This is a genomic window from Caballeronia sp. GAWG1-5s-s, assembly GCF_023631445.1.
In the GTDB taxonomy this organism is placed as follows: Bacteria; Pseudomonadota; Gammaproteobacteria; order Burkholderiales; family Burkholderiaceae; genus Caballeronia.
Genome location: NZ_JALQDC010000012.1, coordinates 57,179 through 112,480, shown reverse-complemented (window position 1 = coordinate 112,480; position 55,302 = coordinate 57,179). Strand labels below are relative to the sequence as shown.

General features: G+C 65.3%; 55 protein-coding genes (2 of these 55 only partly in view). 22 read left to right on the top strand and 33 right to left on the bottom strand.

Features of this window, described 5'->3' with window-relative positions:
- Positions 1 to 499: the 5' end (the start) of an acyl-CoA dehydrogenase gene (locus tag NCR34_RS11390; RefSeq protein ID WP_250499922.1), read on the bottom strand. 692 nt of this gene lie to the left of the window's left edge; only the first 499 of its 1,191 coding nucleotides appear in the window; its start codon is at positions 497 to 499; its stop codon lies off the left edge, out of view.
- Between the two features lie 102 nt (positions 500 to 601).
- Between NCR34_RS11390 and NCR34_RS11385 the strand changes: the two genes are divergently transcribed.
- On the top strand, positions 602 to 1,390 hold the full coding sequence (locus tag NCR34_RS11385; RefSeq protein WP_250499921.1) for an IclR family transcriptional regulator: 789 nt from the start codon (positions 602 to 604) through the stop codon (positions 1,388 to 1,390).
- Positions 1,391 to 1,400: 10 nt separating this feature from the next.
- Here NCR34_RS11385 and kynA read toward each other — a convergent pair whose 3' ends face one another.
- From kynA to kynB, 3 genes are read right to left on the bottom strand one after another with little or no spacing between them, the layout of a single operon-like run.
- On the bottom strand, positions 1,401 to 2,276 hold the full coding sequence (gene kynA / locus NCR34_RS11380) for a tryptophan 2,3-dioxygenase (RefSeq protein ID WP_248320461.1): 876 nt from the start codon (positions 2,274 to 2,276) through the stop codon (positions 1,401 to 1,403).
- An 11-nt stretch (positions 2,277 to 2,287) separates the two neighbouring features.
- A complete protein-coding gene (gene kynU, locus NCR34_RS11375; protein ID WP_248320460.1) occupies positions 2,288 to 3,538 on the bottom strand; it encodes a kynureninase in 1,251 nt (416 codons plus the stop codon).
- A gap of 27 nt (positions 3,539 to 3,565) precedes the next feature.
- Positions 3,566 to 4,192, bottom strand: coding sequence for an arylformamidase (gene kynB, locus NCR34_RS11370; protein ID WP_250499920.1), 627 nt, complete (start codon positions 4,190 to 4,192; stop codon positions 3,566 to 3,568).
- Positions 4,193 to 4,323: 131 nt separating this feature from the next.
- Between kynB and NCR34_RS11365 the strand changes: the two genes are divergently transcribed.
- Entirely contained in the window at positions 4,324 to 4,821 is a 498-nt protein-coding gene (locus NCR34_RS11365; protein WP_175944902.1) for an Lrp/AsnC family transcriptional regulator, read from the top strand.
- Between the two features lie 7 nt (positions 4,822 to 4,828).
- Here the strand turns inward: NCR34_RS11365 and NCR34_RS11360 are convergent, their stop codons facing one another.
- Positions 4,829 to 5,341 (bottom strand): flavin reductase family protein, encoded by a 513-nt coding sequence (locus NCR34_RS11360; protein ID WP_206466903.1) that lies wholly within the window; start codon positions 5,339 to 5,341, stop codon positions 4,829 to 4,831.
- 281 nt (positions 5,342 to 5,622) lie between these two features.
- Between NCR34_RS11360 and msrA the strand changes: the two genes are divergently transcribed.
- Positions 5,623 to 6,174 (top strand): peptide-methionine (S)-S-oxide reductase MsrA, encoded by a 552-nt coding sequence (gene msrA / locus NCR34_RS11355; RefSeq protein WP_250499919.1) that lies wholly within the window; start codon positions 5,623 to 5,625, stop codon positions 6,172 to 6,174.
- On the opposite strand, the gene NCR34_RS11350 is transcribed toward msrA, so the two are convergent.
- From NCR34_RS11350 to pdxH, 3 genes are all read right to left on the bottom strand, one after another.
- Positions 6,164 to 7,231 carry a DUF72 domain-containing protein gene (locus NCR34_RS11350; RefSeq protein WP_248320456.1) on the bottom strand — a complete coding sequence of 356 codons (1,068 nt, stop codon included), beginning with the start codon at positions 7,229 to 7,231 and terminating at the stop codon, positions 6,164 to 6,166. The genes msrA and NCR34_RS11350 overlap by 11 nt on opposite strands.
- An 8-nt stretch (positions 7,232 to 7,239) precedes the next feature.
- Complete coding sequence (locus tag NCR34_RS11345) at positions 7,240 to 8,454, bottom strand: class I SAM-dependent methyltransferase (protein ID WP_250499917.1); 1,215 nt, start codon at positions 8,452 to 8,454, stop codon at positions 7,240 to 7,242.
- Between the two features lie 167 nt (positions 8,455 to 8,621).
- Positions 8,622 to 9,263: a pyridoxamine 5'-phosphate oxidase gene (pdxH, locus tag NCR34_RS11340; protein WP_250499916.1), complete on the bottom strand. Its 642-nt coding sequence runs from the start codon at positions 9,261 to 9,263 to the stop codon at positions 8,622 to 8,624.
- A 288-nt stretch (positions 9,264 to 9,551) separates the two neighbouring features.
- Here pdxH and NCR34_RS11335 point away from each other — a divergent pair, with 288 nt between their 5' ends.
- Entirely contained in the window at positions 9,552 to 10,391 is an 840-nt protein-coding gene (locus NCR34_RS11335) for a tRNA threonylcarbamoyladenosine dehydratase (RefSeq protein ID WP_250499914.1), read from the top strand.
- Positions 10,392 to 10,451: 60 nt separating this feature from the next.
- Here NCR34_RS11335 and trxA read toward each other — a convergent pair whose 3' ends face one another.
- Positions 10,452 to 11,300 carry a thioredoxin gene (trxA, locus tag NCR34_RS11330; protein WP_248320453.1) on the bottom strand — a complete coding sequence of 283 codons (849 nt, stop codon included), beginning with the start codon at positions 11,298 to 11,300 and terminating at the stop codon, positions 10,452 to 10,454.
- A gap of 106 nt (positions 11,301 to 11,406) precedes the next feature.
- Positions 11,407 to 12,306, bottom strand: coding sequence for a pirin family protein (locus NCR34_RS11325; RefSeq protein ID WP_250499913.1), 900 nt, complete (start codon positions 12,304 to 12,306; stop codon positions 11,407 to 11,409).
- 196 nt (positions 12,307 to 12,502) lie between these two features.
- On the opposite strand from NCR34_RS11325, the gene NCR34_RS11320 reads away from it, so the two are divergent.
- Both NCR34_RS11320 and NCR34_RS11315 read left to right on the top strand, forming a co-directional pair.
- Entirely contained in the window at positions 12,503 to 12,802 is a 300-nt protein-coding gene (locus tag NCR34_RS11320) for a hypothetical protein (RefSeq protein ID WP_248320451.1), read from the top strand.
- A 181-nt stretch (positions 12,803 to 12,983) separates the two neighbouring features.
- On the top strand, positions 12,984 to 13,865 hold the full coding sequence (locus tag NCR34_RS11315) for an EamA family transporter (protein ID WP_248320450.1): 882 nt from the start codon (positions 12,984 to 12,986) through the stop codon (positions 13,863 to 13,865).
- Between the two features lie 51 nt (positions 13,866 to 13,916).
- Here the strand turns inward: NCR34_RS11315 and NCR34_RS11310 are convergent, their stop codons facing one another.
- Positions 13,917 to 15,437 carry an N-acetylmuramoyl-L-alanine amidase gene (locus NCR34_RS11310; RefSeq protein ID WP_248320449.1) on the bottom strand — a complete coding sequence of 507 codons (1,521 nt, stop codon included), beginning with the start codon at positions 15,435 to 15,437 and terminating at the stop codon, positions 13,917 to 13,919.
- A complete protein-coding gene (gene tsaE / locus NCR34_RS11305; protein WP_250499912.1) occupies positions 15,419 to 16,009 on the bottom strand; it encodes a tRNA (adenosine(37)-N6)-threonylcarbamoyltransferase complex ATPase subunit type 1 TsaE in 591 nt (196 codons plus the stop codon). The genes NCR34_RS11310 and tsaE overlap by 19 nt, the downstream gene beginning before the upstream one ends.
- A gap of 18 nt (positions 16,010 to 16,027) precedes the next feature.
- Here tsaE and queG point away from each other — a divergent pair, with 18 nt between their 5' ends.
- The 3 genes from queG to xerD are packed head-to-tail and all read left to right on the top strand — an operon-like array spanning position 16,028 to position 18,751.
- On the top strand, positions 16,028 to 17,287 hold the full coding sequence (gene queG, locus NCR34_RS11300) for a tRNA epoxyqueuosine(34) reductase QueG (protein WP_250499911.1): 1,260 nt from the start codon (positions 16,028 to 16,030) through the stop codon (positions 17,285 to 17,287).
- 46 nt (positions 17,288 to 17,333) lie between these two features.
- Complete coding sequence (locus tag NCR34_RS11295; protein ID WP_250500034.1) at positions 17,334 to 17,816, top strand: methylated-DNA--[protein]-cysteine S-methyltransferase; 483 nt, start codon at positions 17,334 to 17,336, stop codon at positions 17,814 to 17,816.
- Complete coding sequence (xerD, locus tag NCR34_RS11290; protein WP_250499910.1) at positions 17,813 to 18,751, top strand: site-specific tyrosine recombinase XerD; 939 nt, start codon at positions 17,813 to 17,815, stop codon at positions 18,749 to 18,751. Before NCR34_RS11295 ends, xerD begins: the two co-directional genes overlap by 4 nt.
- On the opposite strand, the gene NCR34_RS11285 is transcribed toward xerD, so the two are convergent.
- Complete coding sequence (locus NCR34_RS11285) at positions 18,748 to 19,899, bottom strand: acyl-CoA dehydrogenase family protein (RefSeq protein ID WP_250499909.1); 1,152 nt, start codon at positions 19,897 to 19,899, stop codon at positions 18,748 to 18,750. The genes xerD and NCR34_RS11285 overlap by 4 nt on opposite strands.
- Before the next feature lie 107 nt (positions 19,900 to 20,006).
- On the opposite strand from NCR34_RS11285, the gene ybaK reads away from it, so the two are divergent.
- Positions 20,007 to 20,498, top strand: coding sequence for a Cys-tRNA(Pro) deacylase (gene ybaK, locus NCR34_RS11280; RefSeq protein WP_250499908.1), 492 nt, complete (start codon positions 20,007 to 20,009; stop codon positions 20,496 to 20,498).
- A gap of 48 nt (positions 20,499 to 20,546) precedes the next feature.
- Positions 20,547 to 21,173: a glycerol-3-phosphate 1-O-acyltransferase PlsY gene (plsY, locus tag NCR34_RS11275; RefSeq protein ID WP_250499907.1), complete on the top strand. Its 627-nt coding sequence runs from the start codon at positions 20,547 to 20,549 to the stop codon at positions 21,171 to 21,173.
- Between the two features lie 61 nt (positions 21,174 to 21,234).
- Here the strand turns inward: plsY and NCR34_RS11270 are convergent, their stop codons facing one another.
- Positions 21,235 to 21,720, bottom strand: a complete 486-nt coding sequence (locus tag NCR34_RS11270; RefSeq protein ID WP_175944867.1) for a YajQ family cyclic di-GMP-binding protein — start codon at positions 21,718 to 21,720, stop codon at positions 21,235 to 21,237.
- A 140-nt stretch (positions 21,721 to 21,860) separates the two neighbouring features.
- Between NCR34_RS11270 and murB the strand changes: the two genes are divergently transcribed.
- Positions 21,861 to 22,895, top strand: coding sequence for a UDP-N-acetylmuramate dehydrogenase (gene murB, locus NCR34_RS11265; RefSeq protein WP_250499906.1), 1,035 nt, complete (start codon positions 21,861 to 21,863; stop codon positions 22,893 to 22,895).
- Between the two features lie 160 nt (positions 22,896 to 23,055).
- On the opposite strand, the gene argF is transcribed toward murB, so the two are convergent.
- Positions 23,056 to 23,985: an ornithine carbamoyltransferase gene (gene argF / locus NCR34_RS11260; protein WP_244847159.1), complete on the bottom strand. Its 930-nt coding sequence runs from the start codon at positions 23,983 to 23,985 to the stop codon at positions 23,056 to 23,058.
- A gap of 468 nt (positions 23,986 to 24,453) precedes the next feature.
- Between argF and NCR34_RS11255 the strand changes: the two genes are divergently transcribed.
- Positions 24,454 to 24,789 (top strand): DUF3579 domain-containing protein, encoded by a 336-nt coding sequence (locus NCR34_RS11255; RefSeq protein ID WP_175944861.1) that lies wholly within the window; start codon positions 24,454 to 24,456, stop codon positions 24,787 to 24,789.
- Positions 24,790 to 24,933: 144 nt separating this feature from the next.
- Here NCR34_RS11255 and rpsT read toward each other — a convergent pair whose 3' ends face one another.
- Complete coding sequence (rpsT, locus tag NCR34_RS11250) at positions 24,934 to 25,212, bottom strand: 30S ribosomal protein S20 (protein ID WP_159836876.1); 279 nt, start codon at positions 25,210 to 25,212, stop codon at positions 24,934 to 24,936.
- A gap of 445 nt (positions 25,213 to 25,657) precedes the next feature.
- Between rpsT and murJ the strand changes: the two genes are divergently transcribed.
- Positions 25,658 to 27,208 (top strand): murein biosynthesis integral membrane protein MurJ, encoded by a 1,551-nt coding sequence (murJ, locus tag NCR34_RS11245; protein ID WP_250499905.1) that lies wholly within the window; start codon positions 25,658 to 25,660, stop codon positions 27,206 to 27,208.
- Positions 27,208 to 28,053: a SirB1 family protein gene (locus tag NCR34_RS11240; protein ID WP_244847157.1), complete on the top strand. Its 846-nt coding sequence runs from the start codon at positions 27,208 to 27,210 to the stop codon at positions 28,051 to 28,053. The genes murJ and NCR34_RS11240 overlap by 1 nt, the downstream gene beginning before the upstream one ends.
- 21 nt (positions 28,054 to 28,074) lie before the next feature.
- On the opposite strand, the gene NCR34_RS11235 is transcribed toward NCR34_RS11240, so the two are convergent.
- From NCR34_RS11235 to lpxK, 5 genes are all read right to left on the bottom strand, one after another.
- On the bottom strand, positions 28,075 to 28,833 hold the full coding sequence (locus NCR34_RS11235; RefSeq protein ID WP_250499904.1) for a 3-hydroxyacyl-CoA dehydrogenase: 759 nt from the start codon (positions 28,831 to 28,833) through the stop codon (positions 28,075 to 28,077).
- Between the two features lie 120 nt (positions 28,834 to 28,953).
- Positions 28,954 to 29,619: an adenylate kinase gene (gene adk / locus NCR34_RS11230; RefSeq protein ID WP_206466869.1), complete on the bottom strand. Its 666-nt coding sequence runs from the start codon at positions 29,617 to 29,619 to the stop codon at positions 28,954 to 28,956.
- Between the two features lie 284 nt (positions 29,620 to 29,903).
- A complete protein-coding gene (gene kdsB, locus NCR34_RS11225) occupies positions 29,904 to 30,695 on the bottom strand; it encodes a 3-deoxy-manno-octulosonate cytidylyltransferase (RefSeq protein ID WP_250499903.1) in 792 nt (263 codons plus the stop codon).
- A gap of 10 nt (positions 30,696 to 30,705) precedes the next feature.
- Entirely contained in the window at positions 30,706 to 30,912 is a 207-nt protein-coding gene (locus NCR34_RS11220; RefSeq protein WP_206466865.1) for a Trm112 family protein, read from the bottom strand.
- Positions 30,893 to 31,909 carry a tetraacyldisaccharide 4'-kinase gene (gene lpxK, locus NCR34_RS11215; protein ID WP_250499902.1) on the bottom strand — a complete coding sequence of 339 codons (1,017 nt, stop codon included), beginning with the start codon at positions 31,907 to 31,909 and terminating at the stop codon, positions 30,893 to 30,895. The genes NCR34_RS11220 and lpxK overlap by 20 nt, the downstream gene beginning before the upstream one ends.
- A gap of 489 nt (positions 31,910 to 32,398) precedes the next feature.
- Between lpxK and xseA the strand changes: the two genes are divergently transcribed.
- From xseA to NCR34_RS11200, 3 genes are all read left to right on the top strand, one after another.
- Positions 32,399 to 33,766: an exodeoxyribonuclease VII large subunit gene (gene xseA / locus NCR34_RS11210; RefSeq protein WP_250499901.1), complete on the top strand. Its 1,368-nt coding sequence runs from the start codon at positions 32,399 to 32,401 to the stop codon at positions 33,764 to 33,766.
- Between the two features lie 208 nt (positions 33,767 to 33,974).
- Entirely contained in the window at positions 33,975 to 34,556 is a 582-nt protein-coding gene (locus NCR34_RS11205; protein WP_175944843.1) for a superoxide dismutase, read from the top strand.
- A 262-nt stretch (positions 34,557 to 34,818) separates the two neighbouring features.
- Positions 34,819 to 35,586, top strand: a complete 768-nt coding sequence (locus tag NCR34_RS11200) for a hypothetical protein (RefSeq protein ID WP_250499900.1) — start codon at positions 34,819 to 34,821, stop codon at positions 35,584 to 35,586.
- A gap of 240 nt (positions 35,587 to 35,826) precedes the next feature.
- On the opposite strand, the gene NCR34_RS11195 is transcribed toward NCR34_RS11200, so the two are convergent.
- From NCR34_RS11195 to NCR34_RS11165, 7 genes are all read right to left on the bottom strand, one after another.
- Positions 35,827 to 37,140, bottom strand: coding sequence for a glycosyltransferase family 87 protein (locus tag NCR34_RS11195; RefSeq protein ID WP_250499899.1), 1,314 nt, complete (start codon positions 37,138 to 37,140; stop codon positions 35,827 to 35,829).
- Positions 37,141 to 37,184: 44 nt separating this feature from the next.
- Positions 37,185 to 37,547: a DMT family transporter gene (locus NCR34_RS11190; protein WP_175944835.1), complete on the bottom strand. Its 363-nt coding sequence runs from the start codon at positions 37,545 to 37,547 to the stop codon at positions 37,185 to 37,187.
- Positions 37,548 to 37,568: 21 nt separating this feature from the next.
- Positions 37,569 to 38,990, bottom strand: a complete 1,422-nt coding sequence (locus NCR34_RS11185) for a UbiA family prenyltransferase (RefSeq protein WP_250499898.1) — start codon at positions 38,988 to 38,990, stop codon at positions 37,569 to 37,571.
- Between the two features lie 231 nt (positions 38,991 to 39,221).
- Positions 39,222 to 40,496: an EAL domain-containing protein gene (locus NCR34_RS11180; protein WP_250499897.1), complete on the bottom strand. Its 1,275-nt coding sequence runs from the start codon at positions 40,494 to 40,496 to the stop codon at positions 39,222 to 39,224.
- 224 nt (positions 40,497 to 40,720) lie between these two features.
- The gene (gene mdtD / locus NCR34_RS11175; RefSeq protein ID WP_250499896.1) at positions 40,721 to 42,154 is read right to left on the bottom strand and encodes a multidrug transporter subunit MdtD; all 1,434 of its coding nucleotides are present in this window, start codon (positions 42,152 to 42,154) and stop codon (positions 40,721 to 40,723) included.
- A 14-nt stretch (positions 42,155 to 42,168) separates the two neighbouring features.
- Entirely contained in the window at positions 42,169 to 42,915 is a 747-nt protein-coding gene (locus NCR34_RS11170) for a GntR family transcriptional regulator (RefSeq protein ID WP_175944828.1), read from the bottom strand.
- 112 nt (positions 42,916 to 43,027) lie between these two features.
- On the bottom strand, positions 43,028 to 44,248 hold the full coding sequence (locus NCR34_RS11165; protein WP_206466851.1) for an MFS transporter: 1,221 nt from the start codon (positions 44,246 to 44,248) through the stop codon (positions 43,028 to 43,030).
- 339 nt (positions 44,249 to 44,587) lie between these two features.
- Between NCR34_RS11165 and xdhA the strand changes: the two genes are divergently transcribed.
- From xdhA to xdhC, 3 genes are read left to right on the top strand one after another with little or no spacing between them, the layout of a single operon-like run.
- Entirely contained in the window at positions 44,588 to 46,102 is a 1,515-nt protein-coding gene (xdhA, locus tag NCR34_RS11160) for a xanthine dehydrogenase small subunit (protein WP_250499895.1), read from the top strand.
- A 14-nt stretch (positions 46,103 to 46,116) separates the two neighbouring features.
- Complete coding sequence (gene xdhB, locus NCR34_RS11155; protein WP_250499894.1) at positions 46,117 to 48,480, top strand: xanthine dehydrogenase molybdopterin binding subunit; 2,364 nt, start codon at positions 46,117 to 46,119, stop codon at positions 48,478 to 48,480.
- Positions 48,477 to 48,983 carry a xanthine dehydrogenase accessory protein XdhC gene (gene xdhC, locus NCR34_RS11150; protein WP_250499893.1) on the top strand — a complete coding sequence of 169 codons (507 nt, stop codon included), beginning with the start codon at positions 48,477 to 48,479 and terminating at the stop codon, positions 48,981 to 48,983. The genes xdhB and xdhC overlap by 4 nt, the downstream gene beginning before the upstream one ends.
- 7 nt (positions 48,984 to 48,990) lie before the next feature.
- Here xdhC and NCR34_RS11145 read toward each other — a convergent pair whose 3' ends face one another.
- From NCR34_RS11145 to NCR34_RS11130, 4 genes are all read right to left on the bottom strand, one after another.
- Positions 48,991 to 49,908, bottom strand: coding sequence for an AraC family transcriptional regulator (locus tag NCR34_RS11145; protein WP_250499892.1), 918 nt, complete (start codon positions 49,906 to 49,908; stop codon positions 48,991 to 48,993).
- Between the two features lie 12 nt (positions 49,909 to 49,920).
- Entirely contained in the window at positions 49,921 to 50,889 is a 969-nt protein-coding gene (locus NCR34_RS11140) for a LysR family transcriptional regulator (protein WP_250499891.1), read from the bottom strand.
- Between the two features lie 192 nt (positions 50,890 to 51,081).
- Positions 51,082 to 51,762 (bottom strand): 2-hydroxychromene-2-carboxylate isomerase, encoded by a 681-nt coding sequence (locus NCR34_RS11135; protein ID WP_250499890.1) that lies wholly within the window; start codon positions 51,760 to 51,762, stop codon positions 51,082 to 51,084.
- 176 nt (positions 51,763 to 51,938) lie between these two features.
- Positions 51,939 to 53,375: a TAXI family TRAP transporter solute-binding subunit gene (locus NCR34_RS11130; protein WP_175944811.1), complete on the bottom strand. Its 1,437-nt coding sequence runs from the start codon at positions 53,373 to 53,375 to the stop codon at positions 51,939 to 51,941.
- 533 nt (positions 53,376 to 53,908) lie between these two features.
- Between NCR34_RS11130 and NCR34_RS11125 the strand changes: the two genes are divergently transcribed.
- Positions 53,909 to 54,283, top strand: a complete 375-nt coding sequence (locus NCR34_RS11125; RefSeq protein ID WP_175944809.1) for a BON domain-containing protein — start codon at positions 53,909 to 53,911, stop codon at positions 54,281 to 54,283.
- A gap of 494 nt (positions 54,284 to 54,777) precedes the next feature.
- Here NCR34_RS11125 and NCR34_RS11120 read toward each other — a convergent pair whose 3' ends face one another.
- Positions 54,778 to 55,302 carry the 3' portion of a DUF2242 domain-containing protein gene (locus NCR34_RS11120; RefSeq protein ID WP_250499889.1) on the bottom strand. Its footprint extends 246 nt past the window's final position, so the window shows 525 of its 771 coding nt (coding positions 247–771); its start codon lies off the right edge, out of view; the stop codon is at positions 54,778 to 54,780.

Genomic DNA, 55,302 nt, shown 5'->3' with positions numbered 1-55,302 from the left:
CGCCGGACAGCGAATAGCCGTCGGGCACTTTCTTCGCGCGCGTCGTCATGCTGGCCGGGTCCGAGCCCGCGTTCGGCTCCGTCAGCCCGAAGCAGCCGATCCACTCGCCACGCGCGAGCTTCGGCAGATACTTTTGCTTTTGCGCCTCGCTGCCGAAAGCGTGAATCGGCACCATGACGAGCGACGATTGCACCGACATCATCGACCGATAGCCGGAATCCACGCGCTCGACTTCCCGCGCGATCAACCCGTAGCTCACGTAGTTGAGGCCCGGTCCGCCGTACTGCTCCGGAATCGTCGGGCCGAGCAGACCGAGTTCGCCCATCTCGCGAAAGATGGCCGGGTCTGTCTTTTCCTCGCGAAACGCCTGCATCACGCGCGGTTGCAACTTGTCCTGCGCGTAGGCGCGCGCCGCTTCGCGCACCATGCGTTCTTCTTCGGTCAATTGCTGATCCAGAAGCAGCGGATCTTCCCAGTTGAAGCGGGCGGCGTCGGCCATCGCGTTCTCCTCAAGTCGTGGAAAGCGCCATCGCGCGGCGCTTGACGTTGGTTCCGCTCTGCGAAACAATGTTCTGAAAATGAACTCCCAGTTTAGCATCCGATGCAAGCCGATTCCAACTCATACGCCATCGCGAAAACGCCGCCCGAAGGCATCGACGAGCGGCGGTTCGTGGTCGCGCTCGCACGCGGTCTCGATATGTTGCGCGCGTTTCGGCCGGGCGACACGCTGCTCGCCAACCGCGATTTCGTCGAGCGGACCGGATTGCCGAAGGCGACCGTCAATCGGCTCGCGTACACGCTCGCGACGCTCGGCTATCTGCGTTTCGACGAAGCCGCCGGCAAATACGCGCTCGACACCGGCGTGCTGTCGCTGGGATTCGCGCTGCTCGCAGGCGCGGACACGCTCGAACTTGCGCGGCCGCACATGCGCGCGCTCGCGCGCGAGATCGGCGCGGCGGTGTCGCTTGGCTGCCGCGACGGGCTCGACATGATTTATCTCGAAACGATCCGCAGCGAGACGGCGCTGACGCTCGGGCTTGCGCCCGGCTCGCGCCTTTCGATGCTCACGAGCTCGATGGGCCGCGCCTATCTGGCGGTGCAGGAGCCGGCCGCGCGGGCGGCGTTATTGGAAGAGTTGGGAAGAGCGGAGGGCGCGGCGCGCGTTGCGGCCGCCGAGCGCGCGATCGAGGACTTCGCCCGCGACGGCTGCTGCTACTCGTTCCGCGAATGGCATGACGACGTCAACGCGATCGCCGCGCCGTTTCGCGACGAGCGCAATGGCCGCTGGCTTGTGTTGAGCAGCAGCGGCCCGGCATCGTCGATGGACGAAGCGTATTTCCGCGAAACCATCGGCCCAAAACTGCGGGCGCTGGCCGCGCGGCTCGCGTGAAGGTGAACGCTCAGAGGAGCGTGCGCACGTGCCAAAGCTCCGGAAACAACACGACGTCGAGCATCTTGCGCAGATACGATGCACCCGCCGTGCCGCCCGTGCCCTGCTTGAAGCCGATGATCCGCTCGACCGTGGTCACATGGCGAAAGCGCCACTGACGGAACGCGTCTTCGAGATCGACGAGTTCTTCCGCCATTTCATACAGTTCCCAATGCTTCGACGGCTCGCGATACACCGCGAGCCACGCGGCTTCGACTGACGCGTCGTGCGTGGTCGGCTGCGTCCAGTCGCGTTCGAGGCGCGCGGGATCGATCTCGAAACCGCGTCGCGCGAGCAGGCGAATCACTTCGTCATAAAAAGAGGGCGCTTCGAGCGTCGCCCGCACCTCGCCGAGAATGTCCGGCCGATGCGCGTGGGGCTTGAGCATCTGCGCGTTCTTGTTGCCGAGCATGAACTCGATCTGCCGATACTGATGCGACTGAAACCCCGACGACGCGCCCAGATACGGCCGCATCGCGGTGTACTCTGAAGGCGTCATTGTCGCGAGCACGTTCCACGCTTGCACGAGCTGCTCGAAGATGCGCGACACGCGCGCGAGCATCTTAAACGCGGGCGGCAGTTCATCGCGATGCACCGCGCCGAGCGCCGCGCGCAGTTCGTAGAGCGCGAGCTTCATCCATAGCTCGCTCGTCTGATGCTGCACGATGAACAGCATCTCGTTGTGATCCGGCGAGAGCGGATGCTGCGCGGTCAGAATCGAATCGAGGCCGAGATAGTCGCCATAGCTCATCGAATCCGAGAAATCGAGCCGCGCGTCGTGCCAGCCGTCTTTCTCTTGCGCCGCCGTCGTGCCGTGGCCGAACGGACAACCCTTGGTTTCGCTCATCATCTCAGTCCTCAGGTCACCGACGCGCGTTCGGCGAACTCCGGCGCGCGCCAGCTTTCGGTCGCGAGCACGTCGCGCAGCACCTCGACCGCATCCCACACATCGACGAAACGCGTGTAGAGCGGCGTGAAGCCGAAGCGCAGAATGCCCGGCTCGCGATAGTCGCCGATCACGCCGCGCGCAATCAGCGCCTGCATCACTTCGTAGCCGTGCGGATGCTCGAAGCTCACCTGCGAGCCACGTCGTGCGTGATCGCGCGGCGTCGCGAGCGTGAGCGGAAAGCCGCCGCACCGCGCCTCGACCAGCGCGATGAACGCATCGCCGAGCGCGAGCGACTTGCGCCGCAGCGCCTGCATGTCGGTTTGCAGGAACACGTCGAGCCCGCATTCGACGAGCGCCATCGAAACGATCGGCTGGGTGCCGCACAGAAAGCGGCCGATGCCGTCGTCCGGGCGATACACCGGGTCCATCTCGAACGGCTTCTTATGGCCCCACCAGCCGGAAAGCGGCTGCGAGAACGCGTTCTGGTGACGCTTCGGCACCCAGACGAAGCCGGGCGATCCCGGGCCGCCGTTCAGATACTTGTACGTGCAGCCGACCGCATAGTCCGCGCCGACGCCGTTGAGATCCACCGGCACCGCGCCCGCCGAATGCGCGAGATCCCACACCGCGAGCGCGCCCGCGCGATGAATCGTCTCGGTCAGCGCGGCCATGTCGTGCATGGCGCCGGTGCGGTAGTTGACGTGCGTGATCATCGCGACGGCCGTGTCTTCGTCGATCGCGGCGGGCAGGTCGGCGGCATCGTCGACGAGACGCAGTTCATATCCGCGATCCAGCTGCTCGATCAAACCCTGCGCGATGTACAGATCGCTCGGGAAGTTCGAGCGTTCCGAGACGATCACGCGGCGCTTCGGGTCGCGCTCGTTCGCGAGTTTCAGTGCGGCGGAAAGCACCTTGAAGAGATTCGCGGAAATCGTGTCCGTCACGACGACTTCATCTTCTTCTGCGCCGATCAGCGAACTCAGCTTGTTGCCGAGGCGCTTCGGCAGCGCGAACCAGCCCGCCGTGTTCCAGCTTCGGATCAGCCCATGGCCCCATTCGCTGCCGATCACGCTCGCGGCGCGCGCGGCGGCGGCTTTCGGCGGCACGCCGAGCGAATTGCCGTCGAGATAGATGACACCGTCGGCAAGGGAGAACTGGTCGCGCAGGCGGGCGAGCGGGTCGTCGCGGTCGAGGGCGGCGGCGTCGTCACGAGATTTCATCGAAAAGTCCATGTGTTCGGGGAAGATTCAGGGTAGCGGGCGCAGGACGGCGCGCACGGGGCTTGCATCGAGCGTCGAGAACTTGAGCGGAAGCGCGATCAGTTCGTAGTCGCCGGGCGCGACGGCATCGAGCACGAGTCCTTCGAGAATCGCCATGCCGTGCGCGCGAATGCGGCGGTGCGCGTCCATCGTCTTCGATTCCTGCGGATCGAGCGACGGCGTGTCGATGCCGACGAGCTTCACGCCTTTCGCCGCCAGCAGGTCGATGGTTTGCGGCGCAACGGCGCAAAACGCGCTGTCCCATGCGTCGAGCGGCGCGCGGTCATACGTGCGGATGAGGACGCGCGGCGGCGCGTCGTCGAGGTGCGCCGCGATCATCTCCGGCGTCACGACGGGCGAAGCGCCGATGCAATGCACGACGCGGCACGCGCCGATGTACGTCTCTAGCGCGACCTCGCCGATGGCTGCGCCGTGTTCGTCGTAGTGCAGCGGCGCGTCGGCATGCGCGCCGGTGTGCGGCGAAAGCGTGACGCGCGCGACGTTCACCGGCGAGCCCGCTTCCATCCGCCAGACGCGCTCGATGCCGACAGGCGTGTCGCCCGGCCAGACCGGCGTCGCGGCGGCGATCGGCGGCGAGATGTCGATGAGCGTCATGGCGGCCTAGCAGAGAGCGGGGAGATGCGTCAAATCATAGCCGCGTTATCTTGAAAAGTGATTGCAAAATAACCACCCAAAAGGTTTGTGGCTAGAACATAATTCGAGGAAACGGGCTAGGAGACTCAAAAGTGACCGGATTCACGCTCGATGCAACGGATTGCCGAATTCTGGCGGTGCTGCAGGAAGATGGACGGATCAGCAACCTGGACCTCGCGGAGCGCATTTCGCTGTCGCCTTCCGCGTGCTTGCGGCGCATGCGCCTGCTCGAAGAGGAGGGCGTGATCGCGAGTTATCGCGCGTGTCTGGACCGCGAGCGGCTGGGCATCGAACTGGAGGCGTTCGTGCACGTCTCCATGCGCAACGATCAGGAGAACTGGCACGAGAAGTTTGCAGCGGCGGTACGCGAGTGGCCGGAAGTGGTCGGCGCGTTCGTCGTCACCGGCGACACGCATTACGTGCTGCGCGTGCTGGCGCACAATCTCAAGCACTACTCCGATTTCATTCTGACGAAGCTGTACAAGGCGCCGGGCGTGATCGACATCCGCTCGAATATCGTGCTGCAAACCATGAAGGACGATGCGGGCGTGCCGGTCGCGCTCATCGAGCAGCCGGCGCGCGGCGCCTGAGCCGGCGTTATTCCAGCGGCCCGAGCGAGTGGAAGCCGCCCGCCTGAAAGACGAGCGGCGCAATCTCCGACGCGTCTTCGCGCACGCCGCAGCGTTCCACTTCGCCGACGAAGATCACGTGATCGCCTTCGTCGTAGCGGCTGCGGTTGTGGCATTCGAACCAGGCGAGCGCGCCGTCCAGCACCGGCATGCCGCTGTCGCCCGCCGCGTGCGAGACGCCCGCGAAGCGGTCGCCCTTCACCGTCGCGAAGCGCCGGCACAGGTCCAGTTGCGAAGCGGCCAGCACGTTGATGACGTAGTGACTGTTCGCGCGAAACACGGGCATGGAGGCCGAGCGGGTCGCGAGACTCCACAGCACGAGCGGCGGATCCAGCGAAACGGAATTGAACGAGCTCGCCGTGATGCCGATCAACTGGCCGGAATCCGTGCGCGTGGTGATGACGGTGACGCCTGTCGCAAACTGGCCGAGCGCGGCACGGAACGCGGTGGGATCGAAGTTCGGAGTTCTGGCGCGTTTCATCGGGCAAGTGGGCGATCGAATAGGTCTTTTGGCACCGAACAGGCCGAGTGTCGTGCTGAATGTCGCGCTCGAGTCGGACGAACCTTTTTTGAAGCCATGTAAAAGCTGGAAATTGACTCGATTCTAGCGGAATCGGCTGCTTCGAGCCGCCATAAGCCAGTACGGGCAATGTGGGCAACGCCGCTTGCAAAAGCCGGTAAGCTCGGCGGCATTGAATAAGCGGCTTCGCGCATCAATATGGATGGTCCGCGGCGTGGCCGCTGCACTTGAGAGGAGCAGGCATGAACCAGCAAGCGAGACTCGAAACCGCGACGCTCGGCGGCGGTTGTTTCTGGTGCACCGAAGCCGTGTTTCTGGCGGTGGAGGGCGTGCAGTCCGTCGAATCCGGCTACGCGGGCGGCCAGGTGGCGAATCCGTCGTACGAGCAGGTGTGCGACGGCGATACCGGGCACGCGGAAGTCGTGAAGGTCGTGTTCGATCCCGAGGTCATCGGTTATCGCGAGATTCTCGAAATCTTCTTCGCGACGCATGATCCGACGCAGCTCAACCGTCAGGGCAACGACGTCGGCACGCAGTATCGCTCGGCCGTGTTCACGCATTCGGACGAGCAGCGCAGGATCGCGCAGGAAGTCATCGACGAACTGCAGCGCGAAGACGTCTACGGCGGCAAGATCGTGACCGAAGTGACGCCGCTACGCGACGACTACTATCCGGCCGAGGCGTATCACCAGAACTTCTTCGCGCAGCATCCGAATCAGGGTTATTGCGCGGCGGTCGTCGGGCCGAAGGTCGCGAAGTTTCGCAAGAAGTTCGCGCATCGCCTCAAGGCGTGACGGCGCGCGGGCCGGACTGCGCGCGCTCGCAACGCTCTGCGATGCCGCGCGCCAGTTCGAAGCACGTCAACGGGGCGGAGCCTTCCGCCTTGTTGTTCACCGCGATGACCACCGGCTGGCCCGCGAAGGCGTAACGCGCGGCCAGTTCCGCGAGCGCCTCGCGCGTCTCGCGGTCTTCATCGACGATTCTGTCGAACGGTTCGTACTTGGCCTTCGCCTGTTCATAGCGAAAGCCGCTGTGCAAACTCCAGCGCACGACGAGCGGTCCCATTTCTTCCTCATCCAGCAGCGCCAGCGCCTTCGCCTGACGGCGCACGTCCGGCATGCGCGCGTGCACGCCGATGCAGTAGCGCACGTTCGCGTCGCGCAGCGCCCGGATGAAGCGCGGCGTCAGCATGACCGCGTCGCGCAACTCGACCGCATAACACGCTTCGCCTTCTAGCGGCGGCAACGCGGCGAGGAACGACGCGAGCCGCTCGACGAAGCGCGACGGGTCCACGATCATCGCGTCGGGCAGCGGCGGGAACTGGAAGACGAGCGCGCCGGCCTTCGCCCCGAGGCCGCTCAGACACGGCGCGACGAACTCGTCGATGGCTATTTGCGCGTTCAGAAAAGCGGGATTGTCAGCGCCGGGCAAGCCGCGCTCGCCGCGAATAAATGCGTCCGTGACCGAAGCGGGCGCCTTCACGATGAACCGGAAGTGCGCCGGCACCTGCGACGCGTACCGCGCGTATTGCGCGACCGATACCGGACCGTAAAACGACCGGTCGATGGACACGCCACGCAACAGCGGATGCGCGGCGTAGGCGGCGAGGCCATCGCGCGAAAGCGTGCTGTTCGCGTACGCGTCGCCGTACACGATGCCTTGCCAGCCTGGAAACGACCACGTCGACGTGCCGAGATGCACGCTCGCCGGCAGCCGCTTCGCGATGTCTTCGTGTTCGCGCTTCAACGGCGCGGGCAGCACGCCGCGCGGCTTCGAAACGACCGCAGGCTCGGGCGCGCCGAACAGATCGCACTGTTCGTCGTCGCCCGCGCCTGCATCGATGGCGGACACTTCCCGGCTCAGAGCGGCTTCTCGTAGATATAGCGCCGCGACCACGGCAGCGTCTTCGCGCTGCGGCCCGCCTTGCGGCAAATCACCTGATAGAGCGACACGTCGTCGTTCTCGAACGCGTACGCGCAGCCGGCGAGATACACGCGCCAGATGCGGAATTTCTCGTCGTCCACGAGCTTGCGCGCTTCTTCGGCATGCGCTTCGAAGTTCTCGGCCCAGATATCGAGCGTACGCGCGTAATGGCGGCGCAGGCTTTCGACATCGACGGCTTCTAGCCCGCCGCGCTGCATGCTCTCCAGCGCGAGGCTGATATGCGGCAGCTCGCCGTCCGGAAACACGTATTTGTCGATGAACTCGCCGCCGCCGAGCGACGTCTCGCCGCTATCCGCATCCGACGACGTGATGCCGTGGTTCATCGCGATGCCGTCATCGACGAGCAGTTCGCGCATCTTCGCGAAGTAGCCCGGCAGATTCTTGCGCCCGACGTGCTCGAACATGCCGACGCTCGTGATGCGGTCGAACTGGCCTTCCACGTCGCGATAGTCTTGCAGGCGGATGTCGATCTGGCCTTCGAGACCGGCGTCCTTCACGCGCTGCGTCGCGAGCTTGAACTGGTTCTCGGACAGCGTGACGCCCACGCACTTCGCGCCGAATTTCTGCGCCGCGCGAATGACGAGCGCACCCCAGCCGCAGCCGATGTCGAGCAGCCGATGCCCCGGCTGCACCTGAATCTTCGTGAGAATGTGGTCGATTTTCTTGATCTGCGCGGTGTCGAGGTCTTCGTCGCCGTTTTCGAAGTACGCGCAGGAATACACCATGTTCTTGTCCAGCCAGAGCTGGTAGAACTCGTTCGACACGTCGTAGTGATACTGAATGGCCTTCTTGTCCGACGCCTTCGAGTGATTGAAGTAGCGTCGCACGCGGGCGAGCTTGCTCGCATTCGTCACCGTGCTTTTCGCGAGCGAATAGCCGATGTTGATGATGTCCGAGAGCTTGCCCTCGATATCGATCTTGCCTTTGACATACGCCTCGCCCAGATTGTCGAGGCTCGGCTCCAGCAGATACGGCAGCGCGGTCGCGCTTTTCACATGCAGCGTCACGGCAGGCGCGGCAAAGCGGCCGAAGTCGTGTTGCTGTCCGTCCCACAACACGAGGCGCGCGGGCAAGTTGGCTTGCTCGCGGACTTCCTCGACCCACTGCGTCAGCTTCTTCTCCCAGAACATGCTTGTTTCTCCGCGCTAAGAAAATCAAGGTGGAAGGCGTGACGCCTTCATGTTCGTCTGCCGTGTTGCTGCGCCGGCTTATTGTCTGCGCGCCGCGTGAGCGCGGCGCGCTTTACGTTGTGCTTACAATTCGTGCGTGTGTCGTGGTGCGCGAAGCGTGGGGCTCTTTACGGCGCCAGCCGCGTGATGCGCCACGGCGCATCGGCGCCTTCGCGCGTATAAACCATGCGATCGTGCAGCCGCGACGGCCGCCCTTGCCAGAACTCGATGGTGTCCGGCACGAGCCGGTAGCCGCCCCAATGCGGCGGGCGCGGCGGCGCGTCGCCGAATTTCGCCATCATCTCGCGTTCGCGCGCTTCGAGTGCCTCGCGGCTCGCAAGCGGCTGACTCTGGTCCGACGCCCATGCGCCGATGCGCGAGCCGAGCGGACGAGAAGCGTAGTATGCGTCGCTCTCTTCGGCGCTCGTCTTGACGACCATGCCTTCGATACGCACCTGCCGCTCGAGCTCGATCCAGTGAAAGAGCACGCTCGCGGCCGGGTTGGCGGCCAACTCGCGGCCCTTGCGGCTATCGTAATTGGTGAAGAACACGAAACCGCGTTCGTCGACACCCTTGATCAGTACGATGCGCGCCGACGGACGGCCCTCTGCGTTCACGGTGGCGAGCGTCATCGCGTTGGGTTCGGGCAGCTTCGCGTCGAGCGCCTGGGCGAACCATGCTTCGAACTGGCGCACGGGGTTCGGGTCGATGTCGGCGGCGTCGAGCGCGCCGCGCGAATAGTTTTTACGAAGGTCTGCGAGGGTCGTCATGTTATGCGAACGCTACAGTCGCGTCAGTATAGCCAAGGTGAAACGTTCTTGCCCTGATTAAGGAATTCGCGCAATGACGCGTGTCAAAGCCGGCGCTTTCGAGGTCACGCGATGGTGCGGAGATTCGGCGCGCCTATCACGCCTTCCGTTTCGATAAGGCAGAATACGCAATTCAGCCAGATTTTGCATGAAGGGACTGCCAACTTTTGTGCAACCGACAGCCGCGCGTAAGCCTTGTCGCGCGGTCCTCGCCGGCAAGCCGCTTCGTTTTCATCTGCCCCGAGCGCCATGACTCCATCCGATGCCACCGCCACGCTTCCCGTTGAAGACACCGTCGATCGCGAACGGCGCTTCGGCGGCATCGCGCGTCTCTATGGCCCGAGCGCGCTCGCGGCGTTCCAGCGCGCGCATGTCGCGGTGATCGGCATCGGCGGCGTCGGCTCGTGGGTCGCGGAAGCGCTGGCGCGCAGCGCGGTCGGCACGCTGACGCTGATCGATCTCGACAACGTCGCGGAGAGCAACACCAACCGCCAGATTCACGCGCTCGACGGCAACTACGGCAAGGCGAAAGTCACCGCGATGGCCGAGCGCATCAAGCTCATCGATCCGGCGTGCGACGTCCGGCAGATCGAAGACTTCGTGGAGCCGGGCAATTTCGACGCGACGCTCGGCGGCGGCTTCGACTTCGTGGTGGATGCCATCGACAGCGTGCGCACCAAGACCGCGTTGATCGCGTGGTGCGTCGCGCGCAAGCAGCCGCTCATCACGGTGGGTGGCGCGGGCGGGCAGCTCGATCCGACGCGCATCCGCATCGACGATCTCGCGCTCACCATTCAGGACCCGCTGCTTTCTAAAGTGCGCGGCCAGTTGCGCAAGCAGCACGGCTTTGCCCGCGGACCAAAGGCGCGTTTCAGGGTGAGCGCGGTGTATTCGGACGAGCCGCTCATCTACCCCGATTCGCCGGCGTGCGACATTAGCGAGGGCGCGGAGCATCTCGAAAGCGCTTCGGGCTACGCGGGCCCGGTCGGTCTCAATTGCGCGGGCTTCGGGTCGAGCGTGTGCGTGACCGCGAGCTTCGGCTTTGCGGCGGCGGCGTTCGTGCTGCGCGAGCTGGCGAAGCGTTCCTGATCGAAGAAACGACAGCGGCCAGCCTTTGGGCTGGCCGCTGATATCGCTGCGCTTCAGTTCTTAGTTGATCGCCGCGCTCAACCTGCGTCGCCAGTACGACACGAGATCCGGCTGATTCGACGCCAGCTCGAACACGGAAAGCATCGTCTTGCGGCCGACGTCGTCCATGAAGCTGCGGTCGCGCTCCACGATCGCGAGCAAGTGCTCCAGCGCGCCGGCATAGTCGCGCCCCGCGATCAGACGGTTTGCGAGCGCAAAACGCGCTTCGAGATCGTCGGGGTTCGCGTTCACCGCGTCGATCAGCGCGTCGGCGGGCGGCAGCGCGGCGGCGGCCTCGGCGGCATCGATCTCCGTCTTCAGCGCGTTGTAGCGCGCGTCGATGCCCTGCGTCGTCTTCGGCGACAGCAGCTTGTCCTCGGCCTTCGCGTCCTCGATGCGCCGTTCCGCGAGCAGCCATTCGATCAGGTCGAGCCGCGCCTCGTCGTAGCCGGGATCGAGCGCGAGCGCGGCCTTGATGCGGTCGATCGCTTCCTTGCGATTGCCGAGCGCCCACGCGTTATGCGCGGCGCGGCGTTCGGTGTCGGCGCCGCCCGGCACGAGCTTGTCGAGAAAAGCGCGCAACTGGCCTTCGGGCAGCACGCCGATGAACTGGTCGATCGGTCGGCCTTCCGCGAACGCGATCACATGCGGAATGCTGCGCACCTGAAAGTGCTGCGCGAGTTCCTGATTCTCGTCGACGTTCACCTTGACGAGCTTCCACGCGCCGCCGGCTTCCGCTTCGAGCCGTTCGAGCATCGGGCCTAGCGTCTTGCACGGGCCGCACCACGGCGCCCAGAAGTCGACGAGCACGGGGGCGAGCATCGACGCGTTGATGACGTCGTTCTCGAATGTGGCAAGGGTCGTATCCATGCGTTTCTCCTCAAACTTGCGAGCTATCCTGAAATGTCAGATGGGGACGATCCGCGTGTGTCTCAATGCTTTGGATCCGCGTCGGTGCCCGTCGGCGCCGCAGGTCTCATGCCTCCGGCGCGCGCTCTTCGCGGCGCGGCGGCGGCAGCGGGATGAATTCGGTTTCGCCCGGCACCTGGCCCATGCGCTGCTCGCTCCACGCGCGCTTCGCGGCTTCAATCTTGTCCCGCGAACTGGACACGAAGTTCCATTCGATGAAGCGCGCGCCGTCGAGCGGTGCGCCTCCGAGCAGCATCACGACGGCGCCGTTCGCGCTCGCGAGCTTCGCCGGCACGCCCGGCGCGAGCACCGCCATTTGCTGCGGGGGCAGGCTTTCGCCGTCGATCGTGAGGTCGCCGTCCACGAGATACACGCCGCGTTCCTCGTGCTCTGTATCGAGCGGGAGTTCGCTGCCGGCCGCGAAGTGCGCCGCGACGTAGAGCGTCGGCGAGAACGTTCGGGTCGGGGCGGTCGCGCCGAACGCCGTGCCCGCGATCACGCGCAGCGTGACGCCCGCGCGCTCGATCTGCGGCAGCGTTGCCGCCGCGTGATGCTCGAACGACGGCTCCACTTCCTCGCTCGCCACCGGCAGCGCCACCCACGTCTGAATGCCGTGCATCGTCTGGCCGGCGGCGCGCTCTTCGTCGGGCGTGCGTTCCGAATGCACGATGCCGCGCCCGGCGGTCATCCAGTTCACGTCGCCGGGAACGATCTTCTGCACCGAACCGACGCTATCGCGGTGCATGATCGCGCCGTCGAACAGATACGTGACCGTCGCGAGCCCGATATGCGGATGCGGACGCACGTCGAGGCCCTTGCCGGGCACGAGGGTTGCGGGTCCGATATGGTCGAAAAAAATGAAGGGTCCGACGGTGCGCGCGGCGAGCGCGGGAAGGACGCGCCTCACCATGAGACCGCCGACGTCGTGTTGATGAGGTTTCAACTGCGCGCGGATCGTCGAGGACATGGCAGGTCACCGGAAGGTAGAGGCGGGCGTCGGAATGGCGCACCAGAACCGCCGATTCTACCGGCGGCTGCAGACAGGCGCTCGTCCGGCGGTTCGGGCGCGCGCTCAACCCTTCACCGTTCCGTGCGGTCGCCACCGGCCGCGCATTTTGAAGCATGCGTGCAGCTTTGCGCACTCTTGATAGGAGAGGGAAACAATGAGCAAGAACAAGCTGTTGATCGCCATCGCCGCGGGCCTTTTCACCGCCACTGCCGCTACCGGCGCGCTGGCACAGACTTCGTCGGGTAACTCGTCGGCCGCGATGGGCGGCAATTCGGGCGCGGCCGCGCAGGGCGATGCCTCGACCGGCGCAGGCGGCGGCTCCGACATGGGCACGACCACGACCAAGAAGCACCGGTCGCACCGGCATACGGGCCATGCGTCGGCCGGCACCAAGAAGACGCCTGCCGTCGAAACCGGCAACAACGCGGCTGCGGAGTCCGGCCAGAGCAAGTAAGCGCCCGGCCGCGGCTTTCGTCAGCCGCCGAGCGCCCACGCCCTCGACACGGGCGCGGGCGCTTTTTCGTTGTGCGCTTCCTAAAACCACGTTGAGCGCAGTTTTTCACAATCCTTCGCAGATTCGCTTCGCTACACTCGTCCGATCGCTCGCATAGCGTGCACGGAACAGGGGAGCGGCGATGTCGCCAAAGGATTTGCTGATAGCAACGGTGGTTATTTTTGCTTGGGGCGTGAACTTCGTCGTCATCAAGCTCGGCCTGCATGGCGTCCCGCCGATGCTGCTCGGCGCGCTGCGCTTCGCGCTCGCCGCGACGCCCGTGTTCTTCGTCAAGCGCCCGCAGATTCCGCTGCGCTGGCTCTTTGCGTACGGGCTCACCATTTCGCTCGGGCAGTTCGCGCTGCTGTTCTACGGCATGTATGTCGGGATGCCGGCCGGGCTCGCCTCGCTGGTGCTTCAGGCGCAGGCGTTCTTCACGCTGATCTTCGCCGCGATGTTCCTCGGCGAGCGCATTCGCGCGGCGAACGTCATGGGCTTGCTGATCGCGGCGGCCGGGCTCGCGCTGATCGGCATGCGCGGCGGCCACGCGATGACGCTCACCGGCTTTCTGTTCACGCTCGGCGCGTCCGCGATGTGGGCGCTCGGCAACGTGGCGACCAAGCGCATGGGCAAGGTCGATCTGCTGTCGCTCGTCGTGTGGGCGAGCCTCATTCCGCCGATTCCGTTTCTCGTGCTGTCGCTGATCTTCGAAGGACCGGCGCGCATTGAATCGAGCCTCGCGGCCATTCCGATGGTGTCGGTGCTCGCGGTCTGCTATCTCTCGTTCATCGCGACGATCGTGGGCTACAGCCTGTGGGGCAAGCTGCTCGCGCGGTATCCGGCGGCGCAGGTCGCGCCGTTTTCGCTGCTGGTGCCGGTGATCGGACTGGCGTCGGCCGCGGTGTTTCTCGGCGAGGCGTTGAACGGCACGCAACTGGCGGGCGCGGCGCTCGTCATGGCGGGGCTGGCGGTGAACGTGTTCGGCGGACGGCTCGTGCAGCGGTTCCTGCCCGCGGCGCGCTGAACGAAGCCGTGTGCGCCGTCTCGCCGAACACTACAGCTCTGCGCGCGCCGCTTACGTCATGCGGCTCTTCGCGAGCGGCGGATTTGCCGCGAAGTACCGCTTAATGCCTTTCAGGATCGCGTTGGCCATCTTGTCGCGATAGGCGTCGTCGTTCAGGCGCGCTTCTTCGTCCGGATTGCTGATGAACGCGGTTTCCACGAGGATCGACGGAATATCCGGCGCCTTCAGCACGGCGAAGCCCGCCTGCTCGACCGATCCCTTGTGCAGCTTGTTGATGCCGCCGATCTCGTTCAGCACGAAGCTGCCGTAGCGCATCGAATCGCGAATCTGCGCGGTGGTCGACATGTCGAACAGCGCGCGGTTCACGCTCGCGTCCTGCGTCTTCACGTTGATGCCGCCGACCTGATCCGACGAGTTCTCCTTGTTCGCCATCCAGCGCGCCGCCGCGCTCGACGCGCCGTGCTCCGACAGCGCGAACACCGACGAGCCGCGCGCATCGGGCGTCGTGAACGCGTCCGCGTGAATCGACACGAAGAGGTCAGCGCCGACGCGCTGCGCCTTCTGCACGCGCACGTTGAGCGGCACGAAGAAGTCGGCGTCGCGCGTCATCATCGCGCGCATGTTCGGCTGGGCGTCGATCTTCGCGCGCAGCTTCTTCGCGATGTCGAGCGCGATGTGCTTCTCGTACGTGCCCGCGCCGCCGATCGCGCCGGGATCTTCGCCGCCGTGACCGGGATCGATCGCCACGGTCAGGAGGCGCGTCGTGGCGGCGCGGTCCTGCTTCGGCGCGGAGAACGCGTAGCGGCTGTCGTCATCGTCGTCGTTCTTCTTCGCGATGACGGGCGGCACGGCGACGGGCGGCACGCGCGGTTTGACTGCGGGCGGTGCTTTCGCGGTGTCGTCCGGAAGATCGTTGCCCGCGTACTTCTGGAAGAAGTCGTCCGTGGAATCGTGCGCGAGCGGCTTTTGCGCCGTGGCCGGGCCCGAGAGCGTGGCGGGCGGCGGCGCGGACGGGTTCGGATTCGCGCGATCGAACGCTTCCTGCTTGTGCTCGGTCTGCGCGAGCAGTTCCATCAGCGGATCGGGCGCGACGGCCGGATACAGATCGAACACGAGCCGATACTTGTAGCTGCCGATCGGCCCGAGCGTGAACACCTGCGGCTTCACCGAGCCCTTGAGGTCGAACACCATGCGCACCACATGCGGCTGATACTGCCCGACGCGCACCGCCTGAATCTGCGGATCGTTCGGCGTGATCTTCGAGACGAGGTCTCGCAGCGCCTGATCCAGATCGATGCCGTTCAGATCGACGACGAGCCGGTCCGGTCCCTGAAGCAGTTGATTGCTGTTCGTGAGCGGCTGGTCGGATTCGATCGTCACGCGCGTGTAGTCGCGCGCCGGCCACACGCGCACGCCGAGCACGGAACTCGCGTGCGCGAGCTTCGGGCCGACGAGCGCCAGCACCAGCGTCGAAGCGCCCGCGCGCAGCACCTGACGCCTGCGCCAGTTGTGCGGCGCGCTCGCGCTCGATTCGATCGAGTGGAACGGCTTGATCAGCATCTTTCGAGACATGTCTTTCCTGTTTCGCTAAACGCCCGCGCAGTCAGCACGCGGCCTTCTTCTTCGTTCGTCTGCGTCGTTGGTGCGCTGGCGTGAGAAAGCGTCAACGCGAACACGAGGTCCGGCACGCCGAGCAAGCCGCCCGCTTGCTGCGGCCATTCGACGAGACACACCGCGCCCCGGTCGAAATACTCGCGAAAGCCGGCATCGGCCCATTCGGCCGGATCGGCGAAGCGGTACAGATCGAAGTGATAGACGTCGAGCGGGCCGCCGGGCGCATCGAGCGAATAGGGCTCGACGAGCGTGTAAGTCGGGCTCTTCACGCGGCCCGCATGACCGAGCGCGCGCAGCGTCGCGCGCACGAGCGTCGTTTTGCCCGCGCCGAGATCACCGATCAACTGGACCTGCAAGCCGTGAAATGGTTCGGGCGCGGCCGTGTTACGCGTGTCTTCGCGCGTGTATCCGATGGCCCGCGCGAACCGTTCGCCGAATGCGAGCGTCGCGGCTTCGTCGCGCAACTCGAAGCGGCGTTCGAGGAGCGCGGCGGGCAGGTCGGGCGTCGATGGTGCGGGGTTCTCGGGCATTGCTCGTAAAATAGAGTGATGAACCGTTTGCCGGACCACTCCACTGAAGTCACTGAAATCACGACAGCGACGAGCGCCGCCGCCGTCGAGTCGCGCGCCTTGCATCCGTTAGAGAACGACGAGGCCGCGCTGGCGGAGCTCGCGCGGCGCATCAGGGCGTGGGGGCGCGAGTTGGGATTCGGTGCGGTCGGTATCAGCGATATCGACCTGACGGATGCCGAGGAAGGCCTCGCCAATTGGCTCGAAGCAGGCTATCACGGCGAAATGGATTATATGGCCAAACATGGGATGAAACGCGCAAGGCCGGCCGAGCTTGTGGCCGGCACGCGACGGGTCATCACGGCGCGCATGGCCTATCTTCCCGCTGCGACGCTCGCGCAAACGGGCGATGAAAGTGTCGCGACAGCCGATGGTCAGAAGAACGACTGGCGCGCGGTCGAATGGAAGCGGCTCGCCGATCCTTTACAGGCCGTGGTGTCCATCTACGCGCGGGGCCGCGACTATCACAAGGTCATGCGCAACCGCTTGCAGCAACTGGCCGAGCGGATAGAGAGCGAGATTGGGCAGTTCGGGCATCGCGCGTTCACGGATTCCGCGCCGGTGCTCGAAGTGGCGCTGGCGCAAAAGGCGGGCAACGGCTGGCGCGGCAAGCACACGCTGCTGCTCGACCGCGATGCCGGATCGCTGTTCTTTCTCGGCGAGATTTACGTCGATCTGCCGTTGCCTGTCGACCCGGAACCGGAACACGACGGCGCGCATTGCGGCCAGTGCACGCGCTGCGTCGGCGCGTGTCCGACGGGCGCGATCGTCGCGCCGTATCGCGTGGATGCGCGGCGCTGCATTTCGTATCTGACCATCGAATTGCATGGCAGCATTCCCGAGGACATGCGCCCGCTGATCGGCAATCGCGTCTACGGTTGCGACGACTGCCAGCTTGCGTGTCCGTGGAACAAGTTCGCGCAGGCCGCGCCGGTCGCGGACTTCGACGTGCGTCATGGGCTGGATCGCGCGACGCTCGTCGAACTGTTCTCGTGGACCGCCGACGAGTTCGACACGCGCATGCAGGGCAGCGCAATTCGCCGCATCGGGTATGAGCGATGGCTGCGCAATATCGCCGTCGGCATGGGCAATGCGTTGCGCTCGCCGTTGGGAGGCGAGCAACGCGCGGCGATCATCGACGCATTGCGAGGGCGCGCGGACGATCCGTCCGAGATCGTGCGCGAGCATGTCGGCTGGGCGCTGAAGCAAGGAGAGACGCATGAAGAGCATGCTGTCTGAAGGCGGCTTTATCACGTTGGACTCGACTGCACGGCCGAAGCTCAAGATGGCCGCAAGCCGGTTCGACGCCGTCATCGACGCGCCGTTCGGCAAAGTCGGCATCCGCGCGGACGATCACGCCGTGCGCGAGATCGTCTATCTGCAGGCGCATGTCGAGACCATCGAGGCGCATGCGCCGCTCGCGCAGGAAGCCGCCTATCAGATTCGCCGCTACTTCGAGACGCCGTCGATGCGCTTCGATCTGCCGCTCGCTCTCGGCGGCACCGCGTTTCAACAGCGCGTGTGGCGCGGCATCAGCGGTATCGGGGCGGGGCAAGTGTGGACCTATGGGCAACTCGCGCGTGAAATCGGCAGTGTGCCGCGCGCGGTCGGGCAGGCGTGCGGGTACAATCCGTTGCCGATCGTGATACCGTGCCACCGGGTCGTCGCGGCGGGCGGAATTGGCGGATTCGCGCATCATCCGGGCGATGGCTTTTTCCGTGACGTGAAGCGCTGGCTGCTGGCGCATGAAGGTGTATCCATCGCATGACGAGCGCAACGACCGCAACGACCGACGAACTCGACACGCCCGAACTGACCGCGAGCAGCGACGCCATCGACCTGTTCTGCGATGCGTTGTGGCTGGAGCACGGGCTTGCGAAGAATTCGCTCGATGCCTACCGGCGCGACTTGCGGCTCTTCGCCGAATGGCTCGCGAAGACGCGCGGCGCGTCCATCGACGCGGCCACCGAAGCGGACATGAACGGCTACATGGCCGCGCGCCGCGGCGACAAGGCGACTTCCGCGAACCGGCGTCTGTCCGTCTTTCGCCGCTATTACGCGTGGGCGATGCGCGAACATCGCGCGAGCGCCGATCCGACGCTCAAGCTGCGTTCGGCGAAGCAGCCGCCGCGTTTTCCTTCGACGCTCAATGAATCGCAAGTCGAAGCCCTGCTGCACGCGCCCGATATCGAGACGCCGCTCGGCCTGCGCGACCGCACCATGCTCGAACTGATGTACGCGAGCGGCCTGCGCGTGACCGAACTCGTCACGCTGAAGACCGTCGAAGTCGGCCTGAACGAAGGCGTCGTGCGCGTGATGGGCAAGGGCTCCAAGGAGCGCCTCGTGCCGTTCGGCGAAGCGGCGCACGACTGGCTGATGCGCTATCTGCGCGACTCGCGCCCGGCGCTGCTGGGCCCGCGCGCCGCCGATGCGCTCTTCGTCACGACGCGCGGCGAGGGTATGACGCGCCAGCAGTTCTGGAACATTATCAAGCGTCATGCGCTGAACGGCGGCGTGCACGCGCCGCTTTCTCCGCACACGTTGCGTCACGCGTTTGCCACGCACTTGCTCAATCACGGCGCGGACCTGCGCGTGGTGCAACTGCTGCTCGGCCACTCGGATATTTCGACGACGCAAATCTATACGCACGTCGCGCGTGAACGCCTGCAGAAGCTGCACCGCGAGCATCATCCGCGCGGCTAGATGTCCGCGCCGCGCATGAGTCCGCGCGCGATGATCACCTGCTGGATCTGCGACGTGCCTTCGTAGAGCCGGAAAAGCCGCACATCGCGATAAAACCGCTCGATGCCGTACTCCGCGATATAGCCCGCGCCGCCGTGCACTTGCACGGCGCGGTCCGCGACGCGCCCGCACATTTCGGTGGCGAAGTACTTCGCGCACGACGCTTCGATGGACACGTCGCGGCCCTCGTCGCGACGGCGCGCGGCGTCGAGTACCATGCATTCGGCGGCGTACAACTCGGCTTTGCTGTCGGCGAGCATGCCCTGTACGAGCTGGAATTCCGCGATCGGCTGCCCGAACTGACGACGTTCCATCGCGTAGGCGAGGGCATCGCGCAACATGCGCTTCGCCGCGCCCACCGCGACCGCCGCAATGTGAATGCGGCCCTTGTCGAGCGTTTTCATGGCCGTCTTGAAGCCGACGCCTTCCACGCCGCCGATCAGTTGGCTCGCGCTCACGCGGCAGTTTTCGAAAATCACGTCGCTGGTATGCGCGCCGCGCTGGCCCATCTTGCGGTCCGGCTTGCCGAGCGACAAACCGGGCGTACCGCGCTCGACGATGAACGCCGAAATGCCGCTCGCGCCCTTCGCGTCGCTGGTGCGGGCCATGACGGTGTAGATGCCCGCTTCCGACGCGTTCGTGATGTAGCGCTTGGTGCCGTTGAGCACGTACGCGTCGCCGTCGCGCCGGGCCGTGGTTTTCAGCGACGCCGCGTCCGAGCCCGAATCCGGCTCCGTCAGGCAGAACGAGCCGATCAGTTCGCCCGCCGCGAGCTTCGGCAGATAGTGCGCTTTCTGTTCCTCGGTGCCGTCGAGCAGAATGCCGATCGACCCGATGCCGTTGTTCGTGCCGATCACCGAGCGAAAGGCCGGCGACGTCTGCCCCAGTTCGAACGCGACGCGCACTTCCTCTTCCATCGTGAGGCCGAGGCCGCCGTACGCCTCCCGAATGGTGAGGCCGAACATGCCGATCTCGCGCATGGCAGCGATCAGGTCGGCGGGAATGGCGTCGGTTTCGTCGACTTCGGCTTCGCGCGGCACGAGCTTCTCGCGCACGAAGCGGCGAATGGTGTCTTCCAGCAGCGTTTGAGTTTCGGCGTCGCGGATCATGGCAAGGTCCTGTCGTGAGTCGAACGATCGTACGACATCGGGAGACGTTGCACCACTAGGCCGAATGGCCGATGGTGAGCCGCATGCCGCGCCGCTACAATGCGTCCATGTCGAAAATCAAACACGTTTCCGAGACGCCTGCGACGCAATTCCTGCGCCGTCACAAGGTGGCGTTCGGCGAGCATCCGTACGATTACGTCGAGCATGGCGGCACCGAGGAATCGGCGCGGCAGCTCGGCGTGGACGAACATTGCGTGGTCAAGACGCTCGTGATGGAAGACGAGCACGCGAAGCCGCTCATCGTGCTGATGCACGGCGACCGCACCGTGTCCACGAAGAATCTCGCGCGGCAGACGGGCGCGAAGCGCATCGAGCCTTGCAAGCCGGAGGTGGCGAACCGGCACTCCGGCTATCTCGTCGGCGGCACATCGCCGTTCGGCACGAAGAAGGCGATGCCGGTGTACGTCGAATCCAGCATTCTCGATCTCGACACCATCTATCTGAACGGCGGGCGGCGCGGCTATCTGGTGAGCCTGAATCCCGCCGTGCTGACCGAACTGCTCGGTGCGAAGCCCGTGCAGTGCGCGAGCGTCGATTAGAATGCTGACCGCGCTTTCGCCCCGACTCGTCACGCTTAAAGAGAACACATGATTGATCTGATCGTCGCCGTCGCGTCCTATCTGATCGGCTCGATTTCGTTTGCCGTCGTCGTGAGCGCGGCGATGGGACTCGACGACCCGCGCTCCTACGGCTCGGGCAATCCCGGCGCGACCAACGTGCTGCGCACCGGCAACAAGCGCGCGGCCATCCTGACGCTGATCGGCGATGCCTTCAAGGGCTGGCTGCCGGTATGGCTCGTCGCGCACTTCGGCGCGCGCTTCGGGCTCGATGCGACGGGGCTGGCAACGTGCATTGCGCTCTCGGCCATCGCCGTATTCCTCGGCCACCTGTACCCGATCTTCTTCAAGTTTCAGGGCGGCAAGGGCGTTGCGACGGCCGCGGGCGTGCTGCTCGCGATTCATCCGGTGCTCGGGCTCGCGACGCTGCTGACGTGGCTCATCATCGCGTTCTTCTTCCGGTACTCGTCGCTCGCGGCGCTCATCGCCGCCGTGTTCGCGCCGTTTTTTCAGGTGTTCCTGTTCGGGCCGAGCCGCATCTCGCTTGCCGTGCTCGCCATGAGCGCGCTCTTGATCTGGCGGCATCGCGCGAATATTTCCAAGCTGCTGGCGGGCAAGGAAAGCCGCATCGGCGACAAGAAGAAGGCAGTGCAGTAAGCAACAAAAAAGCCGTTCCGACATTGCGCGGAACGGCTTTTTCGCATGGGGCTCGCGATAGTCAGTCGCGGAAGTTGTTGAAGTCGAGCGGCGTATCCGTCACTTCTTTCTTCAAGAGCGCGATGGTGCTTTGCAAATCGTCGCGCTTCGCGCCTTGCACGCGCACGGCATCGCCCTGAATGCTCGCCTGCACCTTGATCTTGCTGTCCTTCACGATCTTGACGACCTTCTTCGCCAGATCGCCCGACACGCCTTTTTTGATGGTGACGACCTGCTTCAGCTTGTCGCCGCCGATCTTTTCCTGCTTGCCGTAGTCCAGAAAGCGCACGTCGACGCCGCGCTTCGCGAGCTTCGACAGCAGCACGTCCTTGACTTGGCCGAGCTTGAAGTCGTCGTCGGCATAGAGCGTGAGTTCCCGCTCTTTCTGCTCGACGCGTGAATCCGAACCTTTGAAGTCGAAGCGCGTCGAGATTTCCTTGTTGGACTGCTCGATCGCGTTCTTCACTTCGATCATGTTTGCTTCGCTGACGACGTCAAACGATGGCATCTGTCTTCCCCTTCTTCGTTGGGCGAGGGCGGGCGCGGCGCGCGCACTCGCTATAATCACGGACCTGACGTCATTCTACCGACGCGCTTTGGTTTTCCCCAAGGCCGCTTCCATTCCAGCATTCGCCCACGCGGTTCCTCATGTCCGACGCCTTCTTTCCCGCGCCCGCGCTCCTCGCGGATTACTCGCTGCGTCCGCACAACACGTTCGGCTTCGATGTTCGCGCGCGTCACGCGATGCAGATCGATAGCGTCGAAGCCGCCGCTGCGCTCGCCGCCGACGCGCGAATCGCCGGCATGCCTCGCCTCGTGCTCGGCGGCGGCAGCAACGTCGTGCTGACGCGCGATTTCGAGGGCGTCGCGCTCGTCGTCGGCATCATGGGCAAACGCGTGATCGGCGAGGACGACGACGCGTATCTGATTGAAGCCGGCGCGGGCGAGAACTGGCATGCGTTCGTTGCGTGGACGCTTGCACAGGGCATGCCGGGCCTCGAAAACCTCGCGCTGATTCCCGGCACCGTGGGCGCCGCGCCGATCCAGAACATCGGTGCATACGGCCTCGAAATGGGCGAGCGCTTCGAGCGGCTTCATGCGGTGGAGCTAGCGACGGGCGCGCGAGCCGAATTCGACCGCGATGCATGCGCGTTCGGCTACCGCGACAGCTTCTTCAAGCGCGCGGGGCGCGGGCGGTTCCTGATCACGTCAGTCGTATTCCGTCTGCCGAAAGCGTGGACGCCGCGCGGCGGTTACGCGGACGTCGCGCGCGCGCTGGAAGGCGCGTCGTCGTGCGACGCGCAAGCCATCTTCGACGCCGTGATCGCCGTGCGTCGCGCGAAGCTGCCGGACTGGACCGTACTCGGCAACGCGGGCAGTTTCTTCAAGAATCCGGTTGTCAGCGCAGAAGCCTTCGACGCGTTGCGCGCGCGCGAACCCGGCGTCGTCTCGTACGCGCAGCCGGACGGCAGCGTGAAGCTCGCGGCGGGCTGGCTGATCGACCAGTGCGGGTGGAAGGGGCGCGGCATCGGCGGGGCGGCGGTGCACGAGCGGCAAGCACTCGTGCTCGTGAATCGCGGCGGCGCGACCGGCGCGCAAGTGCTTCAGCTCGCGGAAGCGATCAGAAGCGATGTGCTCGCGCGATTCGGCGTCGATTTGGAGATGGAGCCGGTCGTCGTCTGAAAAAGCGAACGCCGCCGGATGGCGCATGGGGCGGCGTTTTCGTACTAGGGAGAATGCGCTCGCGCGCTCTGGCGTCGATCTGCAGAAGGGAGCGGTCGTCAAAAACGACAAACGCCGCCGGACGCGAAATCCGGCGGCGTGTTGATGAGAGCAAGCCGCGTCAGTGGTTCAGCTTGCCGAGCAGCAAGTACTCCATCAGCGCCTTCTGCACGTGCAGGCGGTTTTCCGCCTCGTCCCACACGACGCTCTGCGGCCCGTCGATCACTTCCGCGCTCACTTCCTCGCCGCGATGCGCCGGCAGGCAGTGCATGAAGAGGGCATCGGCGTTGGCGCGCGCCATCATGTCGGCATCGACGCAATAGTCCGCGAACGCCTTCTTGCGCGCCTCGTTCTCTGCTTCGAAGCCCATGCTCGTCCACACGTCCGTCGTGACGAGATCCGCGCCCGCGCAGGCTTCGTTCGGATCGGCGAATTCTTCGTAAAACGGCGCGCTTTCAGGCGCCACCAGCGCGCGATCCAGCTTGTAGCCTTCCGGCGTGGACAGGCGCAGCTTGAAGCCGAGAATCTGCGCGGCTTCGATCCACGTGTACAGCATGTTGTTGGCGTCGCCGACCCACGCGACGGTCTTGCCGTGAATCGGCCCACGATGCTCGTAATACGTGAAGATGTCGGCGAGCACCTGGCACGGATGGTATTCGTTGGTCAGCCCGTTGATGACCGGCACGCGCGAGTTCTCCGCGAACCGCTGGATGATGTCCTGCCCGAACGTGCGGATCATGATGATGTCCACCATGCGCGAAATGACCTGCGCCGCATCCTCGATCGGCTCGCCGCGCCCGAGTTGCGTGTCGCGCGTGCTCATGAACACCGCGTGACCGCCCAACTGGAAGATGCCCGCCTCGAACGAAAGGCGCGTGCGCGTCGAGTTCTTCTCGAAGATCATCGCGAGCGTGCGGTCGTGCAGCGGGTGGTACGTCTCGTAGTTCTTGAACTTGCGCTTCAGAATGCGGGCGCGCTCCAGCACGTACTCGTAATCGTCGAGCGAAAAATCCTTGAACTGAAGATAGTGGCGAATTTTCTTGGCGGTCATGAAACGCAAGCAGCGGCTTCGAACCGGGTGCGCGACTGCCGGAAGACGTCGCTTGACCGGACGGCGCCGCCATCGGGAGTGGGTTGGCGTTCGAGCATAAAGGATTTTGCGAGGTTTGACGAGGCGGCGGAAAGGCCGATAGACAGGCGCGCGAGCCTGTGTGCGCTGCGGAAACAGGGGCGCTGCGGTATAATTGCCGGCGCTCGTTTCAACAACTCTGCAACACTCAGTAACGCTCAGCACCGTTTCACGCGCATGGTAGGCGTTGGCTCGCAAGAGTCCGCTTGGCGTTCTTTTGCGCTTGCGATCTCTTCGTGCTGCCGAGTCCGCCATCCAGTCGCGGGCGCGGGCGGTCCTCTTCGGGCCGTTGGCCAGGCGCCGCCCGGCGCTCGTGCCGGCCGGCGCGGTAGCCGCGTCAAGCGTGTGCATTCGCCGGTGCCGCCACCGGCCGACAAAAGGTATTGCTACATGGCTGAATCATCCCCTACCGAGTACTTCATACAAGGCATCACCAAGAGCGGGAGGAAGTTTCGGCCGAGCGACTGGTCGGAGCGCCTGTGCGGTGTCATGTCGGGCTTCGGGCCGAAAGCGAAAGGGCCGAACGCGCGCCTGCAATATTCCATCTACGTGCGCCCGACGATGATCGGCGACATCAAGGTCGTGATCGTCGATTCGCGTCTGCGCGACATCGAGCCGATGGCTTTCGACTTCGTGCTGAACTTCGCGAAGGACAACGACCTCGTGGTGACCGAGGCGTGCGAATTGCCGCCGCATCACGGCACGCAGACGCAGCAGCGTCGCTAGACTGAAAAGCCGCACGGTCGGCAGCAGCACGCAAAAAAGCCCGCGCAAGCGGGCTTTTTCGTTACAGCGCAGCGGAAACAGGAAGCCGTTCCGACGAGCGCGCGATTCAAGGAACCGCAAGCACCCGCCGAGAACGAGCCGGAATTACTGGGCTGCGGGAGCCTGCAGACCCTTGATGGCTGCAGCCAGGCGGCTCTTGTGACGAGCGGCCTTGTTCTTGTGGATGATCTTCTTGTCCGCGATGATGTCCATCGTCTTGACCGACGACTTGAACACTTCTGCGGCCTTGGCCTGATCGCCGGCTTCGATTGCCTTGCGAACTGCCTTGATGGCCGTGCGGAACTTCGAGCGCAGCGCCGAGTTGTGCGAGTTGGCCTTGGCGGCCTGACGGGCGCGCTTGCGAGCTTGTGCGGTATTTGCCATGACGGTTCCTTATCCTGTTTCTGCTGTTACTTGTCGGAGCGGGCTTCACCTTCTGACCCGGCGGGCCGGAAGCGGTGATCGACGCGCGCTGCCTTTGATCTGAAATTCCGGGAAGCGATTGAGCGATTAAGCCATTCGCCCGGAAACCTGAGACGCCCAAGCTGGACGCCTTTGGAACACTGCCGACAGACCCGGAAGCCGCGAAAAGCACGCTGGCGCTTCAAGCCTGACTTCCGCCGGATTCCCGTTTCGGGCGCAATTTCGCCAGAACCGGCCGTCGAAACCCGCGATTATAGCAAGCGAAGACGAGATATGACAAGCGCGACAGTGCGGGCGGCAGCCCGTTCCCGCGCCGCCACGAATTTGGTGCAATCCGTCATTCTCGCGGCGTTGCGCGCCAGCGTTACCGGAGCGCGTCACCCTCGGCCCGTATAATAAGCGCCCCATGAATCTATTCCGAGCCCTCCTGACGGTCAGCGGCTTCACGCTGCTGTCGCGCGTGACCGGCCTGATCCGCGAAACGCTGATCGCCCGAGCCTTCGGCGCCAGTCTCTACACCGACGCGTTTTACGTCGCGTTCCGCATTCCGAACCTGCTGCGGCGCCTGTCCGCGGAAGGCGCGTTCGCCCAGGCGTTCGTGCCGATCCTCGCCGAGTTCAAGAACAGCAAGGGCCACGATCCGACCAAGGCGCTCGTCGATGCTATGTCGACCGTGCTGACCTGGGGCCTCGTCGTGCTGTCGCTTGCCGGCATGGCGGGCGCGAGCTGGGTCGTGTTCGCGGTCGCGTCGGGACTGAAGCACGACGGCGCGGCGTACGGCCTCGCCGTGGAGATGACGCGGATCATGTTCCCGTACATCATCTTCATTTCGATGACGACGCTCGCCTCGGGCGTGCTCAACACGTACAAGCAGTTCTCGCTGCCCGCGTTCGCGCCGGTGCTGCTCAACGTGGCGTTCATCTTCGCGGCGGTGTTCGTCGCGCCGCACATGAAAGTGCCGGTGTACGCGCTCGCTTATGCGGTGATCGCGGGCGGCCTGCTGCAATTCCTCGTGCAACTGCCCGGCTTGAAGAAGATCGACATGATGCCGGCCGTCGGCCTGAACTTCCGGCGCGCGCTCGCGCATCCCGGCGTGAAGCGCGTGCTAGCGAAGATGGTGCCCGCGACGTTCGCGGTGTCGGTCGGGCAACTGAGCCTCATCATCAACACGAATATAGCGTCGAATATCGGGCAGGGCGCGGTGTCGTGGATCAACTACGCCGACCGGCTGATGGAATTCCCGACCGCGCTGCTCGGCGCGGCGCTCGGCACCATTCTCCTTCCGAGCTTGTCGAAAGCACACGTCGACGCCAACGCCGACGAATATTCCGCGCTCCTCGACTGGGGCTTGCGCATCACGTTCCTGCTCGCGGCGCCCAGCGCCGTCGCGCTCTTTTTCTTTGCCGAGCCGCTCACCGCGACGCTCTTTCACTACGGCAAGTTCGACGGCCATTCCGTCGTGATGGTCGGCCGCGCGCTGTCGGCGTACGGCATCGGCCTCGTCGGGCTGATTCTCATCAAGATTCTCGCGCCCGGTTTCTACGCGAAGCAGGACATCAAGACGCCGGTGAAGATAGCCGTCGGCGTGCTCATCATGACGCAGGTGAGCAATTACATCTTCGTGCCGATCTTCTCGCACGCGGGGTTGACGCTTTCCATCGGCCTCGGCGCGCTCGCCAACGCGCTGCTGCTTTTCATCGGACTGCGCCGCCGCGGCATTTATCAGCCGTCGCCGGGCTGGACGCGCTTTTTCGTGCAGCTGGTCGGCGCGTGTCTCGTGCTGGCCGGCGTGATGCACTGGGTGTCGGCCAATTTCGACTGGATTGCCATGCGCGCGACACCCTTCGCACGAATCATGCTGCTCGGAGCTAGCCTGGTTGTGTTCGCGGGACTGTATTTCGGTATGCTTTCCGCAATGGGCTTCAAATACGCTTACTTCAAGAGACGAGCGCATTGATGACGACGACGCGTATCCTCGACTATTTCTCGGCCCTGATGGCCGACGACGAGAGCCTGCCGCTCACGGAGGCCGCGCTGTCGCTCGCGCAGGACGCCTATCCGGACGTCGACATGCAGGCGGTGCTCGCGGAACTGGACGAACTTGTCGTGCGCGCGCGTCGCCGCATGCCGGAGGACGCGGACGTCAAACAGCGCGTCGAGGCGCTCAATCGCTATTTCTTCCGCGAGCTGGGTTTCTCCAGCAACCTGAACGATTACTACGATCCGGACAACAGTTATCTGAACGCGGTGCTGCGCCGTCGGCGCGGCATCCCGATTTCGCTTGCCGTTATCTATCTGGAAATGGCCGAGCAGCTTGGCTTGCCAGTGCAGGGCGTGTCGTTTCCGGGCCATTTCCTGTTGCGCGTCGCGACGCCCGGCAGCGATCTCATGCTCGATCCGACCACCGGCCAGTCGCTCTCCGAAGCGCAAATGGTCGAAATGCTGGAGCCGTATGTGCAGCGTGTCGGTGAATCAATCGGCAGCGCGTTGCGCGTGCTGTTGCAGCCCGCGACGCGCCGCGAAATCGTCGCGAGAATGCTGCGCAACCTCAAGAGCATCTATCTTCAGACGGAGCGTTGGCAGCGTCTGCTTGCCGTGCAGCAGCGGCTGGTGATCGCGCTGCCGGACAGTATCGAGGAAGTGCGCGACCGCGGCTTCGCGTACGCGCGGCTCGACTATTTGCGCCCGGCGCTCGAAGACCTTGAGCGCTATCTGGAAGACCGCCCCGACGCGGTGGATGCCACCGTCGTCGAGTCAGAGTTGCACGATCTGCGACTGCGCACGCAGGAAAACGGCGACTGAGCCGAGATTCAAGCGGCGCGCTTATTTCGGCTGCATGCGGATGGCGCCGTCGAGGCGGATCACTTCGCCGTTGAGCATCGGGTTGTCGAAGATCTGCTTGACCAGCATCGCGAATTCGTCCGGCTTGCCGAAGCGCGAAGGGAACGGCACCATCGCGCCGAGCGCCGTCTGCACGTCGGGCGGCATGCCGAGCAGCATCGGCGTTTCGAAGATGCCCGGCGCAATCGTCATCACGCGGATGCCGCTGCGCGCGAGATCGCGTGCGATCGGCAGCGTCATGCCCACGACGCCGCTTTTGGACGCCGCATACGCCGCCTGCCCGATTTGCCCGTCGAATGCCGCGACCGACGCCGTGTTCACGATCACGCCGCGTTCGCCCGCGCCGTTCGGCTCGTTCTGCGACATCGCGTTGGCCGCGAGCCGGATCATGTTGAACGTGCCGATCAGATTCACCGCGACGACCTTGCTGAAGAGATCGAGCGGGTGCGGACCGTCGCGCCCGACCGTCTTCGATGCCGGCGCGATGCCCGCGCAGTTCACGAGGCCGCGCAGCGTGCCGAGCTTCGTCGCGGCATCGACGGCGCGTTGTCCGTCGTCTTCGCGGCTCACGTCGCACTTCACGAACACGCCGGCCAATTCGCGCGCAAGCGCTTCGCCCGCGGCTTCGTTCATGTCGGCGATCACGGGCTTGCCGCCATTGCCCGCGACGACGCGCGCGGTCGCCGCGCCCAGACCCGACGCACCGCCCGTGATCAACACGACGTTGTCTTTCATCTCCATGTGTCTTCTCCTTGTAGTGTGGCCCTCGCGGGCGACGCGTCGATTGTAGCCAACGCCCTGCCGGGAGCGCGCATAAAAAAACCCGCTCGTTCGGAGCGGGTTTCTTGGGTGATCGGCTGCTTACTTCAGCGCAGCGAACACGCGATCGCGGATTTCATCGACACTGCCGGAACCCGAGATACGCCGGTATTGAGGCGCCTTCAGCCCGTCTTCCGTGGCGCCCGACTTCGCCCAGTCGTTGTAATACGCGATGAGCGGCTTCGTCTGCGCGTCGTACACGTCCAGACGCTTGCGCACGGTCTCTTCCTTGTCGTCCTCGCGCTGAATCAGCGGCTCGCCGGTCACGTCGTCCACCATGTCGTTCTTCGGCGGATTGAACGTGACGTGATACGTGCGCCCCGACGGCGCATGCACGCGACGCCCGCTCATGCGGGTGATGATCTCGTTGAAGGGCACGTCGATTTCGAGCACGTAGTCAATCACGACGCCCGCGCTCTTCATGGCTTCGGCCTGCGGAATGGTGCGCGGGAAGCCGTCGAACAGATAACCGTTGGCGCAGTCGCTCTCCAGCAGCCGCTCCTTCACCAGATTGATGATGAGCAGGTCCGGCACGAGTTCGCCCGCGTCCATGTAGCGCTTCGCCTCGACGCCAAGCGGCGAGCCCGCTTTCACGGCGGCGCGCAGCATGTCGCCCGTGGAAATCTGCGGAATGCCGAATTTCTCCTTGATGAAGTTTGCCTGGGTGCCCTTGCCCGCGCCGGGTGCGCCCAACAGGATCAAACGCATGGTGATATCTCCGAATCGTCTAGAAACCGCTGGCGCGAGGTTCGTGACATCCGGCGGCGACGCTCGGGCGGCGTCGACGACAGGCGGCGCGGCCGATTCGACAGGCAGCGCGGCACCCGCGGACAGCGGCGCAACGTTGAGCGTGGCGCTGACCGGAAGGCTCGCGCAATCGCTTGATTATGCCACGCCTCATTACGATCGCGGCCCTGATAGCGATTATGGAAACCGCTAAGACGCCCGCCGCGCGGGCGTTTGGCGGGGTATACACCGGTTGCGCGATGCGTTCAGTTCGCGCGTGCGAAGAGCGCCTGCACGCGCGCGAGGTCCGCGGGCGTGTCGACGCCCGGCGGCGGCGCGTCTTGCGTGACAAGCACCGCGATGCGCTCGCCGTGCCACAGCGCGCGCAGTTGTTCGAGCGCTTCGGCCGCTTCGATGGGCGCTTGAGCGAGCGTCGGGAAGTCGCGCAGAAACTTCGCGCGATAGGCGTAGAGGCCGATATGCCGCAGCACGTTGTCCGGCACGGCGGGCAGCGCACACAGCGCGGCGACGTCGGGCCAGCGCGGCTGCCACGCATCGCGCGACCACGGAATCGGCGCGCGAGAAAAGTACAGCGCGACGCTTTTCGCATCCAGCGCGACCTTCACCACGTTCGGATTGAAGACGTCGGCGGGATCGTGGATCGGATGCGCGGCCGTCGCGATCGCGCATTCGCCGTGCGCGGAGAGATGCGTGGCGACGTCGCGCACGAGTTGCGGGTCGATCAGCGGTTCGTCGCCCTGCACGTTCACGACGATGGTCTCGTCGCTCCAGTTCAGGCGCGTGGCGACTTCGGCGAGGCGGTCGGTGCCGGTTGGGTGATCGCTGCGCGTGAGCATCACTTCGATGCCGTGATCGCGGGCTGCTTCGACGACGAGGTGCGAGTCCGTCGCGACGAGCACGTGACTCGCGCCGGATTCACGCGCCCGCTCGGCGACGCGCACGACCATCGGCTTGCCGCCGAGATCGGCGAGCGGCTTGTTCGGCAGCCGCGTGGACGCGAGACGCGCGGGAATGACGGCGATGAACGGCACGGACATGACGGCGGCTTCAGAGGTCGCCGACAGGCTTCAGCGGCGTGACGGGCGTGCCTTCGACCGTCTGGCGCGCTTCGTCCACGAGCATCACCGGAATGCCGTCGCGAATGGGATACGCGAGTTTGTCCGCGTTGCAGACGAGCTCCTGTGCCGCGCGGTCGTAGTTGAGCGGGCCCTTGCAGATAGGGCAGACGAGGATTTCAAGCAGACGTGCGTCCACGGAGTTTCTCCACAACGAGAGCGATGAGGCGAGGGCTGAGCACGGCTTGCACGGGAACGACCCAGATGCGCGCGTCGCGCCAGGCTCCGAATTTTACTGCATCCTTTTCCGTGATCAGGATCGCGTCCGCTTCCACCGAGGCGAACGGATTCTCGCGGTACGCGTAGTGATCGGGGAAAGCGCGCGTCGTCGGCGCGATGCCCGCCGCGCGCAGCGTCGCGAAAAAGCGCTCCGGCGAGCCGATGCCCGCCGCCGCGACCACTTTCTCGCCGGCGAACTGCGCGAGCGGCCGGCGCACCGAGGGATCGTCGAGCAGCCACGCGTCGCCGGGTTCCAGATCGAGCGCGAACGTGTTCGGCCACGGCGGCAGCGTGCGGTCGTAAGGACTGTTGATGAGCGTGGCATCGCGATCACGCGACATCGGCTCGCGCAAGGGACCCGCGGGCAGCAGGAAGCCGTTGCCGCCGAGCCGGTCGTCGAACACGACGAGTTCGAACACGCGCGCGAGGCGATAGTGCTGCAGGCCGTCGTCGCTCACGATCACGTCGACATTCGGATGCGCGTTCAGCAAAGCGCGCGCGGCGGCGACGCGGTCCGGGCAGACGAACACCGGCGCATGCGTGCGGCGCGCGATCAGAAGCGGCTCGTCGCCGACTTGGCTCGCGATGCTCGCGGGCGTGACGCTCGTCGGCTCGGCGACCTTCGCGCCGTATCCGCGGGAGACTACGCCCGGCTGGAAGCCTGCCGCCCGCAACGCCTCGACGAGCGCGATGACGGTCGGCGTCTTGCCCGTGCCGCCGACGGTCACGTTGCCGACGACGACCACCGGCACGCCGACATCGACGCGCTTCATCCAGCCCACGTCGAAGAGCGCGCGGCGCGTCGCGGCGATTGCGCCGAACACGCACGCAAACGGCGTCAGCGCCCACGCGACGCCGCCGCGCCGACGCCATTCGCGGGCGAGAAAGTTTTCGATCGGCGGCTTGAAATCAGACATGGACCGCCTTCGCGCGGACGGCATTCAATGCGCAGTGACGCGGGAACGATGTCGGGTACGGCAGGGCGCGCAACGGCAACTCCTTCGATTCGGTATGCGTTGTACGGTTCGACCGGCGGTGCGCACTCAAAGGTCCGAAGCGACCTCAGAACCGCGCGAGCCGGTGCACGACCCGGCACTCTATCGCGCGAACGCGCTCTTCGCCAGTCGGCGCGGCCGTTCGCGGCGCCGACGCAAACTGTGGATAACTCTGTGAAGAACTTGGCGTTCGAAAAGGCGAAATCCGCTTCAGGAAAGAGTTGCTTCGGGAAATTGCCTGGCTTCCTGCAAGAAAACGAGTCGAATCAAGGACTTGGTACGAACTCATGGGCGTCCGGCGGCCGTCGGGGAGCCGCATCGGTAAGTTCTTCTGTGTGGACACTTGCTACACTGGCGGGGCCTTGCCAGGCGGACCGCGCCGGGCGACGCGCCTTTCATCCGATCCGAACCATGACTCCCGATTCCTTGCCGACGCCAGGCGGCGACGCCGTTGTCCCCGTTTCCGTACTCAACCGTGCGATCGGCACGATGCTGGAGCGGTCGTTTCCGCTCGTCTGGGTATCGGGCGAAGTGTCGAACTTCACGCGCGCCGCGAGCGGCCACTGGTACTTTTCGATCAAGGACGCCAACGCGCAGATGCGCTGCGTGATGTTCCGAAGCCGCGCGCAGTACGCCGAGTTCGTGCCGCGCGAAGGCGACAAGATCGAAGTGCGCGCGCTCGTCACGATGTACGAACCGCGCGGCGAGTTGCAATTGAGCGTCGAAGCCGTGCGGCGCACGGGGCAGGGGCGCCTGTACGAAGCGTTTCTGCGCCTCAAGGCGCAACTGGAGAGCGAAGGCCTCTTCGCCGCCGAGCGCAAGCGCGCGCTGCCGACGCATCCGCGCGGCATCGGCATCGTCACGTCTTTGCAGGCCGCCGCGTTGCGCGACGTGCTGACCACGCTCGCGCGCCGCGCGCCGCACGTGCCGGTGATCGTGTATCCGGGGCCGGTGCAGGGCACGGGCGCCGGCGCGAAACTCGCGGCGATGGTCGAAGCGGCCAACGCGCGGCGCGAAGTCGACGTGCTGATCGTGTGTCGCGGCGGCGGGTCGATCGAAGACTTGTGGGCATTCAACGAGGAAGTGCTCGCCCGTGCGATAGCGGCGAGCGAACTGCCGGTGGTGAGCGGCGTCGGTCACGAGACGGACTTCACCATCGCCGATTTCGCCGCCGATGTCCGCGCGCCCACGCCGACCGGCGCAGCGGAGCTCGTGAGTCCGCAGCGCGTGTTGTTGCTGCGCGAGCTCGATCATCGGCACGCGGCGCTCGCGCGCGCCTTCGGGCGCACGATGGAGCGTCGCGCGCAGCAGCTTGATTGGCTCGCGCGCAGGCTCGTGAGTCCCGCCGAGCGGCTCGCGCGGCAGCGCGTGCATCTGCGGCAACTCGCGAGCCGTCTCGCAACAGCCGGCGCGCGGCCCGTGCGCGATGCCCGCGCGCACTTCGCGCTCGTGCGGTATCGCTTCGAGCGCAGGCGCCCGGATGTCGCCGCGCAGACCGAGCACGTGCTGCGGCTCGCGCAGCGCCTGAAAAGCGCGAACGAGCGCCGTCGGGAGCGCGAGAAGGCGTGTGTATCGGAGCTGGCGGCGCGCTTGCAGGTGCTCAGTCCGCAGCGCACGCTGGAACGCGGTTATGCGGCGCTCATCGACACGCAAACGGGCCGCGCGCTGCGCGCGCCGAACGCGCTGAAGCCTAAGCGCGCGCTCACGGTTCACCTCGCGCAAGGCTCGGCGGACGTCGTTCTCGCTGACGTTCAGCCGCGTCTGTCCGACGATTTCTGACGCGTTTCGCGCTCGCCCCACGGCGTAATTTCGACGTGGCGCGAAGCGCGGCCGCGAGCACTTTTTACGCCGCTTTTGACGGTACGAAAGCGATCTTCCTCATAAAGGCGGGCGGTTTGCGGGGTTATCCCAACTCGCCTACAATCCATTGCTCCACTGCTTCACTCCTCACAGTCCCACAATCCACATAGAAAGGAAGCTCGCAATCATGGAACATACGCTCCCGCCGCTGCCGTTCGACAAGAACGCGCTTGCTCCGCACATGTCGGAAGAAACGCTCGAGTTTCACTATGGCAAGCACCACCAGACCTATGTGACCAAGCTCAACGAGCTGATCAAGGGCACTGAATTCGAGAACATGCAGCTCGAAGAAATCGTGAAGAAGTCGTCGGGCGGCGTGTTCAACAACGCGGCTCAGACGTGGAATCACACGTTCTTCTGGAACAGCCTGTCGCCGAACGGCGGCGGCGCTCCGACCGGCGCGCTGGCCGACGCGATCAACGCGAAATACGGCTCCTTCGACAAGTTCAAGGAAGAGTTCGCGAAGGTCGCCGTGGGCACGTTCGGCTCGGGCTGGACGTGGCTCGTGAAGAAGACCGACGGCTCGCTCGATATCGTCTCGACGAGCAACGCCGCGACGCCGCTGACCACCGACAGCAAGCCGCTCGTCACGCTGGACGTGTGGGAGCATGCTTACTACATCGACTATCGCAATGCGCGTCCGAAGTTCATCGAGGCATTCTGGAACATCGTGAACTGGGACTTCGCTTCGAAGAATTTCGGCGCGTAAATGGATGATGGGTTGTCGCCGAGGTGACAACCGGCTGTGCCGGACAGCGAGTCCGGTCAGCGTTCCGAAGATAAAGCCCTCCGTGCGAGGGCTTTTCTTTTGACTCAGGAGATACGACGCGCTGCGCGAAGCGGTGGTGAGCGCGGCATAGACGCTTCGCAAGCTCGCCTGATTAAAGTTTCCCTGCGCGATTCCGTTATTTCATTGTCGGCATCCGTCGAGAGCGGCGGCCTGTGCTCACTCTGAAGACAATGAACTCGCCATGAAACTCGTATCGAAACTCTGCCTGCTCGCTCTGCCCATCCTCGCCGCATGCGGCGGCGGCGGCGACGACAAGAACTGCGTGTCGGATCTCGGCAATCTGACCAAATCCTGCGTTCCGAGAACGTCTCACGCATTGCCCGAAGGCCTCTGGTACGGGTCGGCGAACTCGTCGCAGTCGTTCGCGGCTCAGACCATCGTGCTGGAAACCGGGCAGTACTACAGCATCTATACGCAGAGCGGCTCTTTCGTCTGGATGATCGAGGGCATCATGACGGCCACCGACGGCGCGTTCTCCGATCCCGCGACGGTCGGCTTCCACAACCTCGGCGCGATTCGCGCAGGCACGCTCACGGGCAACTTTACGACGAAGAGCGCGCTTTCCGCCACGACGAGTCTCTTCGTGAGCCCCGACACGACCGCCACCGCCTTTAACGGCAACTACAACACGACCTACGACACGCCGCTCGCCTTGAGCGATGTCGCGCGTACGTGGACGAGCGGCTCGGGCTTCAACCCCATCTCGACCATCACCTTCGCCGCCGACGGCACGGCCAACGGCACGCAAAGCGCCTGCACGTTCACGGGCAGCTTCAAGCCACGCGCAACCGGCAAGCATCTGCTCGACGGCACGCTGAACTTCAGCGGCGCGTTCTGTGGTCTCAACAATGTGTCGATGCCCGTCGAAGCGACGGTCGTGAATGGCTTGCTCACCGTGGTCGGCGTGACGCCGCAGCGGGATCAGGCGTTCTATCTGGCGGCGCAGTAAGAGTGGTGTCGTTGCGGGCCGAGGGGCGGTGCACGAGAGACCGAAGCCTCGGCTGACGCGCTCGACCTGATGCCATCAGCAACGCCGCAAGCGGCCGATTTATGCGTTCATCCACGCCCGCCCGATAAAATAGCGGTCTTTTCCTGCACCACCGCTTCATCATGAAACGCTTCGCTGCCCTCTGCGTCGCGGCGTGGACTTCCGCCGCGCTGCTTTACTTCGGACGACACTCCGCCGCGCTCATCGTGATGTCGGGTGTGCTCGCGCTGGCGTCGTTCGATCTTCTGCGCCCGGAATCGAACGAAAGCGCGTGACGCCGCCGGTCGCGAAGTATCGCGCGACGAGCAGCGCGTACAGCAGCCATACCGCGACCGTGTAGCTCGCGCCGCGCGACGCGAACGCCATCACCGCGATCGCCAGGCTCGCAAGCAGCAATTCGACTCGCGGCGCGACCCGCGACAGCCGCGCGCCGGGCCGCTCGAATGCCGTGCCGAACAGAATGCACACGGGGATCAGCGCAACGACCAGATGCACCGGCTCCAGCATCGGGGATGCGACGAGCATCGTCATCGTGGCGAGCGCGAAGTCAATGCGACGGTCCGCGTGGCGCCGCGCCACCAGTACCACGGCCAGCGTGCAGACAACCGAGGCGGTGGCAAGCCATACCGCGCCGAGCATCGGCTGCGACGCGCCGAGGCCGACGCTCTGCATCACCGTTTGCAGGCCGCCGCGCAGCGCAACGTTGATCGGCGCGCCGCCGAGCAGCAGATTCTGCGTGTTGAGGCGGGGCATGTCGGACACGACGTAATGCCAGATCGCATGAAAACCGAGCGCCCACGCGGTGATCGCGGTCAGCACGACGGACGAGATGAACGTGAACAGGGCAGTGCGCCATTCGCGTCGCAAAAGCAGCAGACCCGCAATGGCGATGGGCGTCACCTTCAGCGCGATGGCCGCGCCGAGGAACACGCCCGCGAGCCCGCGATTGCCGCGATCAATAAAGAAGAACGTCGCCGCGAGCAGGAAGAACAGCAACTCGTTCGACTGGCCCCAGTACACATCGTCGAAGAAAGGGCGGCTCAAGAGCGCGAGCGCGACGATCAGCAGCACGACGCCGCGATCCGCGCCCCGATACGCGAGCTTCGCGACCATCGCGACGCCCAGCGCGAACAGCACGAGCGATCCGCCGACCCACACCGTCTTTGCCCCGAGCGGCGAAAGCGCGCCGAGCGGCGAGAACAGCCACGCGAATTGCGGTGGATACGCATAGAACACGTCCATGCCGGTATCGCGGGCGCCGATCGAGCGCATGAACGCGACGAGGCCCGCGTGATCGTAGAGCACCGTCGCATCGGCGGGATGGCTGAGCACGGTCGTGAACGCGTACAGGTAGTAGTTGAAATCGCTGAACGCATTCGCGGGATCGGCGCGGAACTGCGCGTAGACGTGCGGCACGCGCGCCGCGATCATCGCTAGTGCAACGACGATCAACGTCGTCGAAATCGCGCCGAGACTCGGCGCGGACTTGCCCGTGGCAGTCCGTGAGATCAGCATGACAGTTCCCCGAAACGACTCTTTTATTTGATATTCAACGCCGCTCAAGCTGTGGCCGGAGCGGGCGCGTAAAGCAGCAGAACACTGGCGATCAACAACGTGGCGCCGGCAAGCGTGCGCAACGACATCGCTTCACCGAGCACCACGCCGAACAGCATGATTTCGAGTATCGTCACCGCGACCATCAGCGGATACGCCACGCTCAGTTCCACGCGCCGCAGCGCGAGCGCATACAGCACGAAGCCCGCGCCATAAGCGCCGATCGCCCCGAGCCGGTAGATGAGCGCGCGCGGCTCCATGCCGAAGACGAGCGCGTGGCCGCTCGCCGGCAGCGTGCCCGCGAGACGCAGCAGGATACTCGCGAGCGCGCTGCACGTGCCGCTCAGAAGAAGCGTGATGTATTGCATGAAGCGCAGGTCAGGTTGGAGCTAGATCGCCGCGACGATCGTGGCGATGCATAGACAGATGACGAGCAGGCTCAGGCGGTTCTTGATCGCGTAGACGATCGGGTCGTCGTGCATCTCGCCGCGAAACGCGAGCATCCACACGCGACTCACCCAGTACAGCAAGAGCCCGAAGAGCACCCATAGCGCGTGCGGATGCCGATACAGCAGCCGCACGTCCGACGAGTTCAGATACAGCGCCAGCACCAACACGGCGACATAGCCCGACGCGGTGCCGAACGAGCGCAGAATGCCGAGATCCTGCGTGACGTAGCCGCGCCCGGCCGCCGACACCTTGCCGTCGCGCAAGAGGGCGTCGAGCTCGGTGTAACGCTTGACCATCGCGAGGCTCAGGAAGATGAGCACCGAGAACATGATGAGCCAGTCCGACAGCAGAATATCGGCCGCCGCGCCGCCCGCGATCACGCGCGACGTATAGAGCGCGGCGAGCGTGAAGACATCCACCAGCATCAGGCGCTTGAGCTTGAACGAATACGCGAGCGTCACGATGAAGTAGCCGCCGAGCACCAGCTGGAAGTTGGGCGCGAGTTGCCCGGCAAGCGCGGCGGATGCGACGAGCAGCGTCAACGTGAGCGCCATGCCGTAGGTCAGCGGCAGTTGGCCCGACGCGAACGGCCGGTTGCGCTTCTTCGCATGGCGACGGTCCGAGTCGAGATCGAGCATGTCGTTCAGCAGATACACCGCAGAGGCGCAGAAGCTGAACGAGAAGAACGCGAGCGTTTCGTCGAGCAGCATCGCCGGATCGGTGAAGCGGTGCGACGCGAGCAGCGGCACGAAAATCAGCAGGTTCTTCACCCACTGGTACACGCGCATTTCCTTGAGCGTCAGGCGAACGAGCGAGCGCTTTTCTTCGAAGAAGACGATCGTCTTGTTCACCTTCTCCGCCGCCGCCGCGATGTGCCGGTTGCCGACGACGATCGCCTGACGCGACGCCTTCCAGACAGGCACGTCGGCGAGCGCGTTGCCGCAGTAATCGAAACCGTGCGCGCCGAATTCCTTCGTGAGCGCGCCGGCCTTTTGACTGCCTTTGAGGTTGTGTGATTGATCGCTCGCGAGCACGCCCGTGAAGATGCCGAAGTGCTTGGCGATCTGTTCTGCGAACTGTTTGTTCGACGCGGTGCACAGATAAAGGTCGCGTCCCGATTGACGCTGCTCCCGCAGATATTCGACGAAACGCGCGTTATACGGCAGCACGGACACGTCGATGGCCACGCGCTCTGCGATCTGCGCCTTCAGATACGCCTTGCCGCGCAAGAGCCAGACGAAACAGTAGAGGATATAGACCGGATTCTTCTTGACGAGCACGAGGAACGATTCGACCAGCAGATCGGTGGCGGTCAGCGTGCCGTCCAGATCGACGCACAGGGGAACGCTAGCTTCGGCCATGATTTCCTCGTTGCGATCATTCGTCGTGAGATTCGGGCGAGCGCCGCCGAACCGTTTGCGTACAGAATAACGAGGGCTCTTTTTCTAGCTCTGTGCGTTAGGGCACTCGTGTCGCGCGCCCGAGACAGTACGGTATCTGTTTCCCTAGGTTTTGTGAATTGTTTGGGACCGCTTGCTTTCGGGGATGGAAGCGGCGCTGTTAAGTAAGCGCCGCATGGCAGAAAGGGCGTCTCAGCGGCGCTTCGGCACGCCTTCCCAGTTGATGTCGACGCACAGCACCTGGAGCCCGTAAGGCGTTTGCGCCGCGATGGACGCCGTCACGCACAGGTGCGCCTCGTTGATCGACAAATACGGTGCCGTGAGATGCACGCGCCCCGGCGCGCGCAGCGCCTCGATGAAATAGGGGCGGCGCTCCCAGCTTGCGCCTTCCGAATGCAGCAGCGGGCTGAAGCGCTTGGCGCGCTGGGACGTCCGCACCACAGGCACGACGTTGTCGCCGATCTGCCGGCCCGCGTGGTCGAGCAGGAAACAGCGCGCGGTGTCGGCGAGTTGCAGCAATTCGCTCGTGGCGGCGGCGAGCGCCTCGCCTTCCATCAGCTTGACGGCGGCGCGTTCCAGTCCGCTCACGTACGGTTCGAGCCGCGCGGCCTGCGCGCGCTCGCGCGCCGCGACCCGTTCGCGCGATGCCGCCGAGAGCGCGTCCATGGTCCTCGCCGCGACTTCGCTGTGCACGGCTTCGACGCTCGGCTGCGCGAAATACGCGCCCTGCACGAAATCGACGTTGCATTCGAGCGCGATCAGCGCGTCGCGTTCGGTGGCGAGGCCGCCCATCAGCACGAGCTGGCCGGATTCATGCAGCAGCGACACGAGCCGCGGCAACACGCGCTCGATATGCGAATGTTCGGTCGCCTGCTGGAGAATGCAGCGGTCGAGCGAGACGATATCCGGCCGCAACTGCCACACGCGGTCGATGTTCGAATGCTTCACGCCGAAGCCGTCGAGTGCGATCAGAAAGCCCGACTTGCGCAGCGAATCGACGATCTCGGAAAAGCGCGTCGTCTCGCCGCCCGCCTGCTCAGGCACTTCGAGCACCACGCGCTGCGGCGGCAAGCCGATGTCCTTCAGCGCGGCGAGCAGCGCGTCGCCGTAGCTCGTGTCCATCAGCGCGGCGGGGTGCAGGCTCAGGAAAAGCCATTCGTCGTGGCTGTCGAACGCATTGAAGTTGCCGAGATGCAGCGATTCGGCGAGCCGGCCGAGTTCCAGCAGATCGCCGCGTCGCGCCGCCTGCGTGAAGACCTCGTGCGACGGCACATGCCGATGCGTCTCGTCGCGCGCCCGCAGCGACGCGTGATAGCCGATCGCCCGCCGGTGCGACACCGAAAATACCGGCTGAAACACGCTGAAGACGGTGTATTCGCCATACAGCACGGTGCGACGCGAGCCGTCGTCGCCGGCAACGGGGCGCGGCGGCTGGAAGCGGGGAGGGTCGAGATCAACCATGCTCAAGGTCTGACGGGCGTCGATCGGCTTTATGAGATAGCGGCAGTTTACAAGATCGCATCCGATCATTCGAGCAAGAAGCATGCGAATCGAGCATCGGCGCGGGTTTGCGCAGTGGAGCGCGTGCATTCGTCCGCTCATTGCGGGTCAAGATGACGTCGGGCGTCGCGTCGCGGTGCCGCGCGCACCACTGCGGTGCTGCGCGACGTCGCGATGGTGAGCGCAATCGCTCAGTTGGCTTCCGACGGGTCCGGCTTGTTGCGCGCGCCGCGCACTTCCGGCGCGAGCTGTCCGAAGATCCACGCGGTCGCCGCCGTGATGACGCCCACGCACAGAAACGTCGCGTGGAACGCAGGCAGCGAATTCGTTTCGGTGACGCGCGGAAGGAGCCCGGTGAACGTCGAGAGAATCGCGCCCGCGACGGTCACGCCGAGACTCATCGACAGCATCTGCACGAGCGAAAACAAGCTGTTGCCGCTGCTCGCGCCGCCGGTGCCGAGATCCTTCAGCGTGAGCGTGTTCATCGCGGTGAACTGCATCGAATTGACGGCGCCGAACGCGGCCAGTTGCACGAGCCGCAGCCATAGCGGCTGATGCGCGCTCGTGAGCGCGAAGCTCGCCATCATCAGGCCGACGAGCACGGTGTTGGTCACCAGCACGCGCCGATAACCGACGCGCTCGATCAGCCGCGTGACGAGCCGCTTGCTCGCCATGCCGGCGGCGGCGACGGGCAGCATCATCATGCCCGCCTGGAACGGCGTATAGCCGAGGCTCACCTGCAGCAAGAGCGGAATGAGATACGGCATCGCGCCGCTGCCGATACGCGCGAACAGGTTGCCGAGCAAGCCGACGCTGAATGTGTGAATCTTGAAGAGATCGAGCGAGAAGATGGGTTGCGCGGCGCGCGTCGCGTGCAGCCCGTAAGCGACGAAGCAGCCGACGCTCAGAATCAGCAACACGAGCACGATGGCGTGCTGAAGGCCGAGATCGGCGAGACCGTCGAGCGAAATGGTCAGCGCCACCATGCCGACCGCCAGCAGCAGATAGCCCGCGAGATCGAAGCGCGCGGTCGCGGGATTGCGGCTGTCGGGCATGTACAGATTCGTCGCGATGCAGCCGATCACGCCGACCGGCACGTTGATCAGAAAGATCCAGTGCCACGACGCGATCTGCACGAGCCAGCCGCCGAGCGTCGGACCGATGAGCGGCCCGATGAGCCCCGGAATCGCGACGAACGCGAGCGCCGAGAGATAGCGTTCCGCCGGAAAGACGCGCAGCACGGCGAGCCGGCCGACCGGCAGCAGCATCGCGCCGCCCACGCCCTGCACGACGCGAAACGCGACGAGCCCGGTGAGTGACTGCGCCTTCGCGCACAGCAGCGAGCCGATGGTGAAGATCAGGATCGCGCTGAAAAACACGCGCCGCGTGCCAAGCTTGTCCGCGAGCCAGCCGGAGACCGGGATCATCATCGCCATGGTCAGCGAGTACGCGATCACGACGCCCTGCATGCGCAGCGGCGCTTCGCCGAGGCTGCGCGCCATCGCGGGCAGCGCGGTGTTGACGATGGTCGAGTCGAGCGTCTGCATGAAGAAGCCCGTCGCGACGAGCCACAGCATGATGGTGAGCGATCGGTCGGACGGCTGGACTGTGGCGGTGTCGGTCATGGCGGGCGACGTCGTTATTTGCGAAGCTCGGCGACGAAGTCGTAGTAGTCGTTGCGGCAGTAGGTATCGGTCAGCTCGATCGCGCGCTGGTCCGCCGTGTAGCCGACACGCGTGATGAGCAACAGCGCGTCGTGCGGCGCGATGCCCATCTGTTCAGCAATCTCCGGACTCGCGTTCACCGCGCGAAAGTGCTGCAACGCGCGCACGATGGAGAGGCCGCGCGTGTCGAGATAGCTGTACAGCGAATCGCCGATGGCGAGCGGATCGGGAATCAGCGCGGCGGGGAAAGTGGAGTTTTCGACGGCCATCACGGTGTCGTCGGCAAGGCGCAGGCGCTTCAGGCGCGCGACAGTGGCCGCGGGCGACAGGCCGAGCTGAATCACTTCTTCGCGATTGGCGGGCTCGATGGTGCGCGAAAGCCACTTCGAACTCGGCTGAAAACCGCGCCGGCGCAGCATTTCGGAGAAGCTCGACAGACGCGAAAGCGGGTCTTCGTAGCGCGGTCGGATGAAGCTGCCCGCGCCCTGTTCGCGTCGAATGAGCCCTTGTTCGACCAGCAGCGCGATGGCCTTTCTCGACGTGATCCGCGAAACGCCCAGCGCTTCCGAGAGCACGCGCTCCGACGGCAGCGCTTCGCCCGCGTTCCAGCGGTTGTCGTGAATGGCGTTGGCGAGCTTGCGGGCGAGCTGAAGATAGAGCGGAGTGTCGCTGTCCGGGTCCGGGCGCAAATCGCGCCAGCGGTCTTCCGTGGTCGAGTTCATAAATCGGACGCTGTGGGGCCAAGCGGCGATTTTAAGACAAAGAGCGGGCAAAATTTCCGGCGTTTGCCTGCTCTTTCGGACGAGAGAGTGGAGCGATTTGCGAATCGACCGTTCACGCGGTTGCCGGGCCGCCCACGCCGCGCCCGGCGCGCATGTAAAGCGCCACCGACAACGCCACCGCCGATGCCGCCGCCAGCGCCGCGAACAGGAACACCGAGCCGTAGCCGAATTCGCCTGCGACATAGCCGGCGAGCGGCCCGGTCAGACCAAGCGACAAGTCGAGGAACACCGAGTACGCGGAGAGCGCCGCGCCACGGCTCGCGGGCGGCACGAGCCCGACGGCTTCGACGCCGAGCGCCGGGAACACGAGCGCGAAGCCGCATCCGGTCAACGCCGCGCCGGCCAGGGCGAAGGTGGGTTCTGCGGAGAGCCACAGCATCAGCAGGCCGGCGCATTCCAAGGCGAACGAGACGATGGCGACGCGAAAGCCGCCGTAGACCTTGATCGTGTTGGCGAACAGGAGGCGCGCGCCGACGAACGTCGTGCCGAACACCGTGAGCGAAAGCGCCGCGTTCGGCCAGTGATGCGCGGCATAGAAAAGCGTGATGAACGTCGCGATGGACCCGAAGCCCGCCGAGCCGAGCGCGAGTCCGAGCCCATGCGGCAGCACGCGGAAGAACACGCTGCGATACGACATGCGCTCGCCGTGAACGATGGGCACGCTCGCCATGCGCGTCGCGAGCCAGTAGCCGATGCCGCCCAGCGCGATCACGATGAAGCCGAGCGACGCGAAGCCGAGCGAATGGTCGATGGCGACGCCGAGCGGCGCGCCGATCGCAAGCGCGCCGTACGTCGCGATGCCGTTCCACGAAATCACCTTCGCGTTGTGCGCGACGCCCACGCGCCCGATGCCCCACGTGATCGAGCCGGTGCCGACCCAGCTTTCGCCGAAGCCGAGCACGAGCCGCGCGATCACCAGCAGCACGAGGCTCACCGCGTGCCATTGCGCCGCGAGCGCGGAGCACAGCAGCAGCACGCCGCTCGCCGCGCACGCGGCTAGGCCGTACAGCACCGTCTTTTTCGGCCCGAGCGTGTCGGCGGTGCGGCCCGCGAGCGGCCGCGACAACAGCGTGGCGAAGTACTGGACGCTGATCGCTGCGCCCGCCATCACCGAGCCGTAGCCCAGGTCCGTATGCACGAAGCCCGGCAGCACCGCGAGCGGAATGCCGATCGTCAGATAGCAGAGGAACGTGTACAGCACGACCGACACGATACGGAGAGTGACGGCGAAATCGCCTTGCGGCGCGGCGGCGGTGCGGGGCTGGGTGGACATAGGGAAAGTGCGGACTTGAATTCGGCGCGAAGGCGTGATTCTCCCATATGTTGCGGCGCAGCGTCGCAACCTTTTTTAACCAACTGGGTCAAATTCGCCAGGAGCACGGTCGTGCCGGATCGCCGAAAGCTTTGTCGGGCAAGGCGCTGGCGACTTATCGCGGGGCGAATATGTCGCTCATGCAATGTCCGCTATGGGTTCCGCATTTTGGCGGTGATAGCTTTCGAACCATCGAGGCGGTCGGACTATTCCGAAAATACCCGGCCCGAACCTCTCCGCCACCGGCTGCGCACCCCGCGCAACCAGCAAGAAGCCATGAAGCCCCGCGAGACATTCGTCATGACCCAGCCGATCCGCTTTTATCACCGCAACGCGATCCGCGAAGTGAGCGGTGCGTCGCCCACGCGCACCGTTCTTCAATATCTGCGCGAAGACGCGCGCTGCACCGGCACGAAGGAAGGCTGCGCCGAGGGCGATTGCGGCGCGTGCACGGTCGTCGTCGGCGAGCCGGACGGCGCGGGCGGCGTCGCGTTCAAGGCGGTCAACGCGTGCGTGCAGTTCCTGCCGACGCTCGATGGCCGCGCGCTCTTCACCGTCGAAGACCTGCGCCAGCCCGACGGCTCGCTGCATCCGGTGCAGCAGGCGCTCGTCGATTGCCACGGTTCGCAGTGCGGCTTCTGCACCCCGGGCTTCGCGATGTCGATGTTCGCCCTGTATGAGAAGCACGGTCACGCGACCACCGGCTGCGCGCACCGCACGACGCCGTCGCGCGAGGACATCAGCAACGCGCTGACCGGCAACCTGTGCCGCTGCACGGGCTACCGGCCGATTATCGACGCGGCCGAGCGCATGTTCGATCACGCGCCGCTCGCGCCCGTCGATGTGCAGTCGCTCGCGCGCACGCTCGACACCATCGCTCGCGACGACACGTTCCACTACGAGCACGCCGGCCGCCAGTTCGACGCGCCGCGCACGGTCGAGGCGCTCGCGAAGCTGAAGGCCGAGAAGCCGGACGCGCGCATTCTCGCGGGCAGCACGGACGTCGGACTGTGGGTGACGAAGCAATTGCGCGACATCGGCGACATCGTCTATGTCGGGCAGATCGATGCGTTCAAGCGCGTCGAGACGAAGGACGAGTGGATCGAGATCGGCGCGGGCGTGAGCGTCGAGCGCGCGTATGCGGAGCTCGCGAAGACCTATCCCGAACTGGAAGAGATGTGGCTGCGTTTCGCGTCGCTGCCGATCCGCAACGCCGGCACGCTCGGCGGCAACGTGGCGAACGGCTCGCCCATCGGCGATTCGATGCCCGGACTCATCGCGCTGAACGCTCGCGTGGTGCTGGCGAGCATCGACGGCACGCGCGAGATGCCGCTCGAAGACCTGTACCTCGCGTATCAGAAGAAGGACATGGCCGAGCATGAATTCGTCGCGGCGGTGCGCGTGCCGACGCGCACGGGAAAACGCGCGAATCTGCGCTTTCGGACCTACAAGCTGTCGAAGCGTTTCGACTCCGACATCTCCGCCGTGTGCGCCGCGTTCGCGTATATCGCGGAGGGCGACGTGATCCGCGAGCCGCGCATCGCATTCGGCGGCATGGCCGCGACGCCCAAGCGCGCCGCACGCGCCGAAGCCGCGCTCGCCGATGCGCAGTGGCACGAAGCCACGGCGCAGGCCGCGATGCGCGCGCTCGGCGAGGACTACGCGCCGCTCACCGACATGCGCGCGAGCAGCGGCTATCGGCTGGAGACGGCGAAGAGCCTGCTGTACCGCTTCTGGCTGGAGACGCGCCCGCACAATCCGCTCGCGAAATCGAAGCTGGATGTGCGCGCGATCGAACTCGTCGAAGCGAAATAAGGACACACACGAACATGAATCAGCAAGCCGAAGCCTTTCTCGCCGACGCGCAGTCCCTCGTCAACGACGCCGACGCGTTCAAGCAGGTCCACGTCTCGCGACCGCATGAATCCGCGCATCTGCACGTGAGCGGCCGCGCGAGCTATACCGACGACATTCCGCCCGTCGCGGGCACGCTGCACGCCGCGCTCGGGCTGAGCCCGAAGGCGCACGCGAAGATCGTGTCGATGAACTTCGACGCCGTGCGCGCGACGCCGGGCGTGGTCGCCGTCTTCACCGCCGACGACATTCCCGGCGTGAACGACTGCGGCCCGATCATCCACGACGATCCGGTACTCGCGCCGGGCGTCGTGCAGTACGTCGGCCAGCCGATGTTCATCGTGGTCGCGACCTCGCACGATACGGCGCGGCTCGCGGCGCGGCGCGCGTCGATCGAATTCGAAGACTTGCCCGCCGTGCTCACGGCAGAGGACGCGCGCCGCGCCGAATCGTACGTGCTCAATCCGCTCAAGCTCGCTCGCGGCGATGCAGACAGCGCGATGTCGAAGGCCGTGCATCACGAACGCGGCGCGATGAAGCTCGGCGGCCAGGAGCAGTTCTATCTCGAAGGCCAGATTGCGTACGCGGTGCCGAAGGACGACGACGGCATGCACGTCTACTGCTCGACGCAGCATCCGACGGAAATGCAGCATCTCGTCGCGCATGTGCTGGGCGTGCATTCGCATAACGTGCTCGTCGAATGCCGGCGCATGGGCGGCGGATTCGGCGGCAAGGAATCGCAGTCGGGCATCTTCGCGTGCTGCGCGTCGCTCGCGGCGTGGAAACTGTTGTGTCCGGTGAAGCTGCGCCCTGACCGCGACGACGACATGATGATTACCGGCAAGCGCCACGACTTCGTGTACGACTTCGAAGTGGGCTACGACGACGAAGGCGTGATCGAGGGCGTAGCCGTCGACATGACTTCGCGCTGCGGCTTTTCCGCCGATCTGTCCGGCCCGGTGATGACGCGCGCCGTCTGCCACTTCGACAACGCGTACTGGCTGCCGAATGTCGCGATCGAAGGCTATTGCGGCAAGACCAACACGCAGTCGAACACCGCGTTTCGCGGCTTCGGCGGGCCGCAGGGCGCGTTCGCGATCGAGTACATCATGGACAACATCGCGCGCTCCGTGGGCCGCGATCCGCTCGATGTCCGCATCGCGAATCTCTACGGCAAGACGGAGAACAACCGCACGCCGTACGGCCAGACGGTCGAGGACAACGTGCTGCACGAGCTCATCGGCGAACTGGCCGCGACGAGCGACTATCGCCGCCGCCGCGAAGCCGTGCGCGAGTTCAACGCGAACAACGAAATTCTGAAGAAGGGACTGGCGCTGACGCCGGTGAAGTTCGGCATCGCGTTCAACGTCACGCACTTCAATCAGGCCGGCGCGCTCGTTCACATCTACACCGACGGGTCGATTCTCGTGAACCACGGCGGCACGGAAATGGGCCAGGGGCTGAACACGAAGGTGGCGCAGGTCGTCGCGCATGAACTCGGAATCGACTTCGGCCGCGTGCGCGTGACGGCGACGGACACGAGCAAGGTGGCGAATACGTCGGCGACGGCGGCATCGACCGGAACGGATTTGAACGGCAAGGCCGCGCAGGACGCCGCGCGTCAACTGCGCGAGCGGCTCGCGACATTCGCGGCGGAGAAGTTCGGCGCGGGCACGGTGCCGGCGGCGAGCGTGCGCTTTGCCAACGACTGCGTGATCGTCGGCGAAGATGCGATTCCGTTCGGCGAAGTCGTCGCGAAGGCGTATCTCGCGCGCGTGCAACTGTGGTCCGATGGCTTCTACGCGACGCCCAAGCTCTACTGGGATCAGGCGACGATGCAGGGCCGCCCGTTCTTCTATTACTCCTACGGCGCGGCGGTGTCGGAAGTGGTGATCGACACGCTCACCGGCGAAATGCGCGTGCTGGGCGCGGATGCGCTGCATGACGTGGGCGCGTCGCTGAATCCGGCGCTCGACATCGGGCAAGTGGAAGGCGCGTTCGTGCAAGGCATGGGCTGGCTCACGACCGAAGAACTCTGGTGGAACAAGGACGGCAAGCTGATGACGCACGCGCCGTCCACCTACAAGATCCCGACGGTCAACGACATGCCCGCCGATTTCCGCGTGTCGCTCTTCAAGAATCGCAACGCGGAAGACAGCATTCATCGCTCGAAGGCGGTGGGCGAGCCGCCGCTTCTGCTGCCGTTTTCGGTGTTCTTCGCGATCCGCGATGCAGTCTCCGCGGTCGGCGATCACAAGGTGAATCCGCCGCTGAACGCGCCCGCTACGTCCGAGGAGATTCTGCGTGCGGTCAATGCAGTGAGGAGCGCGCGGTCATGATGCATGTCGTCGTGTTCGGCGCGGGCCACGTCGGCCATGCGCTCGTGAAGGTGCTGGGCACGCTGCCGTGCGTCGTCCAATGGGTCGATGCGCGCGACGAGCTTTTCCCCGACGAAGTGCCCGCGAACGTGCAGATCGAAGCGACGGATCTGCCGGACGCGATCGTCGATGAAGCGCCCGCCGGGGCGTATTTCATCGTGATGACGCACGATCATTCGCTCGACTTCGCGCTCACGCAGCGCATCATGCGGCGCGACGACTTCGCGTACTTCGGGCTCATCGGCTCGAAGACGAAACGCGTGAAGTTCGAGCGGCGATTGATGGAGCGCGGGTTGGCCGCAGAACGGCTCGTCGAGATGACGTGCCCGATCGGCGTCGAAGGGATCGTGGATAAAGCGCCCGCGTCGATCGCGCTGGCGGTCGCGGCGCAGGTGTTGCGGGTGCGGGAAGAACGGGCGCGGTCGAATGCTTCGATGCCGGGCGCGCGGCGCGCAATGATCTAAGCGCGCCTCACGCCCCGAACCCCCGCTCCACCCGAAACTTCCCCGGCGCGACGCCATACACCTCTTTGAACCGCTTGCTGAACGCCGCTTCCGACTGATAGCCGACGTTCGCCGCGACATCCGCGATGCTCTTCTTGGTGTGCGTGAGCATGGTGCTCGCGAGCTGCATGCGCACATGGCCCAACAGCGCGAGCGGCGAGCTTTCCGAATGCGCCGAGAACGCGCGCATGAACGTGGCGCGCGACATTGCCGCTTCCTTTGCGAGCATTTCGAGCGTCCACGGATCGGCGGGGCGTTCGAGCATCGCGATCACGGATGCGCCCAGCCGCCGGTGCGCCAACAGCGCGAGCACGCCCGAAAGCGACGGCTGCTCGGCGAGCCATGCGCGGAGGACCATCGCGAAGAGTGCGGTGGAAAGCGCCGCGACAATCGACGGCGCGCCGAGCTGCGCTTCCTCCGCCTCGCGACGCATCGCCGCGACGAGCGGGCCGAGATACGGCGCGGACGCGCGCGTGAACGACACGTGCACCGCGTCCGGCAACACGTCGATCAGCAGTGCGCGCGGCGCATACGTGAAGCGTCCGCACAGCAGATCCACCGCCGGCTGCGCTTCGCCGCAATTGGTGCGCACCGTGACCGCGCCGTTGTCGCGCGTTTGCAGTTCGCCAGCGCGTGCGTCGCCATCCGCGACGTGAAGCACGTGCGCGTCGCCGCGCGGCAGAAAGAGAATATCGCCTGCTTTCAGGTCGATCGGCGCATGGCCCTTGCGCGACACCGTGCACGCGCCGTCCAGGACGACGTGATACGCCGCCTCGCCGGCCGGCGCGGGCGCGTGATCCACTTCGAGCGGGCCGCGCAAAAGACAACGCAAATCGAGCGCGCCGGAAAGCTGCGTGAGTTGAATCAAGCGGTCGAGAGCGTCCATGTCGTGAGCACGTTATTTGGCGACGGCCGCAGCGAACTCATGCACCGGCGCGGTTTTTCGGCCGATGAGCGAGTCCGACACGCGCGACATCAGCGCGCACAGCCACGCCACATCGGTCGATTGGTCCGACTGCGGCTGCGACAGCCGATAGCACTTGATGCGCGGAAACGGCACCGGCGAATCGAGCACCGCGAGCGGCAGCATCGCGGCATAGTGTTGCGCGAAACGGCGCGGCGCGGTGAAGATCAGGTCCGATTGCAGCAGCACCTGCGGCACGAGACCAAAATACGGAATCGTTGTGACAATTCTCCGGCGGATGCCCGCCCGCGCGAGCCCGATATCGATTGGATGGCGCTTCGCGCCGCTGTACGGCGTCGGCGCGAGATGCGCGGCGAGCGCGTAGCGTTCCACCGTCAGCGGCTCGCGCGCGAGCGGATGGTTCGCGCGCATCAGGCAGACGAACACGTCGGAGAAGAGATCCTGTCGCTCGAAGCGCGGCTCGGGCTTCGTCCAGTTGGCGACCATCAGGTCGATCTCGCCTTCGTCGAGCGCGCGCTCGTGATCGCGCATCGGGTTCAGCGATTCGATTTCGAGGCGCGCATGGGGCGCGGCGTCGCGAAACGCGGCCACGAGCGTCGGCATGAAGAAATCGTTCAGATAATCCGGCGCGGCGAGCCGGAAGGTGCGGCGCGAATGGGCGGGATCGAAATCACCGTGCGGCGTCGCGACGAATTCCACCTCGCGCAGCGCGCGCTGCGCGGGCGCGAGCAGCGTCTCGCCGTATTCGGTCGGCACCATGCCCTGCTTGCCGCGCACGAGAATCGGATCGTTCAGGATCTCGCGCAGGCGGCGCAGCGCCGTGCTGATAGCCGGCTGGGTCTGGTTCAGGCGCTGCGCGGTCTGCGTGACGCTGCGTTCCAGCAGCAGCGTGCGCAGGACGCGGATCAGCCAGATGTCGAGGGAATCGGCGGGTTCGTTCATGGGCTTTGCGTGGGACCGGAGGCCGAAGCGCCGTGTCGGGTGCGGCAACGGTTGCCACAGACGGCGCGGAGACGGCGCGGCGCACGGCCGCAACCGAAGTTAACCCTGTTCCGATTTTTGACGCCATAGCGCATGCCCTATGCGCGGCATAGGCGCGGCATAGGCGAGGGCCGCGAACGCGTTCGCCGTGGGTCAGCCGCCGACTGCTGTCGTGTCGCCGGGATCGGCTTCCGGGCGCGCCATCGGCAACGTGCTGATGCGCTTGACCTCGGCCGCTTCCAGCCAGTTCGGCGAGCGGGCGACGTAGAGCACCATCGGCAGCGTGTCCTCGCCCCAGAAGATCTGATCGTTGACGACGAAGGTCGGCACGCCGAACACGCCCATCTCGACGGCGCGGTCATTGTTGTCGCGCAGCCTCGCCTTCACGTCCTCGTCGTCGATGCGCGATTCCGCCTCCGGCATGCCCACGTATTCGCACAGCGCGCGAAAGCCGTCCGGCGACGACGGATCGCGCCCTTCGCGCCAGATGAAGCGAAAAATGTCGCGCACGCGCGTCATGTCGCCGTTTGCGATTACGGCGAGCCGCAGCGCCTTCACCGGGTCGAACGGATGCGCGGGCGGCATGCGAAACGGAATGCCCAGTTGTTCGGCCCGAAAGAGCGCGTGGCGGTACGTGAACACGCGCTTGGACGGAATGGTGGCCGCGTGCGGCTGCTTCCAGCGGTCGAGCAGCTTAAGCAACTGCACGGGCACGAATTCGAACGGCATGTCGGGCCATTTGTCGTGCTGCTCGAGAAGCAGGTACGAGAACGGCGAGATGAAGTCGAAAAAAAAGTACGGGCGACCGTCGGCGGTCGAATGCGGGGCACTCATGTCGTTTCTCCTTGCTTTTGGCGCGCTCGCGCTGGCCTCGTCGTTCGCTCTACGTGTTCGGTTGCTGCGGCGCTCGCGCGCCCGGCTTTCGCCGGCTGGCGTCGTGTCCTGCATCCGGTGCGGCGAACGCGCGCCGCGTATCTCCCGACCGCTTATCGCGATCGAATCATTCGATATTACGTGCTGCGCTGCTCCGTGTCTTCACGCGACGCGACCTGCCGGCGCGAAGGCGGCTGCGCGTTCGCGCCGGCCTCGGCTGCGAGTCGCTCGCGCACGAAGCCGATGTGCTCGCGCAACACGTAGAACTGGTCAGCGAACGCGAGCGGCATCTTCATCCGGTTGACCGCCGATTCGATCGCGTCGATGCGGTCGAGCAGGGCGTCGCGCTGCGCGGTGTCGGGGCCGCTGATCGCCTCCCGTTCGATTGCAATCAACGCGCCATACCAGCGATAGATGCGCGACTTCACGCGCCAGCGATACAGCCCCGGCACGAGCCGCAGCGCCGGAATGAGCACGACGACGAGCGGCACGAGCACGACGAGCACGCGATCGGCGAGACTCGCGATCCAAAAGGGCAGCACGCGGTACAGAAAACTCTTGCCCGACTTGTAATAACGCTCGGCGTCGTCGCTGATGCGGAATTCGTGGGCGAGCGGCGCGGGGAATTCGTTCGCGCGCTGCATCAGGTTGGCGCGGCTGTGGACCTCGCGCGCCGCCTCGATGAGCAGGTCCGAGAGCGCGGGATGCAGGCTGTCGCGGGCGACGAGCTCGACGGTCGGCGCGATCATGTGGACCGGGCGCGGCGGCAGATTGTTGGCGAAATCGAACGCGCCCATCGGCAGTTCGATCTCGGTGAGGTAAGGGAAGCGGCGCGCGTAGGCGTCGGCCTGCGCGAAGTCCATGAAGCGCACGCCCGGCGTGCGCAGCAGCTTTGCCATGGTCGGCGGCTGCGCGGAATCGCCCGTCAAAAGCGCGGCGTCGATCTGGCCGCCTTCGAGCGCCTTGGCCGCGGCCTCGCCGGACAGCGGCAGCAACTGCGTGTCGCCGCCGGGCTCGATGCCGTTCGCCTTCAGGAGCGTCAGCGCAAGCGCGCGCGTGCCGCTGCCTTCCGCGCCGATGCCGAGCCGCTTGCCCTTGAACTCCGACAGCCGCGAAACCACCGGCCCGCGATAGAACACGGCGAGCGGCACATATGCGACGCTGCCGAGCGATTCGAGGTCGTCGTGCACCGCGCCCGGCGGCATCATGCCGCCCTGCACGAAACCGACATCGACGCCCGAATCCGGCTTTTCCAGCCGCGTGAGATTGTCGAGCGAGCCTTGCGTCTCCAGCACGTTGAGCGTCACGCGGTTGCGCGCGAGGATCGCCTTGTACTTCTGCGCGCTGTTCCAGAACGAACTGCCCTTCGGCCCGGCCGCGATGGTGAGCGTGTTCGGCGGCGCGGGTTGAATGAGCCGCACGGCCAGGTAGAGCGCGGCGATCGCCACGACGAGAATCGGGCCGAACGTCAGCGCGAGGTCGCGCCACGACACCGCGACGAAACGCGCGACGATTTTCGGTTGCGGCCTGCGTCGCGGGCGTTCCTTTTGGGGATTGCCGTCTGATTGAGTCATCTCGGTGCCAACTGTCAACTTCGTGCCCGAGAGCTTACCCGAACGCGCGACGCGAAAGCCCGCGCGACCCGGTTGCCGTCGCGGCGGCGGCATGCGTGTGACAAGCGTGTGTCGCGTGCGGGCGCCTCGCGTTGTTAAATGCTTTGCGCTAATGGCCGCGCTGGGCTAAATTGACGTTCGCCGCCGCACGGCAAGGACTTCCGTCCGAAAACCCGTTATTTGGGTCAGGCGGGCACGCGCCGCAGCATCGGGCGCCTGTTGCGCCGTGCGTCAGGACAACATATAGACGAGCCGACGGGTCATACGCCCGAATAACGGCCGAGTTCGTTTCTTCGCCAGCCTCTCGCAGCATTGCATGACAGCATCCGCGGCACGTCGCCGCCGGTTCGCCGGTCCATCTGGACCGCCGGCCGGGCGGCCACGGGCATGCGCGGTGCCGTACGCCTTAGGCCGGTCCACGCTGTCCGGCTTGAAGTGCAAACGAGCGAAGCAGCAACTGTGCGAAGTCAACAAGCGAAACAAAAGGAGAAACCATGAAAGTTGTCGATATGTTGAAGGCGCTGGGCGTCGTGGTGTGCGTGGCGGTCGCGTCGAGCGCCTATGCCCAGTCCAGCGATGCGGCGGCCACCACCGGCACCGAATCCGCCGCGCCGACCAAGGCGCAGAAGTCCGCGACCAAGAAGACGGATCGCAAGCTCGGCTACGACGTGCGCCGCGCGCTGTCGAAGGCGCAGGGCTTCGATGTGTCGAACGTGTTCGTCCGTGCACGCGGCGGCGCGGTCACGCTGACCGGCACCGTGCCGGAAGGCGCGCAGATTTCTCAGGCCGAAGAAGTGGCGAAGGGCGTGACGGGCGTGCAGTCGGTCTCGAACAAGCTCACGCTGAGCCCGCAGAACGGCGGCAAATAAGCGGCGAGCCTCAGCCGTTTCGGGCGAGGCGCGCAAACGGGCTCCGGCTTAGGTCGGAGCCCGTTTTTGTTTTGTGGGACAGCGGGCCGATGAGCGAGCTGGGCGCGATTGAGCCGGGTGAATGCGATGGATGCTGTTCGGTCGCTACGCTGTGGCGCGAACCGGAGGCAGCGCGTCGGCGAATGGGCGGACGCGGGGCGGCGAGGCGCGCGAACGGGCTCCGGCTTCGGCCGGAGTCCGTTTTTGTTTTGTGCAACAGCCGGCCGATGAGCGAGCTGGGCGCTGTCAAGCCGGCGATATGTGCTGTTCGGTCGCTCCGCTCTGGCGTGAACCGGGGAGCGCGCGTCGACGAATGGGCCGACGCAGGCCGGCTGAATTCCCAATGCCGCACGAACCGGCGATCGCTCAGCGTGTCATCGCCGATGAGGCACGAGCGCGAATGGCGTGAGTGCGGTCTTCGCAGCCGGTAGATTGTCGGGAGAGCGGTGCGTCAATCAATGCGTCACCGCCGACGCGGCAACCGGCGCTGATGCCGTCACAGTACTGGCGGCAGCCTGCGCTTCCTGCTTGGTGACCGCCGCTGCCTCCGGCGTCTGAATCGCGGTCGCGGCCGCGGCGGGCGCCTGCACGACGATCGGCGTCGGCGTCAACTCCGGCGAACTGACAATCAGCGAGGGCGCGAGCGGCTTGCTCTCGACTTCATCGGATGCAATGGGCGAACTGCGCGGCACTGTCGTCAGATAGTGGCCCATCAAGCCGAAGAAGCGGTCATAGAACTTGCCGGCCGGCACCGTCTCGCTGGAAATCTTGACCATTGCGTCGCTGTTCGACCGGATGGGCAGCGAAAGCGAGCCGAGCACGCTCAGGCCGACGCTCGCGGACGTATCGCTCTTCTTGAGCGCGTAGCCGTCCTGCACGGCGTTCACATAGGCGATGCTCTGGTTGGTCGCGTTCTCGCCGGGCGTGCACACGACGTGGAACGACACGACCACATGCGTCTCGGCGGACGGCTGGAAGTT

Excerpts from the sequence above, each read along its gene's own strand:
- NCR34_RS11385 (WP_250499921.1), top strand. The coding sequence starts at position 602 with ATGCAAGCCGATTCCAACTCATACGCCATCGCGAAAACGCCGCCCGAA.
- kynA (WP_248320461.1), bottom strand. The coding sequence starts at position 2,276 with ATGAGCGAAACCAAGGGTTGTCCGTTCGGCCACGGCACGACGGCGGCG.
- kynU (WP_248320460.1), bottom strand. The coding sequence starts at position 3,538 with ATGAAATCTCGTGACGACGCCGCCGCCCTCGACCGCGACGACCCGCTC.
- kynB (WP_250499920.1), bottom strand. The coding sequence starts at position 4,192 with ATGACGCTCATCGACATCTCGCCGCCGATCGCCGCCGCGACGCCGGTC.
- NCR34_RS11360 (WP_206466903.1), bottom strand. The coding sequence starts at position 5,341 with ATGAAACGCGCCAGAACTCCGAACTTCGATCCCACCGCGTTCCGTGCC.
- msrA (WP_250499919.1), top strand. The coding sequence starts at position 5,623 with ATGAACCAGCAAGCGAGACTCGAAACCGCGACGCTCGGCGGCGGTTGT.
- NCR34_RS11345 (WP_250499917.1), bottom strand. The coding sequence starts at position 8,454 with ATGTTCTGGGAGAAGAAGCTGACGCAGTGGGTCGAGGAAGTCCGCGAG.
- pdxH (WP_250499916.1), bottom strand. The coding sequence starts at position 9,263 with ATGACGACCCTCGCAGACCTTCGTAAAAACTATTCGCGCGGCGCGCTC.
- NCR34_RS11335 (WP_250499914.1), top strand. The coding sequence starts at position 9,552 with ATGACTCCATCCGATGCCACCGCCACGCTTCCCGTTGAAGACACCGTC.
- trxA (WP_248320453.1), bottom strand. The coding sequence starts at position 11,300 with ATGGATACGACCCTTGCCACATTCGAGAACGACGTCATCAACGCGTCG.
- NCR34_RS11325 (WP_250499913.1), bottom strand. The coding sequence starts at position 12,306 with ATGTCCTCGACGATCCGCGCGCAGTTGAAACCTCATCAACACGACGTC.
- NCR34_RS11320 (WP_248320451.1), top strand. The coding sequence starts at position 12,503 with ATGAGCAAGAACAAGCTGTTGATCGCCATCGCCGCGGGCCTTTTCACC.
- NCR34_RS11315 (WP_248320450.1), top strand. The coding sequence starts at position 12,984 with ATGTCGCCAAAGGATTTGCTGATAGCAACGGTGGTTATTTTTGCTTGG.
- NCR34_RS11310 (WP_248320449.1), bottom strand. The coding sequence starts at position 15,437 with ATGTCTCGAAAGATGCTGATCAAGCCGTTCCACTCGATCGAATCGAGC.
- tsaE (WP_250499912.1), bottom strand. The coding sequence starts at position 16,009 with ATGCCCGAGAACCCCGCACCATCGACGCCCGACCTGCCCGCCGCGCTC.
- queG (WP_250499911.1), top strand. The coding sequence starts at position 16,028 with ATGAACCGTTTGCCGGACCACTCCACTGAAGTCACTGAAATCACGACA.
- NCR34_RS11295 (WP_250500034.1), top strand. The coding sequence starts at position 17,334 with ATGGCCGCAAGCCGGTTCGACGCCGTCATCGACGCGCCGTTCGGCAAA.
- xerD (WP_250499910.1), top strand. The coding sequence starts at position 17,813 with ATGACGAGCGCAACGACCGCAACGACCGACGAACTCGACACGCCCGAA.
- NCR34_RS11285 (WP_250499909.1), bottom strand. The coding sequence starts at position 19,899 with ATGATCCGCGACGCCGAAACTCAAACGCTGCTGGAAGACACCATTCGC.
- ybaK (WP_250499908.1), top strand. The coding sequence starts at position 20,007 with ATGTCGAAAATCAAACACGTTTCCGAGACGCCTGCGACGCAATTCCTG.
- plsY (WP_250499907.1), top strand. The coding sequence starts at position 20,547 with ATGATTGATCTGATCGTCGCCGTCGCGTCCTATCTGATCGGCTCGATT.
- NCR34_RS11270 (WP_175944867.1), bottom strand. The coding sequence starts at position 21,720 with ATGCCATCGTTTGACGTCGTCAGCGAAGCAAACATGATCGAAGTGAAG.
- murB (WP_250499906.1), top strand. The coding sequence starts at position 21,861 with ATGTCCGACGCCTTCTTTCCCGCGCCCGCGCTCCTCGCGGATTACTCG.
- argF (WP_244847159.1), bottom strand. The coding sequence starts at position 23,985 with ATGACCGCCAAGAAAATTCGCCACTATCTTCAGTTCAAGGATTTTTCG.
- NCR34_RS11255 (WP_175944861.1), top strand. The coding sequence starts at position 24,454 with ATGGCTGAATCATCCCCTACCGAGTACTTCATACAAGGCATCACCAAG.
- rpsT (WP_159836876.1), bottom strand. The coding sequence starts at position 25,212 with ATGGCAAATACCGCACAAGCTCGCAAGCGCGCCCGTCAGGCCGCCAAG.
- murJ (WP_250499905.1), top strand. The coding sequence starts at position 25,658 with ATGAATCTATTCCGAGCCCTCCTGACGGTCAGCGGCTTCACGCTGCTG.
- NCR34_RS11240 (WP_244847157.1), top strand. The coding sequence starts at position 27,208 with ATGACGACGACGCGTATCCTCGACTATTTCTCGGCCCTGATGGCCGAC.
- NCR34_RS11235 (WP_250499904.1), bottom strand. The coding sequence starts at position 28,833 with ATGGAGATGAAAGACAACGTCGTGTTGATCACGGGCGGTGCGTCGGGT.
- adk (WP_206466869.1), bottom strand. The coding sequence starts at position 29,619 with ATGCGTTTGATCCTGTTGGGCGCACCCGGCGCGGGCAAGGGCACCCAG.
- kdsB (WP_250499903.1), bottom strand. The coding sequence starts at position 30,695 with ATGTCCGTGCCGTTCATCGCCGTCATTCCCGCGCGTCTCGCGTCCACG.
- lpxK (WP_250499902.1), bottom strand. The coding sequence starts at position 31,909 with ATGTCTGATTTCAAGCCGCCGATCGAAAACTTTCTCGCCCGCGAATGG.
- xseA (WP_250499901.1), top strand. The coding sequence starts at position 32,399 with ATGACTCCCGATTCCTTGCCGACGCCAGGCGGCGACGCCGTTGTCCCC.
- NCR34_RS11205 (WP_175944843.1), top strand. The coding sequence starts at position 33,975 with ATGGAACATACGCTCCCGCCGCTGCCGTTCGACAAGAACGCGCTTGCT.
- NCR34_RS11200 (WP_250499900.1), top strand. The coding sequence starts at position 34,819 with ATGAAACTCGTATCGAAACTCTGCCTGCTCGCTCTGCCCATCCTCGCC.
- NCR34_RS11195 (WP_250499899.1), bottom strand. The coding sequence starts at position 37,140 with ATGCTGATCTCACGGACTGCCACGGGCAAGTCCGCGCCGAGTCTCGGC.
- NCR34_RS11190 (WP_175944835.1), bottom strand. The coding sequence starts at position 37,547 with ATGCAATACATCACGCTTCTTCTGAGCGGCACGTGCAGCGCGCTCGCG.
- NCR34_RS11185 (WP_250499898.1), bottom strand. The coding sequence starts at position 38,990 with ATGGCCGAAGCTAGCGTTCCCCTGTGCGTCGATCTGGACGGCACGCTG.
- mdtD (WP_250499896.1), bottom strand. The coding sequence starts at position 42,154 with ATGACCGACACCGCCACAGTCCAGCCGTCCGACCGATCGCTCACCATC.
- NCR34_RS11170 (WP_175944828.1), bottom strand. The coding sequence starts at position 42,915 with ATGAACTCGACCACGGAAGACCGCTGGCGCGATTTGCGCCCGGACCCG.
- NCR34_RS11165 (WP_206466851.1), bottom strand. The coding sequence starts at position 44,248 with ATGTCCACCCAGCCCCGCACCGCCGCCGCGCCGCAAGGCGATTTCGCC.
- xdhA (WP_250499895.1), top strand. The coding sequence starts at position 44,588 with ATGACCCAGCCGATCCGCTTTTATCACCGCAACGCGATCCGCGAAGTG.
- xdhB (WP_250499894.1), top strand. The coding sequence starts at position 46,117 with ATGAATCAGCAAGCCGAAGCCTTTCTCGCCGACGCGCAGTCCCTCGTC.
- xdhC (WP_250499893.1), top strand. The coding sequence starts at position 48,477 with ATGATGCATGTCGTCGTGTTCGGCGCGGGCCACGTCGGCCATGCGCTC.
- NCR34_RS11145 (WP_250499892.1), bottom strand. The coding sequence starts at position 49,908 with ATGGACGCTCTCGACCGCTTGATTCAACTCACGCAGCTTTCCGGCGCG.
- NCR34_RS11140 (WP_250499891.1), bottom strand. The coding sequence starts at position 50,889 with ATGAACGAACCCGCCGATTCCCTCGACATCTGGCTGATCCGCGTCCTG.
- NCR34_RS11135 (WP_250499890.1), bottom strand. The coding sequence starts at position 51,762 with ATGAGTGCCCCGCATTCGACCGCCGACGGTCGCCCGTACTTTTTTTTC.
- NCR34_RS11130 (WP_175944811.1), bottom strand. The coding sequence starts at position 53,375 with ATGACTCAATCAGACGGCAATCCCCAAAAGGAACGCCCGCGACGCAGG.
- NCR34_RS11125 (WP_175944809.1), top strand. The coding sequence starts at position 53,909 with ATGAAAGTTGTCGATATGTTGAAGGCGCTGGGCGTCGTGGTGTGCGTG.